Origin of the sequence: Frigoribacterium sp. MCBA15_019 (genome assembly GCF_001864945.1) — a bacterium.
Lineage (GTDB): Bacteria > Actinomycetota > Actinomycetes > Actinomycetales > Microbacteriaceae > Frigoribacterium.
Genome location: NZ_MJGS01000019.1, coordinates 1 through 51,063, shown reverse-complemented (window position 1 = coordinate 51,063; position 51,063 = coordinate 1). Strand labels below are relative to the sequence as shown.

At 72.1% G+C, this 51,063-nt stretch carries 55 protein-coding genes and 1 pseudogene; 28 read left to right on the top strand and 28 right to left on the bottom strand.

Going from position 1 to position 51,063, the window contains the following annotated elements:
• Positions 1 to 194 precede the first annotated feature (194 nt).
• Both BIV04_RS14535 and BIV04_RS14530 read left to right on the top strand, forming a co-directional pair.
• Positions 195 to 665: a MarR family winged helix-turn-helix transcriptional regulator gene (locus BIV04_RS14535; RefSeq protein ID WP_071257115.1), complete on the top strand. Its 471-nt coding sequence runs from the start codon at positions 195 to 197 to the stop codon at positions 663 to 665.
• A 171-nt stretch (positions 666 to 836) separates the two neighbouring features.
• On the top strand, positions 837 to 1,442 hold the full coding sequence (locus BIV04_RS14530) for a class I SAM-dependent methyltransferase (protein ID WP_083396507.1): 606 nt from the start codon (positions 837 to 839) through the stop codon (positions 1,440 to 1,442).
• 91 nt (positions 1,443 to 1,533) lie between these two features.
• Here the strand turns inward: BIV04_RS14530 and BIV04_RS14525 are convergent, their stop codons facing one another.
• Positions 1,534 to 2,274, bottom strand: a complete 741-nt coding sequence (locus tag BIV04_RS14525) for a transcriptional regulator (RefSeq protein ID WP_055970799.1) — start codon at positions 2,272 to 2,274, stop codon at positions 1,534 to 1,536.
• Positions 2,275 to 2,387: 113 nt separating this feature from the next.
• Here BIV04_RS14525 and BIV04_RS14520 point away from each other — a divergent pair, with 113 nt between their 5' ends.
• Genes BIV04_RS14520 through BIV04_RS14495 form a run of 6 tightly spaced genes read left to right on the top strand, consistent with a single transcriptional unit; the run spans position 2,388 to position 7,529 of the window.
• Positions 2,388 to 3,359, top strand: a complete 972-nt coding sequence (locus BIV04_RS14520; RefSeq protein WP_071257131.1) for an ABC transporter substrate-binding protein — start codon at positions 2,388 to 2,390, stop codon at positions 3,357 to 3,359.
• Entirely contained in the window at positions 3,360 to 4,334 is a 975-nt protein-coding gene (locus BIV04_RS14515; RefSeq protein WP_083396505.1) for an amino acid ABC transporter permease, read from the top strand.
• Positions 4,331 to 5,146, top strand: a complete 816-nt coding sequence (locus BIV04_RS14510; RefSeq protein ID WP_071257111.1) for an amino acid ABC transporter ATP-binding protein — start codon at positions 4,331 to 4,333, stop codon at positions 5,144 to 5,146. The genes BIV04_RS14515 and BIV04_RS14510 overlap by 4 nt, the downstream gene beginning before the upstream one ends.
• Positions 5,143 to 6,306 carry an aminotransferase class V-fold PLP-dependent enzyme gene (locus BIV04_RS14505; RefSeq protein ID WP_071257109.1) on the top strand — a complete coding sequence of 388 codons (1,164 nt, stop codon included), beginning with the start codon at positions 5,143 to 5,145 and terminating at the stop codon, positions 6,304 to 6,306. The genes BIV04_RS14510 and BIV04_RS14505 overlap by 4 nt, the downstream gene beginning before the upstream one ends.
• Entirely contained in the window at positions 6,303 to 6,719 is a 417-nt protein-coding gene (locus tag BIV04_RS14500) for a Rid family detoxifying hydrolase (protein ID WP_071257107.1), read from the top strand. Before BIV04_RS14505 ends, BIV04_RS14500 begins: the two co-directional genes overlap by 4 nt.
• A gap of 9 nt (positions 6,720 to 6,728) precedes the next feature.
• Positions 6,729 to 7,529: an Fpg/Nei family DNA glycosylase gene (locus BIV04_RS14495; protein WP_071257105.1), complete on the top strand. Its 801-nt coding sequence runs from the start codon at positions 6,729 to 6,731 to the stop codon at positions 7,527 to 7,529.
• A 47-nt stretch (positions 7,530 to 7,576) separates the two neighbouring features.
• On the opposite strand, the gene BIV04_RS14490 is transcribed toward BIV04_RS14495, so the two are convergent.
• The gene (locus BIV04_RS14490; protein WP_071257103.1) at positions 7,577 to 9,325 is read right to left on the bottom strand and encodes a PHP domain-containing protein; all 1,749 of its coding nucleotides are present in this window, start codon (positions 9,323 to 9,325) and stop codon (positions 7,577 to 7,579) included.
• Positions 9,326 to 9,504: 179 nt separating this feature from the next.
• Between BIV04_RS14490 and BIV04_RS16585 the strand changes: the two genes are divergently transcribed.
• Positions 9,505 to 10,344, top strand: a complete 840-nt coding sequence (locus BIV04_RS16585; protein WP_143048728.1) for a hypothetical protein — start codon at positions 9,505 to 9,507, stop codon at positions 10,342 to 10,344.
• Positions 10,345 to 10,346: 2 nt separating this feature from the next.
• Here BIV04_RS16585 and BIV04_RS14480 read toward each other — a convergent pair whose 3' ends face one another.
• On the bottom strand, positions 10,347 to 12,248 hold the full coding sequence (locus BIV04_RS14480) for an ABC transporter ATP-binding protein (protein WP_071257101.1): 1,902 nt from the start codon (positions 12,246 to 12,248) through the stop codon (positions 10,347 to 10,349).
• A gap of 111 nt (positions 12,249 to 12,359) precedes the next feature.
• Here BIV04_RS14480 and BIV04_RS14475 point away from each other — a divergent pair, with 111 nt between their 5' ends.
• From BIV04_RS14475 to BIV04_RS14465, 3 genes are all read left to right on the top strand, one after another.
• On the top strand, positions 12,360 to 12,926 hold the full coding sequence (locus BIV04_RS14475; RefSeq protein WP_071257099.1) for a GNAT family N-acetyltransferase: 567 nt from the start codon (positions 12,360 to 12,362) through the stop codon (positions 12,924 to 12,926).
• A 116-nt stretch (positions 12,927 to 13,042) separates the two neighbouring features.
• A complete protein-coding gene (locus BIV04_RS14470; protein ID WP_071257097.1) occupies positions 13,043 to 13,378 on the top strand; it encodes a PadR family transcriptional regulator in 336 nt (111 codons plus the stop codon).
• Entirely contained in the window at positions 13,371 to 13,919 is a 549-nt protein-coding gene (locus tag BIV04_RS14465) for a hypothetical protein (protein WP_071257095.1), read from the top strand. The genes BIV04_RS14470 and BIV04_RS14465 overlap by 8 nt, the downstream gene beginning before the upstream one ends.
• A 60-nt stretch (positions 13,920 to 13,979) precedes the next feature.
• Here BIV04_RS14465 and BIV04_RS14460 read toward each other — a convergent pair whose 3' ends face one another.
• Positions 13,980 to 14,393 carry a polyketide cyclase gene (locus BIV04_RS14460; RefSeq protein ID WP_071257093.1) on the bottom strand — a complete coding sequence of 138 codons (414 nt, stop codon included), beginning with the start codon at positions 14,391 to 14,393 and terminating at the stop codon, positions 13,980 to 13,982.
• A 151-nt stretch (positions 14,394 to 14,544) separates the two neighbouring features.
• On the opposite strand from BIV04_RS14460, the gene BIV04_RS14455 reads away from it, so the two are divergent.
• Positions 14,545 to 15,468: a MerR family transcriptional regulator gene (locus BIV04_RS14455; RefSeq protein ID WP_071257091.1), complete on the top strand. Its 924-nt coding sequence runs from the start codon at positions 14,545 to 14,547 to the stop codon at positions 15,466 to 15,468.
• A gap of 52 nt (positions 15,469 to 15,520) precedes the next feature.
• Here the strand turns inward: BIV04_RS14455 and BIV04_RS14450 are convergent, their stop codons facing one another.
• From BIV04_RS14450 to BIV04_RS16885, 3 genes are all read right to left on the bottom strand, one after another.
• On the bottom strand, positions 15,521 to 15,808 hold the full coding sequence (locus BIV04_RS14450; protein WP_055970778.1) for a helix-turn-helix transcriptional regulator: 288 nt from the start codon (positions 15,806 to 15,808) through the stop codon (positions 15,521 to 15,523).
• Between the two features lie 89 nt (positions 15,809 to 15,897).
• Positions 15,898 to 16,053 carry a zinc transporter permease gene (locus BIV04_RS14445; RefSeq protein WP_071257089.1) on the bottom strand — a complete coding sequence of 52 codons (156 nt, stop codon included), beginning with the start codon at positions 16,051 to 16,053 and terminating at the stop codon, positions 15,898 to 15,900.
• Positions 16,054 to 16,066: 13 nt separating this feature from the next.
• A complete protein-coding gene (locus tag BIV04_RS16885; RefSeq protein WP_143048727.1) occupies positions 16,067 to 16,264 on the bottom strand; it encodes a hypothetical protein in 198 nt (65 codons plus the stop codon).
• A 301-nt stretch (positions 16,265 to 16,565) separates the two neighbouring features.
• Between BIV04_RS16885 and BIV04_RS14440 the strand changes: the two genes are divergently transcribed.
• Complete coding sequence (locus BIV04_RS14440) at positions 16,566 to 17,501, top strand: nuclear transport factor 2 family protein (protein ID WP_071257088.1); 936 nt, start codon at positions 16,566 to 16,568, stop codon at positions 17,499 to 17,501.
• A gap of 25 nt (positions 17,502 to 17,526) precedes the next feature.
• Here the strand turns inward: BIV04_RS14440 and BIV04_RS14435 are convergent, their stop codons facing one another.
• From BIV04_RS14435 to BIV04_RS14425, 3 genes are all read right to left on the bottom strand, one after another.
• Positions 17,527 to 18,669: an acyl-CoA desaturase gene (locus tag BIV04_RS14435; RefSeq protein WP_083396502.1), complete on the bottom strand. Its 1,143-nt coding sequence runs from the start codon at positions 18,667 to 18,669 to the stop codon at positions 17,527 to 17,529.
• Positions 18,670 to 18,818: 149 nt separating this feature from the next.
• Positions 18,819 to 19,607, bottom strand: coding sequence for a GAF and ANTAR domain-containing protein (locus BIV04_RS14430; RefSeq protein ID WP_071257086.1), 789 nt, complete (start codon positions 19,605 to 19,607; stop codon positions 18,819 to 18,821).
• Complete coding sequence (locus tag BIV04_RS14425; RefSeq protein WP_083396501.1) at positions 19,604 to 20,341, bottom strand: GAF and ANTAR domain-containing protein; 738 nt, start codon at positions 20,339 to 20,341, stop codon at positions 19,604 to 19,606. Before BIV04_RS14425 ends, BIV04_RS14430 begins: the two co-directional genes overlap by 4 nt.
• Positions 20,342 to 21,298: 957 nt before the next feature.
• Here BIV04_RS14425 and BIV04_RS14420 point away from each other — a divergent pair.
• The 4 genes from BIV04_RS14420 (at position 21,299) to BIV04_RS14405 (ending at position 24,341) form a co-directional block, all read left to right on the top strand.
• Positions 21,299 to 21,544, top strand: coding sequence for a hypothetical protein (locus BIV04_RS14420; protein WP_143048726.1), 246 nt, complete (start codon positions 21,299 to 21,301; stop codon positions 21,542 to 21,544).
• 72 nt (positions 21,545 to 21,616) lie between these two features.
• On the top strand, positions 21,617 to 22,111 hold the full coding sequence (locus BIV04_RS14415; RefSeq protein ID WP_071257082.1) for a hypothetical protein: 495 nt from the start codon (positions 21,617 to 21,619) through the stop codon (positions 22,109 to 22,111).
• A gap of 162 nt (positions 22,112 to 22,273) precedes the next feature.
• Positions 22,274 to 23,599, top strand: coding sequence for a hemolysin family protein (locus BIV04_RS14410; RefSeq protein ID WP_071257080.1), 1,326 nt, complete (start codon positions 22,274 to 22,276; stop codon positions 23,597 to 23,599).
• 445 nt (positions 23,600 to 24,044) lie between these two features.
• Complete coding sequence (locus BIV04_RS14405) at positions 24,045 to 24,341, top strand: hypothetical protein (protein WP_071257077.1); 297 nt, start codon at positions 24,045 to 24,047, stop codon at positions 24,339 to 24,341.
• Positions 24,342 to 24,529: 188 nt separating this feature from the next.
• On the opposite strand, the gene BIV04_RS14400 is transcribed toward BIV04_RS14405, so the two are convergent.
• Positions 24,530 to 25,687: a HAMP domain-containing sensor histidine kinase gene (locus BIV04_RS14400; protein ID WP_071257123.1), complete on the bottom strand. Its 1,158-nt coding sequence runs from the start codon at positions 25,685 to 25,687 to the stop codon at positions 24,530 to 24,532.
• An 88-nt stretch (positions 25,688 to 25,775) separates the two neighbouring features.
• A pseudogene (locus BIV04_RS14395) lies at positions 25,776 to 26,459 on the bottom strand (response regulator transcription factor); the annotation flags it as partial.
• 87 nt (positions 26,460 to 26,546) lie between these two features.
• Here BIV04_RS14395 and BIV04_RS14390 point away from each other — a divergent pair.
• Positions 26,547 to 27,230, top strand: coding sequence for a M15 family metallopeptidase (locus tag BIV04_RS14390; protein WP_071257074.1), 684 nt, complete (start codon positions 26,547 to 26,549; stop codon positions 27,228 to 27,230).
• 20 nt (positions 27,231 to 27,250) lie between these two features.
• Here the strand turns inward: BIV04_RS14390 and BIV04_RS14385 are convergent, their stop codons facing one another.
• The 6 genes from BIV04_RS14385 to BIV04_RS14360 form a co-directional block, all read right to left on the bottom strand.
• The gene (locus BIV04_RS14385) at positions 27,251 to 28,648 is read right to left on the bottom strand and encodes an ABC transporter permease (RefSeq protein ID WP_071257073.1); all 1,398 of its coding nucleotides are present in this window, start codon (positions 28,646 to 28,648) and stop codon (positions 27,251 to 27,253) included.
• Positions 28,645 to 29,451 carry an ABC transporter ATP-binding protein gene (locus tag BIV04_RS14380; RefSeq protein WP_083396499.1) on the bottom strand — a complete coding sequence of 269 codons (807 nt, stop codon included), beginning with the start codon at positions 29,449 to 29,451 and terminating at the stop codon, positions 28,645 to 28,647. The genes BIV04_RS14385 and BIV04_RS14380 overlap by 4 nt, the downstream gene beginning before the upstream one ends.
• Positions 29,452 to 29,513: 62 nt before the next feature.
• On the bottom strand, positions 29,514 to 30,068 hold the full coding sequence (locus BIV04_RS14375; protein ID WP_071257072.1) for a hypothetical protein: 555 nt from the start codon (positions 30,066 to 30,068) through the stop codon (positions 29,514 to 29,516).
• A 181-nt stretch (positions 30,069 to 30,249) separates the two neighbouring features.
• Positions 30,250 to 30,903: a response regulator transcription factor gene (locus BIV04_RS14370; RefSeq protein WP_071257071.1), complete on the bottom strand. Its 654-nt coding sequence runs from the start codon at positions 30,901 to 30,903 to the stop codon at positions 30,250 to 30,252.
• Positions 30,900 to 32,207, bottom strand: a complete 1,308-nt coding sequence (locus BIV04_RS14365; protein ID WP_083396498.1) for a sensor histidine kinase — start codon at positions 32,205 to 32,207, stop codon at positions 30,900 to 30,902. The genes BIV04_RS14370 and BIV04_RS14365 overlap by 4 nt, the downstream gene beginning before the upstream one ends.
• A gap of 9 nt (positions 32,208 to 32,216) precedes the next feature.
• Positions 32,217 to 32,918: a DUF998 domain-containing protein gene (locus tag BIV04_RS14360; protein WP_071257070.1), complete on the bottom strand. Its 702-nt coding sequence runs from the start codon at positions 32,916 to 32,918 to the stop codon at positions 32,217 to 32,219.
• 171 nt (positions 32,919 to 33,089) lie between these two features.
• On the opposite strand from BIV04_RS14360, the gene BIV04_RS16880 reads away from it, so the two are divergent.
• Together BIV04_RS16880 and BIV04_RS14350 are read left to right on the top strand one after the other, a co-directional pair.
• Positions 33,090 to 33,569 (top strand): hypothetical protein, encoded by a 480-nt coding sequence (locus tag BIV04_RS16880; RefSeq protein ID WP_071257069.1) that lies wholly within the window; start codon positions 33,090 to 33,092, stop codon positions 33,567 to 33,569.
• The gene (locus BIV04_RS14350) at positions 33,566 to 33,805 is read left to right on the top strand and encodes a hypothetical protein (protein WP_071257068.1); all 240 of its coding nucleotides are present in this window, start codon (positions 33,566 to 33,568) and stop codon (positions 33,803 to 33,805) included. Before BIV04_RS16880 ends, BIV04_RS14350 begins: the two co-directional genes overlap by 4 nt.
• A 200-nt stretch (positions 33,806 to 34,005) precedes the next feature.
• Here BIV04_RS14350 and BIV04_RS14345 read toward each other — a convergent pair whose 3' ends face one another.
• On the bottom strand, positions 34,006 to 34,905 hold the full coding sequence (locus BIV04_RS14345) for an SDR family oxidoreductase (protein WP_071257067.1): 900 nt from the start codon (positions 34,903 to 34,905) through the stop codon (positions 34,006 to 34,008).
• Positions 34,906 to 35,050: 145 nt separating this feature from the next.
• On the opposite strand from BIV04_RS14345, the gene BIV04_RS14340 reads away from it, so the two are divergent.
• Both BIV04_RS14340 and BIV04_RS14335 read left to right on the top strand, forming a co-directional pair.
• Positions 35,051 to 35,614, top strand: a complete 564-nt coding sequence (locus BIV04_RS14340; protein ID WP_071257066.1) for a TetR/AcrR family transcriptional regulator — start codon at positions 35,051 to 35,053, stop codon at positions 35,612 to 35,614.
• Positions 35,615 to 35,857: 243 nt separating this feature from the next.
• Positions 35,858 to 36,841, top strand: a complete 984-nt coding sequence (locus BIV04_RS14335; RefSeq protein WP_071257117.1) for an intradiol ring-cleavage dioxygenase — start codon at positions 35,858 to 35,860, stop codon at positions 36,839 to 36,841.
• A 133-nt stretch (positions 36,842 to 36,974) separates the two neighbouring features.
• Here the strand turns inward: BIV04_RS14335 and BIV04_RS14330 are convergent, their stop codons facing one another.
• The 3 genes from BIV04_RS14330 to BIV04_RS14320 form a co-directional block, all read right to left on the bottom strand.
• Positions 36,975 to 37,844 carry a family 16 glycosylhydrolase gene (locus BIV04_RS14330; RefSeq protein ID WP_071257065.1) on the bottom strand — a complete coding sequence of 290 codons (870 nt, stop codon included), beginning with the start codon at positions 37,842 to 37,844 and terminating at the stop codon, positions 36,975 to 36,977.
• A gap of 104 nt (positions 37,845 to 37,948) precedes the next feature.
• Entirely contained in the window at positions 37,949 to 39,724 is a 1,776-nt protein-coding gene (locus BIV04_RS14325) for a hypothetical protein (RefSeq protein ID WP_071257064.1), read from the bottom strand.
• A 188-nt stretch (positions 39,725 to 39,912) separates the two neighbouring features.
• The gene (locus BIV04_RS14320; protein WP_071257063.1) at positions 39,913 to 41,025 is read right to left on the bottom strand and encodes a hypothetical protein; all 1,113 of its coding nucleotides are present in this window, start codon (positions 41,023 to 41,025) and stop codon (positions 39,913 to 39,915) included.
• A 209-nt stretch (positions 41,026 to 41,234) separates the two neighbouring features.
• Between BIV04_RS14320 and BIV04_RS14315 the strand changes: the two genes are divergently transcribed.
• Positions 41,235 to 42,521 (top strand): hypothetical protein, encoded by a 1,287-nt coding sequence (locus BIV04_RS14315; protein WP_071257062.1) that lies wholly within the window; start codon positions 41,235 to 41,237, stop codon positions 42,519 to 42,521.
• A 143-nt stretch (positions 42,522 to 42,664) separates the two neighbouring features.
• On the opposite strand, the gene BIV04_RS14310 is transcribed toward BIV04_RS14315, so the two are convergent.
• On the bottom strand, positions 42,665 to 43,267 hold the full coding sequence (locus BIV04_RS14310) for a hypothetical protein (RefSeq protein WP_071257061.1): 603 nt from the start codon (positions 43,265 to 43,267) through the stop codon (positions 42,665 to 42,667).
• 76 nt (positions 43,268 to 43,343) lie between these two features.
• Between BIV04_RS14310 and BIV04_RS14305 the strand changes: the two genes are divergently transcribed.
• Positions 43,344 to 43,940, top strand: a complete 597-nt coding sequence (locus tag BIV04_RS14305; RefSeq protein WP_071257060.1) for a hypothetical protein — start codon at positions 43,344 to 43,346, stop codon at positions 43,938 to 43,940.
• 335 nt (positions 43,941 to 44,275) lie between these two features.
• Here BIV04_RS14305 and BIV04_RS14300 read toward each other — a convergent pair whose 3' ends face one another.
• Positions 44,276 to 44,845 (bottom strand): GNAT family N-acetyltransferase, encoded by a 570-nt coding sequence (locus BIV04_RS14300; RefSeq protein ID WP_071257059.1) that lies wholly within the window; start codon positions 44,843 to 44,845, stop codon positions 44,276 to 44,278.
• A gap of 226 nt (positions 44,846 to 45,071) precedes the next feature.
• On the opposite strand from BIV04_RS14300, the gene BIV04_RS17190 reads away from it, so the two are divergent.
• On the top strand, positions 45,072 to 45,224 hold the full coding sequence (locus BIV04_RS17190; RefSeq protein ID WP_156155597.1) for a hypothetical protein: 153 nt from the start codon (positions 45,072 to 45,074) through the stop codon (positions 45,222 to 45,224).
• 100 nt (positions 45,225 to 45,324) lie between these two features.
• On the opposite strand, the gene BIV04_RS14295 is transcribed toward BIV04_RS17190, so the two are convergent.
• Together BIV04_RS14295 and BIV04_RS17325 are read right to left on the bottom strand one after the other, a co-directional pair.
• The gene (locus tag BIV04_RS14295; RefSeq protein ID WP_071257058.1) at positions 45,325 to 47,094 is read right to left on the bottom strand and encodes an MDR family MFS transporter; all 1,770 of its coding nucleotides are present in this window, start codon (positions 47,092 to 47,094) and stop codon (positions 45,325 to 45,327) included.
• Positions 47,095 to 47,101: 7 nt separating this feature from the next.
• The gene (locus tag BIV04_RS17325; protein WP_071257057.1) at positions 47,102 to 47,797 is read right to left on the bottom strand and encodes a TetR/AcrR family transcriptional regulator; all 696 of its coding nucleotides are present in this window, start codon (positions 47,795 to 47,797) and stop codon (positions 47,102 to 47,104) included.
• A 212-nt stretch (positions 47,798 to 48,009) separates the two neighbouring features.
• Here BIV04_RS17325 and BIV04_RS14285 point away from each other — a divergent pair, with 212 nt between their 5' ends.
• Positions 48,010 to 48,273, top strand: a complete 264-nt coding sequence (locus tag BIV04_RS14285) for a hypothetical protein (RefSeq protein WP_071257056.1) — start codon at positions 48,010 to 48,012, stop codon at positions 48,271 to 48,273.
• Positions 48,274 to 48,282: 9 nt separating this feature from the next.
• On the opposite strand, the gene BIV04_RS14280 is transcribed toward BIV04_RS14285, so the two are convergent.
• Together BIV04_RS14280 and BIV04_RS14275 are read right to left on the bottom strand one after the other, a co-directional pair.
• On the bottom strand, positions 48,283 to 48,552 hold the full coding sequence (locus tag BIV04_RS14280; protein ID WP_143048725.1) for a hypothetical protein: 270 nt from the start codon (positions 48,550 to 48,552) through the stop codon (positions 48,283 to 48,285).
• A 97-nt stretch (positions 48,553 to 48,649) separates the two neighbouring features.
• Positions 48,650 to 49,138: a MarR family winged helix-turn-helix transcriptional regulator gene (locus BIV04_RS14275; RefSeq protein WP_071257054.1), complete on the bottom strand. Its 489-nt coding sequence runs from the start codon at positions 49,136 to 49,138 to the stop codon at positions 48,650 to 48,652.
• Positions 49,139 to 49,418: 280 nt separating this feature from the next.
• Here BIV04_RS14275 and BIV04_RS14270 point away from each other — a divergent pair, with 280 nt between their 5' ends.
• On the top strand, positions 49,419 to 50,717 hold the full coding sequence (locus tag BIV04_RS14270) for an NAD(P)/FAD-dependent oxidoreductase (RefSeq protein WP_071257053.1): 1,299 nt from the start codon (positions 49,419 to 49,421) through the stop codon (positions 50,715 to 50,717).
• The last annotated feature ends 346 nt before the right edge of the window (positions 50,718 to 51,063 follow it).

Genomic DNA, 51,063 nt, shown 5'->3' with positions numbered 1-51,063 from the left:
GTGCCGGTCCTCGAGACCGGCACCGCGCCTCCTGCGTGGGCCGAGGTGCCTCGACGTGGCGCTCACGTCCCGAGGTGAGCGGCACGTCGTGACACGTCGACGATCCGTGGTCGGGGGGCGCCGCGCCCCGAACTGGGTCATCCGTTCTGCGCTGCCTCGCCGAGTCCGGGGGCGATGCTCGGTACCCTGCTGTCGTGAGCCCCGACCTTCCCGCCACTCCGGAGAACCACCCGGAGTCCGTCCGGCGTCTCGCCGCGACCTTGCAGACCCTGGACGAGGCACACCGCCGCTACCGACTCCACGCCGCGAAGGTCGTCGGCATGGGCCACACCGAACTGGCCGCGCTGCTCGCCGTCGCCGACGCCCCGGGGCTCACCCCGGGCGCGCTCGCCCAGGAGCTGCTGCTCAGCACGGGGGCGACGACAGCCGTGGTCGACCGGCTCGAGAAATCGGGGCACGTCACGCGCAGCCGGCACCCGGGCGACCGCCGCAGCCTCTTCCTGCACCTGACCGCGCAGGGCGAGGACACCACGACCACCCTGCGCGAGGCGTACCAGTACGTCCTCTCGACCACGGGCACGGACGAGACGATCGCCGAGGCCCTCCCCCAGCTCGACAGCATCGCCGCGGCGCTCGACGCGGCCGCCCGCGAATCCGCGTCCTGACCCGCGCCGCGCCTCCTCGAGGTCGGGGTCGGGGTCGGGGTCGGAGTCGGGGTCGGGGTCGGGGTCGCACCACCGATGTGTCGTCGAACCACGGAACACGATGGTTCGACGACCCATAGGTGGTTCGACTGCGAGTCCCGACTGCGCGGCATGCCTCCTAGGATGCGGGGCATGACACGGGAGGCCGGGGCACGCTACGCCGCGCGGGCCCGCGAGTACGTCGACCACCTCGGCTCGATGTCGTCGGTGCACCCGGCCGACGAGCACCTGGTCACGTCGTGGGCGGTCGCGGTCGCGGGCCCCGTGCTCGACGCGGGGTGCGGGCCGGGCCACTGGTCGGGGCACCTCGCCGCGCGGGGCGTCGACGTGCGCGGACTCGACCAGGTCCCGGCCTTCGTCGAGCACGCGCGCCGCGCCCAGCCGGGCGTCTCGTTCGACCTCGGCGGCGTCGACGCCCTGCCCTACGAGCCCGACGCGTTCTCGGGAGTCCTCGCCTGGTACTCGCTGATCCACCACGACCCGAGCAGCATCCGGCGCCCCCTCCGCGAGTTCGCGCGCGTCCTCCGACCGGGCGGCGGGTTGCTCGTCGGGTTCTTCACCGGGTCGACCGTCGAACCGTTCGACCACGCGATCGCGACCGCGTGGCGCTGGGCACCCGACCTCCTCGCGGACGAGCTGCGCGCCTCCGGGTTCGACGTGCTCGAGACCCACACGCGAACGGGTCCACCGTCCGGGCCGAGGCCCCACGGCGCGATCATCGCCCGTGTCGCACCGTGAACTGAGCATCGCACCGTCCATTTCCGCGGTGCGACGTCCAGTCGGTGGTGCGACTTCCACGTGACCGACGCCGAGGCCGGCGCAGCGCCCGTCAGCCGCCCTGCCGGACCTGTCGCACGTACCGGTACACCGTCGGCTCGGACACGTGCAACGCCTCGGCCACCTGGGCCACCGCCCCCTTGAGAAGGAACACCCCCGCCCGTTCGATCTCACGCACCGCCGCGACCTTCTCGTCGGGCGTCATGCGGTGCGGCTCGACACCCTGGGCGGCGACGATGCGTGCGACACCGTCGAGGGCGAGCTCGTCGACGTTCATGCTCAGTCGCTCGGCGACCGGCCCCGACGACGACGTCGAGGCAGGGCCCGCCTCGGAGCCGGAGCCCAGGGTCGCCCCCTTGACCAACCCGGTCGTCGCCGTGATGGCCGCGAGCAGGTCGCGGGCCCGGGTCAACGGCTCGTCGTCGATGTTGAGGCACAACATGCCGACGACGTCGCCGCCGGCGTCGCGGATGAAGAAGGTCGACGAGCGGAACGTGCCGCCGGTGCGGGACTCGGCCAGGTAGTTCGCCAGGTAGTCGCGGTCGTCGTGCTCGTGGTTCTGCAACACCTTGAGCACGAGGTCGGTCGCCGGCCCGCCGACGCTGCGACCGCTCACGTGGCCGTTCGTCAGGGCGACGATCGACCGACTCAGGTCGCTCGTGTCGTGCAGCACGACCTCGGTCCGAGGCCCGAGCAACTCGGCGAAGAAGTCCATGAGCGGCAGATAGGGCTCGAACTCGGCCCGCAGGACGCGGCTGGCGTCGACCACGGTGGCGCTGCTGGCTCTCGACATGGGTCCAGGTTACCGGCATGTAACGAAATCGTCGCACTGTGATAATTTCTTCTCACCCGGCCGATCACTCGGCTAGCTTGCGATGACCGACGATGCTCACGAAAGGCTCGACCATGACCCGAACCCGCTCCCGCTCCGCCCTCTGGGGCACCGTCGCCACGGGCGCCGTCCTGGCCCTGGGCCTGACGGCGTGCAGCGGCCCGAGCGCGCCTCAGCCCGGCGACGCGTCCGGCGACGCCTCGTCGTCGTCGTCCTCGACCATCCCCGACACGAGCGCACTGCTCGACGCCGTCCAGGTCGACGACGCCCTCGCCGCCCAGGTGCCCGCGGACATCAAGGACAAGGGCACGCTCGTCGTCGGCTCGAACGTCCAGTCCGCGCCGAACAACTTCTACGCGGCCGACGGCTCGACCGTCATCGGCTCGGACCACGACCTCATCACCGCGGTCGGCAAGAAGCTCGGCCTCGACGTCGAATACCAGAACCAGGACTTCGGCTCGCTCATCACCAGCCTGCAGTCCGGCCGCGTCGACGTGACGATCGCCGCGATGAACGACACGGCCGAGCGCCAGCAGGCGATCGACTTCGTCGACTACCTGACCTCGGGCATCACGCTGATGGTGCAGAAGGGCAACCCCGACGACATCACCGGCCCCGACGCGCTCTGCGGCAAGTCGATCGCCGTCGTCACCGGCACCAGCCAGCAGGAGTTCGCCGAGGCGACCAGCACGCAGTGCGAGTCCGACGGCGACGAGGCGCTCGACATCACGGTGACCGACAGCGACAGCCAGAACCAGACGCAGCTGCGCACCGGCCGCATCGACGCCATCGTCAACGACCTGCCCAGCGCGGTCTACATCTCGAAGACCGCCCAGGACGGCCAGGCCTTCGAGGTCGTCCCCGGCGACGTCATCGACGGCGCCCCCTACGGCATCGGCGTCAACAAGGACGACGCAGCTCTGCGTGACGCCATCGCCGCGGCCCTCGACTCGCTGATCGACGACGGCACCTACGGCGAGGTGCTCGACGCCTGGGGCATCACCTCGGGCAGCGTCACCGAGGCCACCGTCAACGGCGGCAAGTAGGTGGCGACCGCACGACCGACGGGAACCGACCCGGGCGACACGACCCGCGCCTCCTCGGGTGCTCGCGAGCTGCTGCCCCAGGTGCGCCTGAAGCACTGGGGCCGCTGGGTCAGCGCCGTCGTCATCGTGGTGTTGCTCGTCGCCCTCGTCTACGGGGCGTCGCAGGGCGACATCTCGTACCGCGACATCCCGTACTACCTGGTGTCGCCGATCATCCTGCAGGGCCTCGTCGGCACGATCGTGCTCGCCGTGGTCGCGCAGGTGAGCGCGGTGGTGATCGGCGTCGTCATCGCCCTGATGCGCATCTCGAAGAACCCGGTCGCGCAGGCCTTCGCGGCCGGGTACACCTGGCTGTTCCGCGGCCTGCCCGTGCTGCTGCAGATCCTGCTCTGGTACAACCTGGCGCTGATCTTCCCGCGCCTGACCGTCGGGGTGCCGTTCACCGACGTGGTGTTCCTCGACGTCAGCACGAACGACGTCATGACGACCTTCGTCGCCGCCTTCCTCGGCCTGGCCCTCAACGAGAGTGCCTACATGGCCGAGATCGTGCGCGCCGGGCTGAAGAGCGTCGACCGCGGTCAGATCGAGGCCGCCCAGTCCATCGGGCAGACCCCGATGCAGCGCATGGCCCGCATCGTGCTGCCCCAGGCGATGCGCATCATCATCCCGCCGACGGGCAACGACTTCATCAACATGCTCAAGGGCACGGCGATGGCGTCGGTCATCGGCTACCTCGAGTTGATCAAGGCGGCGAACAACATCGCCTCGTTCAACCTGCAGGTGATGGAGACCCTCATCGCCGCGGCCATCTGGTACATGGTCATCGTCAGCGTCGCGAGCGTCGGCCAGTTCTACCTCGAGCGCAGCTTCGACCGGCAGGACCGCCGCCCCGGCGGGCCGCCGAACGCCCGCGCCCTCCGCCGCAAAGTCGCCGCCGACCTCGGCCGCGCACCCCTCGTGAGGAGCACCCCGTGACCACGACCGACACGACGAACGCAGGAGGCGCCGGTCCCGCCGCCGAGGCAGCCCCCGTCCTCGAGGCCATCGGCATCGGCAAGTCGTACGGCAGCCACGAGGTCCTGCGCGACGTCTCGATGACGGTGCGCAGCGGCGAGGTGGTCTGCATCATCGGCCCGTCCGGCGCCGGCAAGTCGACATTCCTCCGCACCCTGAACCGGCTCGAGGAACCCGACGCGGGCGAGGTCTGGGTCGGAGGCGAGCCGATGGGCTTCGAGCTGCGCGACGGCAAGCTGCACGAGCTCAGCGAGCGTCGGCTCTCGGCTCAGCGGGCACGCACGGCCATGGTGTTCCAGCACTTCAACCTGTTCCCGCACCTGACGGTGATGGGCAACGTGCTCGAGGGCCCCGTCCGCGTGCAGCGCCGGTCGGCGAAGGAGGCGCGGCGCGAGGCCGTCGAGATCCTCGAGCGGGTGGGCCTCGGCGACAAGGTCGACGCCTACCCCGGCCAGCTCTCGGGCGGGCAGCGGCAGCGCGTGGCGATCGCCCGGGCCGTCGCGATGAAGCCGCTGTTCCTGCTCTTCGACGAGCCGACCTCGGCCCTCGACCCCGAGCTGGTCGGCGAGGTGCTGAAGGTGATGGGCGACCTGGCCCGGGACGGCATGACGATGCTCGTCGTGACCCACGAGATCCAGTTCGCCCGCGAGGTCGCCGACCGCGTGGTCTTCATGGCCGACGGCGGCATCGTCGAGCAGGGGCCGGTCGAGCAGGTGCTCGGCGCCCCGCGCGAGGCCCGCACGAAGCAGTTCCTGCAGCGGGTGCTGGCGTGACGTCGGGCACGGCGACGGGCTCGGGACCGGCGACGGCCCCCGGCTCGGCGCTCGACGCCTACCTCGCGTCGTTCGCCGAGCCGGTCGGCTACCTGAACTTCGGCAGCTACGGGCCGCCGTCGCGGGACGTCGTCGAGACGATCGGCCGCCTCGCCTCCGCGGCGAGCGCCGGCGTGCCCTCGTCCGGGCTGCACGCCGAGGACGAGCGTGCCCTCGCCGCGGTCTCGCGCCTCACCGGGTTCGACCGCACCGGGGTCGCCCTCACCGGCAGCACGTCGCTGGGGCTGATGCAGATCGCGTTCGGCCTGCCCCGGGGCGAGGTCGTGGTCAGCAGCGCCGAGTTCCCGTCGAACCTGTACGCGTGGTGGCGCTCGGAAGAGGCAGGGCTCACGACGGTCCGGCCGTTGCCTGCCGTCCCGGGGCAGCCGCTCGCACCCGTCACGCCCGAGCGCGTGGCCGACGCGGTGGGGCCCGACACCGTGGCCGTCGCGGTGAGCGCGGTCGACTTCCGCACCGGTACCGTCGCCGACCTCGCCGGGCTGAGGGAGGCCGTGGGCGACCGTCTGCTCGTCGTCGACGGCATCCAGGGGTTCGGCGTCCTCGACGCCGACTGGACCCTCGCCGACGCCCTCGTCGTCGGCGGCCAGAAATGGCTGCGCGCGGGCTGGGGAACCGGGTTCGTGGCGCTGTCCTCGCGGGCCCTCGCGCGCCTCCGTCCGGTCCTCGGGGGGTGGACGGGCGTCGAGGGTGCCTCGCGCTACGACGGCGTGCCGCACGCCCCGCTGCCCGGGGCGCAGCGCCTGTCGGTGACGAACGGGTCGCCGTTCGCGTCGGGGGCGTTGGCCACGGCGCTGGAGCAGCTCGAGTCGGTGGGGGTCGACGTCGTGGCGTCCCGCGTGGCCGACACGGCGGGCGACCTGGTCGGCCGACTCGAGGCCGCCGGGGTGCCCGTGCTCTCCCCCGTCGACCGATCGCGGCGGGCAGGACTCGTCGTGGCGGGCGTTCCGGCTGGTGAGGCCGCCGCCGTCGGCGCGCGACTCGAGGCCGCCGGCGTCACGGCGACCGTCCACGGCGACGACCGCGTGCGCCTCAGCGTCCATGCCACCACCACCCCGGCCGCGATCGACGCGGCCCTGACCGTCCTGGGAGGACGACGATGACCCTCGACCCGAACCCCCTCCGCGCCGTGCACACCGACGCGGCTCCGGCCGCGATCGGCCCGTACTCGCAGGCCGTCCGCGTCGGCGACCTCGTCTTCGTGTCGGGCCAGCTGCCGATCGACCCGGCCACGGGCGAGTTCGCCGGGCCGGACGTCCGCGACGAGGCGGCCCAGTCGTTGCGCAACGGCGCCGCCGTGCTCGAGGCCGCGGGGTCGGGCATCGACCTGGTCGTCAAGACGACGGTGCTGCTGGCCGACATCGCCGACTTCGCCGTCGTGAACGAGGCCTACGCCGAGGTGTTCGACGGCGGGGTGCTGCCGGCCCGCGCCGCGTACCAGGTCGCCGCCCTGCCCAAGGGCGCCCGGGTCGAGATCGAGTTCGTCGCGGCGGTCGCCCCGGGGCACGCCGCGTAGCATCGCGGCATGCCCGAGGGTGACAGCGTCCACCTGCTGGCGGCGCGCCTCCGTCCCTCGCTCGTCGACCGCGTCGTCGTCGACGGCGAGCTGCGGTCGGGCGGCCGGGCGGGCGAGTCGCTCGCCGGTCGGCGCATCGTCGAGGTCGACACCCACGGCAAGCACCTGCTGACCCGCTTCGACGACGCCACCACCCTGCACACGCACCTGCGCATGCAGGGGTCGTGGACCCTCACCCGACCCGGCCGAGTCCTGCCGTCGCGACTGCAACGGCAGGTCCGCGTGCGGGCCCGGCTCGACGACGGGCACACCCTCTGGGGCGTCGACCTGCCGGTCGTCGACCTGGTGCCGACCCGCGAGGAGCACGCCCTGATCGGCCACCTGGGCCCCGACCCGCTGCGCCCCGACTGGGACCCCGAGGAGGCGCGACGTCGCCTGGCCGCACTGCCCGGCGTGACGGTCCGTGCCGCCCTGCTCGACCAACGTCCGATGGCCGGCCTCGGCAACCTCTGGGTCAACGAGGTGGGCTACCTCCGCGGGGTGCACCCGGCCACGCCGATCGGCGAGGTCGACCTGGTGAAGCTCGTCGACGTCGCCGCGCGCGCCCTGCGCTTCTCGGCCACGACGCCCGGCGCCTACCAGGTCACGACGGGACGGACCCGCCGCGGCGAGACGCACTGGGTCGTCGGTCGCGCCGGACGCCCGTGCCTGCGCTGCGGCACCCGCGTGGAGGCGCGAGACGACCCGCCGACGCCGGACGGGCGCACGCGTCGGGCCTGGTGGTGCCCGCGATGTCAGCCCGCGACGTGACGTGGGTCGGTCGCGACGACGACCCCCAGGGGTGAGCCTCGGTCGGCTCAGCGCACGCTGACGAAGATCGGGTTCGCGTACAGCCAGGTGTCGGCCCACGGGTCGGCCGGGGCGACGGGGTACGGCTGGGGCGCGCGGGGGTCGACCTCGGCGCCGAGCGGGCCGACGCCGTGCACCCGGCCGTCGCTGCCGCGGAGGCGCACGTAACCGTCCTCGGTGGCGGGCTCGAGCGGCACCACGACGCGGAACGGAGCGGCGGAGCGGTCGGCGACGTCGAGCAGCTCGACGACCCGGGTGCCGGGCGCGCGCTGCTCGTCACGGTCGGCCACGGGCCCGGTGACGCGGCCGCGGATCACGTCCAGGTGGGCGAGCCGCGGGACGGTGCCCCGTGAGGTGGGCGTCGTCGTGGGCACGACGTCGACCACGAGCTCGAGGGCGGTACCGCGCGGGACGGTGAGGGTCCCGCCCAGGGTGGCCTGCGCCTCCTGACCACCGGTGGCCCGGAGCACCACCGAGAGCCCGGCGACCAGGTGCCCGTGGTCGACCCAGAGCCGTCCGGCACGGATCGCGTCGAGCAGGGCGGCGGACGACCGGTCGACGGCGCCGACGTGGTTGCGGCTGAACTCGCCCGGCCAGAAGTCGGCGCCGTTCTGGGGCGTGGCCGTGGTGACCGGGTCGGGTCGACGGCCGGCACGGTCGAAGTTGGCGAGCGTCGCGCCGGCCTCCCAGCCGGGCCCGGTCGGGAAGTCGCCGACGCGCGTCGAGTCGGATTCCTTGAGGTGGAGGTCGCTGTTCGAGGTGACCCACCAGCGTCGGCCCTCGCTGAGCAGCGAGTCCCACACGCCCCCGACGACGGCCGTCGTCCAGTCGAAGCCACCGTGGGTCAGGTAGGCCGCAGCGGGGTAGCCGGGGAACGAGAACTCGCTGGGGGCGTTCTCGTACTCTCCCCGCCGCGAGCGCTCGGTGGCGTTCGCGGCGATCGCGCCCGCCTGGGCGCCGGGGGCGCCCTCCATGCCGACGAACACCTCGGGGTCGGCGTCCTGCCAGGCACGGAGCTCACCGGGCGAGTCGATGCCGAGGCGACTCGGGTGGTTCGCCAGGACGATCACGTCGTCGACGACGCCCGCGCTCTTCTGGGCGCTGAGCCAGGCGATCGCGTCGGTGGCGTGCACGAGCCACTCGGCGGCGTCGTCGGTGCCGGGGCGCGGCTTCTCCCAGCCGTTGAGCTTGCCGTCGTGGTCGAGCTCGAAGCGGCGCAGCACGCGGGTCGTCGCGGGCCCGGGAGCGACGAGCACGGTGGCGTGCTCGGCGCCGGGGATGTACCACTCGAGCCCCTGCAGCACGAGCAGGTCGGGGCGCGCCGCCCGGGCGGTCTCGATCTCGCGGGCGGCGTTGAACACCCCGCCGACGTTGGCGTGGCCCTTGTTGCTGTGCTCGGTGAAGGCGATCGCGTCGACCCCGAAGCGTTGCGCCTGGTCGAGGATCGTCGTCATGGGGTACTTCGCGTCGTGCGAGTAGACCGAGTGCACGTGGTGGTCGAACACCAACCACGAGAGCGCGGCCGGGTCGACGACGGCGGGCGCCGACGGCAGCGGCGCGGCCTGCGCGGCTCGGGCAGGGGCCGCGGCCCCGAGCCCCTGGGTGGTCGCCCCCACGGCGACGGTCGCGGCGACGGACGCCCCCAGGAAGGTCCGGCGCGAGACGCCCGACCGGGTGGCTGCGCTCCGGTCCACCTCGGGCAGGGAGGACGCCTCACCGGTCGGGGCGGACTGCTCGGGGCGGGGGTCGAGGGACATGGCATCACTTTCGTCGGGCGGGCGTCCCGACCGTAGGCACCGGTTCTGAACCGCAGGCCAACGGTCGGGGACGTGTGCGACACCCGACGTTCACGACCCGTTCCCCCGGGTGCGCGACAGTCCTGGCGTCGCCCCGCGCTCCCCGCCGTGGGGGCCCACCGCACCCACCGAAGGTCCCGATGCCCTCCTCCGTCCCCGCCGTCCGTCGTCTCCCCTCGCGCGCCTCCGTCCCGGCCGTCCGTCGACTCCCCTCGCGCGCCTCCGGACGGGCACTGCTCGTCGCGGCGGCCCTCGCCGCCGGCACGGTCGCGGGCCTCGCCGGACCCGGTTCCGCCGTCGCCGCCCCGGCGCCGGCACCCGCCGAACCCGCGCCGCTCGTGCTGCGCGACGCCGCCGGCACCGCGATCGTGTCGGGCGACGCGCGCGCCGATCCGTCGTTCGCCTCGGCACTGCTCGCCGCTGGCTGCCCGGCCGACGCGGACGACGCCGCCCGACTCTCGGTGACGTCAGGAGGCGCGACGGTCGTCACGTCTCCGAGCGTCGCGGTGACCGCGGGGCAGCCGGTCGAGGTGCCGATGGCGATCTCGTTCGAGGAGGTCGTGGCCGGCGGCGTCGAGGAGGGCGGAGCGACGCTCTTGCTGGAGTGCCTCGTCGTCGAGTCGGGCATCCCGTCGACGGTCGTCGTGGCGGCGACGGTGCCGGTGACCTTCGCCGCGGGGTCCTGGTCGGTGCCCGGGGCCGAGGTCGACCCGGGGCCGCCGTCCGACGACCCGACCGCGGTGCCGACCGACCCCGGCACGGCGCCCTCCCCCGCACCTACGGACGGCGCCGGAGCGGGGGTGGGCTCGACGCCGCGCCCCTCGGCCACGACACGGCCCGCCGCCGACGGTGACCTCGCCTTCACGGGCGGACAGGTCGCCGGGGTGGGCGCGCTCGCCGCCGGCCTGCTCGCGGGCGGCACGGCACTTGTACTGCGGCGGCGCCGGGCCGCGCCCGTCGACGGGCCGCCCGCGGAGTAGGGCTACCGCCCGCTCGGCGCCTGCTCGTCCGCCGCGACGTCCTTCTGCACGGCAAACTGCGTGCGGTGCAGTTCCTCGTAGCGTCCGGCCGCAGCCAGCAATTCGTCGTGCGTGCCGCGCTCGACGATCGAGCCGTCCTCCACCACCAGGATCTGGTCCGCGCTGCGGATGGTGGACAGGCGGTGCGCGATGACCAGGGCCGTCCGCCCCTCGAGCGCCTCGCTGAGCGCCGCCTGCACGGCCGCCTCTGACGTGGAGTCCAGCGCCGCGGTCGCCTCGTCGAGGATGACGACGCGGGGCTGCGCCAGCAGGAGGCGCGCGATGGTCATCCGCTGACGCTCGCCTCCCGAGAGCCGGTAGCCGCGCTCTCCCACCATCGTGTCGAGCTGGTCCGGCAGGGACCGGATGAGGGGCTCGAGCCGCGCACGGCGGACGGCGTCCCACACCTCGTCTTCGGTCGCCTCCGGCCTCGCGAGGCGCAGGTTGCTGAGGATGGTCTCGTGGAACAGGTGGCCGTCCTGCGTCACCATGCCGAGGGTGTGGCGCATCGAGGCGAAGGTCACGTCGCGGACGTCCGTGCCCGCGAGGCGCACGGCGCCGCTGTCGACGTCGTACAGACGCGACATTAGCTGCGCGATCGTGGATTTCCCGGCACCGGACGTGCCCACGAGCGCGACGGTCTGCCCCGGCTCGATCCGGAAGGACACGCCGTGCAGCACCTCCTCGCCGCCGCGGGTGTCCAGGGTGGAGACCTCCTCGAGGGAGGCGAGGGACACCTTGTCGGCGGACGGGTACGCGAAGCGGACGTCGTCGAACTCGACGCTCACCGGGCCCTCGGGAACGGAGGCGGCGGCGGGCTTCTCCTGGATCAGCGGTTCGAGGTCCAAGACCTCGAAGACGCGCTCGAAGCTGACCACGGCGCTCATGATCTCCACCCGCGCGTTCGCGAGCCCGGTCAGCGGCACGTACAGGCGAGTGAGGAGGAGCGCCAGGGTGACGACTTCTCCGGTGTCGAGCTGGCCGGCGAGCGCGAGGGCACCGCCGAGCCCGTACACGAGCGCGAGAGCGAGGGCGGAGACGAGCGTCAGCGCGGTGACGAAGACGAACTGCAGCAGCGCGGTGCGGACCCCGATGTCGCGGACGCGGGCGGCGCGGACGCGGAACTCCTCGGCCTCTTCGTCGGGACGGCCGAACAGTTTGACGAGGGTGGCGCCGGGTACGGAGAAGCGCTCGGTCATCTGCGTGCTCATCGCGGAGTTGTGGTCGGCGGCCTCGCGGCGGAGGGCCGCGAGACGGCTGCCCATGCGCCGCGCGGGCACGAGGAAGATCGGGAGCATGACCACGGCGAGGACGGTCACGAGCCAGGACGTGCTGAGCATGACGATCAGGGTGAGGACGAGGGCCACGACGTTCGTGACGACGCCCGAGAGGGTACCGCTGAAGGCCTGCTGGGCGCCGATCACGTCGTTGTTGAGGCGGCTCACGAGGGCGCCCGTCCGGGTGCGTGTGAAGAACGCGATCGGCATCTTCTGCACGTGGTCGAAGACGGCGGTGCGGAGGTCGAGGATCACGCCCTCGCCGATCCGGGCCGAGAACCAGCGGGTCACGAGCGAGACGCCGGCGTCGGCCAGCGCCACGACGGCGATGAGGACGGCGAGCCGCACGATCGTCGCGAGTTCGCCCTGCGCGACGATGACGTCGACCACCCGGCCGGCCAGCACGGGCGTCGCGACCGCGAGGAAGGCGCCCACGACGGAGAGGGCGATGAAGATCACCAGCTTCGACCGGTAGGGCACCGCGAACGTCATGATCCGCCGGACGGACTCGCGCGAGATGCCGTGCCCGCCGTCCCGGGCGGACGAGATCTTGTAGAGCGAGCTCCAGGCCGCGCCTTCCATGCTCATGGTGGTTCCTTCCGTGGGGGCCTGGCCCAATGTAGACGGCAGGCCGCCCCGGGCTCGCAGCCGCAGCATCCGTCGGGCAGTCGTGATCGGTGATGCGGGAGGATCGAGGTCATGGACACGGACACGCTGGCGTCGACTCCCCGGTTGACCCTCCGCCTGCACCGAGAGGACGATCTGGGTCGACTCGTCTCGATCTACTCACGACCGGACGTCGCCCGGTACCTCCTGGAGGAGCCCTGGACGGTCGAGTCCGGGCGAGCACAGCTCGCTCGGCGCCTGGGCCGGACCGAACTGGCCGAGCCCGTGGCGGCGCTCGCTCTCGCCGTCGAGCGGGAGGGTTCGGTGATCGGCACGGTGTCGCTGTGGCGCACGGAGCAGGAACGGCGCACGCTCGAGATCGGGTGGACGCTCGATCCCGAGCACGGAGGCCGGGGGTACGCGAGCGAGGCGGTCGCGGCCGCGCTGCAGCTCGCCTTCGCGCGCGACGACGTCCACCGCGTGACCGCGCAGATGGATGCCCGCAACACGTCTTCCGCGCGCCTCGCGGCCCGGGTCGGCATGCGGCAGGAGGCGCACCACCGGCAGGACTTCTGGAGCAAGGGCGAATGGACCGACACCCTCGTCTTCGCGATGCTCGCCGACGAACGACTCCCGCAGCAGGGCGAGACGGGGAAGTGACCTGATACGCGCCTCGGACGCGTTCCACCATGCACGCGTCACGGGCCGCGCCCTCGGCGGCCGTCCGACACCGGAATGCCTTGACCTGTCTTGCACCACAAGGTAGCTTGTGATGCATGACAGCGGATGTGGGAGCCCAACTGCGCAAGGGCGTCGTCGAGTACTGCATCCTCGGACTGCTCGACCGTGAGCCCATGTACGGCTGGCAACTCTCCGAGCAGCTGGTCGAGGCCGGCCTCGTCGCCAGCATCGGCACGCTCTACCCCGTCCTCGGTCGCCTCCGGGCCCAAGGTCTCGCCACCGCCTTCGACCAGCCGTCCACGACGGGCCCCGTCCGCAAGTACTACCGGCTCACTCCCCTCGGACGCGACCAGCTCAGCGCTTTCCGCCTCCAGTGGGCCCCGTTCACCGCCTCGGTCCACCGACTCATCGGAGAAGACACCCGTGACTGACAACACGCCCGAAATCACGACGGCCTACCTCGCCCAGCTCGACACCGAGCTCGGCCAGCTCCCGGCGGAACTGCACCGGGACATCGTCACCGGCGTCACGGAGGAACTCCGGGGTCTCGACGCCGAGGCCGCGGCTGCTCGCATCCAGCAGCTCGGCGATCCCGCCTTCATCGCGGCCGAAGCGCGCGCCGAGACCGCCACCGAGGCTCCCCTCGTCAGCCAGGACGCGCCTCCTCCCGGCCGGACGTTCTCGATCGTCGCGGTGGTCGTCCTGATCGCCGGCTCACTCCTGGTGCCGGTCGTCGGCGCACTCGCCGGCCTCGTCTTCGTCAGCCAGGCCCGGGCCTGGACCCGACGGGAGAAGGCAGCCGCCTGGCTCGCCTGCGCGGGCGTCGCTCTCCTCGCCCTCGCGGCCGCGACGGTGATGGCCTCGGCGGGACTCGGCGGCACCCACCTCGTCGTCCTGGTCGGCTACCTCGTCGTCCCCGTGGTCGGCATCGTGTTCGCCGTCCGAGCGCAGCGCCGGGGCTGGCGCGCCTGAGGCGGGACGCCGCCGCGCGCGGGGACGGCTCCTCTCCGCGGGCGGCCGCGATCCGATCCCCTAGCGGCCGCGAGGGAACCGTTCGTCGAGCAGCGTCGCCAGCCGATCGAGGTCACCACGCACGAGGTGAGCGTCGGACGCGAAGTCAGCCTCCGACATGCCGTCACGGCGGAAGAGGGTGAAGACGGCCTCGCTGCCCTCGTCGTTGGCCACGACACGGAAGGGGTTGCTCACGACCGATCCGTCCGGCAGGGTCACGTCGTGATCGAGGATGCCGAGCTCGACCGGCCCGGTGAACGCGACCTCGACGACCCCCATGGGTGAGTCCGTGATCCACCGCCCCTCATCCTGACGGATGCCGGCACTGAGACCGCCCGCCCACGCGGGGAGGTTCTCCGGGTCGCCGGCGACGCTCGAGACGGCGGCGACGTCGTGGTCGAACGCGCGCGAGATGTGGACGACGGGCCAGGTCATGCAGGGAAGCTAGCAGCGTTCCGTTCGGCCAGCGACCCTCACGACGTCGAGTCGGGGTCGGCGTTCCGGGACCGCTCGGGTTGCAGGTGCCGCAGCGTCATGTGGTCTGCTCGAAGCACGTCCCGTCTCGTCCCGCATCGAAAGGCCCGCCATGCACTCCATCCCCGTTCCGCCCCGTCAGGTCCTGATCGGTGACGCTGCGGCGTTCGTGGGCATCACTCCCCGGGCGATCCGCCATTACCACCAGATCGGCCTGCTGCCCGAGCGCGAGCGGGGTGCCGACGGCAGGCGCCGCTACGGCTACGCCGAGATCATCCGGCTGCTGTGGATCCGACGGATGGCCGACGCCGGGATCGCCCTCGAGGACATCCGTGACGCGTTCGCCGGGGCCGCGTCGGGCGGGGCCGACGGCGCTGACACCGGCGTGTCCGACGGCACGGACGAGGTCGCCGCCGTTCTGGCCCGACTGGAAGACGCCCTCGAGGCGCAGGAGGACGAGCTGCGCCGGAAGCGGGACTCGGTTCGGCGCATGCGAACGCTCGGCAGTCGTCTGGGACTGCTCGACGACATCGTCTCCACCCGTCTCGAGGCCGCACCCGAGGGCTCCCTGCGCGAGGACGACCTCGACACGCTGCTGGTCACCGAGCGCATCTTCGGTCCGCTCGGTGCCGTCCTCCAGGCGAGCCGGTTCCTCGTGCTGGCCCTCCATCCCGAGCTCCGCGCCGAGTCCGACCGCGTCGACGCCGCCGAGGAGGCGCTCGACGACTCGGTCGCCGTCGACGATCCCCGGGTCGCGCAGGTGGCGGCCGAACGTCATGCCTTCGACACCAGGCTGCTGGGCATGATCGAGGAGTCCGGCCAGCCGGACGAGGACGACGCGATCTTCGACGCCTGGGACGAGCAGCACCCCCTCGAGGACGCCGACGCGGCACCGGCCCCCGAGACGGCAGGGGACTCCCGCGCCAGGAGCGCCGGGGACATCATCCGGAGCATGCCCTACGACTTCTCCCCGGCCCGACTGCGCTGCATGGAACTGGCACTGCGACTCGCGATGGACGAGACGGCGGCATCCTGAGCGGAGCCTTCAGGTGGCCGCAGCAGAAAACCCTTCGGCCCGCGTCGCAGCTCTAGGAGTTCTCGCCGACGTGTTCGACGGCGTCGTCGACGATGTGCGAGACGTGCCGGTCGCTGACGGAGTAGATCGCCTCGCGACCCACACGGGTGACCTCGACGAGGCCTGCCGATCGGAGGACGCGCAGGTGCTGCGACACGAGCGGTTGCGCCAGGCCCGAGGACTCGACGAGGGCGGTCACCCCGGCCTCGCCCTGCCCGAGGCGACGGAGGAGGCGGAGCCTCGAGGCCGATGAGAGAGCTTTGAAGAGCTCCGCGGCGGATTCGAGGGCATCGGTGCTCATGACGCACACATTAGCGCCGACGAATGTGACCGAGGGCCCCACCAGCCGGTGGAGCCCTCGGTCACACGGCGCCGATCGGCGCCCGACGATCAGTGCTCGTCGTAGTGGTCGCCGTGCTGGGCGTGCTTGTGGTCGCCGTGGACGTAGTCGACGTGGTCGTCGTGCGTCACCGTCTCGTGACCACAGGCGCTGCCGTGCTCGTGTTGCGTGACGGTGTGCTCTGCGTGGACTTCGGTGTCAGCCATGGTGATGCCTCTCTCAGCGGGTGGATGGGTCCATGACACCAGATGCATGCACGTATGGCAATGCGTTGACGTAATCGATGTCGATAACCGGAATCACCGACCTCGCCGGTCGCCGCGTCAGGGCCGCGGCGAGGACGACGACGCCAACGACCGACAAGGCCGAGCCAGCAGCCAGGACGAGGCGGGAAGTCCGGAAGGCACGACGCGTCATGCCCGGACCCTAGCGCGCCGTCGGGGCCGGTCGGTGCCGTGGCCGGCCGTGCTCTGGAGGGTCGCGTGGACACAGAAGCCCACCTGCGATCCCGAACCGGTTCGTGACGCGTGTGAGCACGACTCGCGTAGGACACGCCGCACGGAAGCGTTCGCGAGCGTCCCGATCCTGCGCGGGCGGCGCAGGCGGTCCCACGATTCCGACATCCACGTGAGTGGCTTACGAGAAAGTGCGTACCTCCGTTCGACGGGCCTTCCTGCGATGCTGCGATCACCCGCCGACCATCGCTGAAGGAGCCTTCATGTCCGTCGCATCCAGCCGCCTCGCCCGCGGCACGGCCGTCCTCGCCGGAGCCGCCCTCCTCGCCGGACTCGGCGTCTCCACGCCGGCAGCCGCTGCTCCCGGAACCACACCGAAGCCGACCGTGACGGCTGCCGCCGACCGGCGGGACACCACCACCGAACACCGCAATGCCTGTGCCGTGCGGACGCTCATCACTCAGACCTTCGCCGATCCCGACAGCACGTCCTCCCGGCAGCTCGCGGCGCGGTTCGTCTCACCGAGCGCGGTCGCGCACGGAGCAGGGACCACCGCCGGGCCACAGGGACTCCTCGCGCAGTTCTCGGCGGACCGGACCCGCGTCCCCGGTGCTCACGCGGTGATCAAGCGCGTCGCAGCCGACGGAGACCTCGTCGCGGTGCACTGGCAGATCACCCCTGACCCGCGCGACGAACGACGCGGTGACGCCGCCGTCGACCTGTTCCGGCTCGATCACGGCCGGATCGTCGAGCGCTGGTCGCTCGAGCAGCCCGTTCCGACCGGCACACCGGCCAGCGGGAACACGAACACCATGTTCAGCGACCTCTACCGGCCGGCACGTCCGACCGCCGCGCCGTCGGAACGTCAGGAAGAACGCAATCGCGTCCTCGCGGTGTCGGCGTACGACACGCTGTTCCGTGACCACGACGCGTCGATCCTCGACCGCGCCTTCGACCCCGCGTACCTGCAGCACAACCCGGTCGCTCCGAACGGGACGGCGGCGCTGAAGCAGCTGTTCGGCAGCGGTGCTCAGTTCCCGGCGCAGCAGTCCGTCATCTCGCTCTCCGACGGCGACATCGTCTGGACCATTTCCCAGGCGGTCAACGCGAAACCCGGCGACCCGCTGCTCGCTGCCGACCTGTTCCGCGTCGACGACGGCCTCATCCGCGAGCACTGGGACGTGGTCCCGACGAACTAGCCGCGACGGTCTCGGTGACGGGGGCTCATCGAGGTCGTAGCCGGGTGGCGGCCGGGCAGTCGAACACGTCGCCCCCGGTCGCGAGCCCGACCCGGTTCAGGTACCGGATCACGATGCCGTAGGACTGCCAGAGCGTCGTCTCGGTGTACGGGATGCCGTGCTCGGCGCAGTGCCGCTTGACGAGCACGCTGGCCTGACGGAGGTGCGGCCTCGCCATGCTCGGGAAGAGGTGGTGCTCGACCTGGAAGTTCAGCCCGCCCAACGCGGCGTTCATGAGGGGGCTGCCGCCGACGTTCCGTGAGGTGAGCACCTGCTTCGACAGGAAGTCCACCCGCGTGCCCTCGGGGATCATCGCCATCCCCTTGTGGTTCGGAGCGAACGACGCCCCCATGTACAGCCCGAAGACCCCGAGTTGCACGCCGACGAACGCCGCGGCCATCCCGGGGTCCAGCAGCCAGAACACCAGTCCGAGGTAGACGGCGAAACGGGCGGTGATCAGACCGATCTCGTGCCAGCGTTTGTCGACGCGTCCCCGACCGACGAGGGTCTTGTACGACGTCACGTGCAGGTTGATGCCCTCCAGCAGGAGGATCGGGAAGAACGCGTACCCCTGGCGGTGCGCGAACCACCGGGCGACGCCGGTCTTGCCGACCGCGTCCTCTTCCCGGAAGACGATCACGTCGGGGGCGATGTCGGGGTCCTTGCCCACCGTGTTGGGATTGCCGTGGTGACGGGTGTGCTTGCTCATCCACCAGGCGTACGACATGCCGACCACGCCCGCGGCGAGCACGCGACCGACCCGCTCGCTGGCACGGCCCGATTCGAACACCTGCTTGTGCGCCGTCTCGTGGGCGAGGAACGCGTACTGGGTGAAGATGACGCCGAGGGCCGCCGCGATCAGCAGCTGGAACCAGCTGTCTCCGAGCAGGGCCGACCCGGTCACGGCGGCTGCCAGGCAGACGGTGACGAGCACGAACGCCGTCACGTAGAAGCCCGTCCGCCGGCGCATCAGCCCGGCGTCGCGCACCTGGGCCAGGAGGGTCGTATACGTGCTCACCGGCGTCGACGGCGTGCCGGCCACGGTGGGTCGGAGCCCGGGAGGCGCGTGGCCGTCCGCCGGGACGGGTCCGGTCGCGGACAGGGTCGTGGCCGTCGTGGTGGTCGTCATGGTGCCCGCCTTCCGCTCGCGTGGTCAGCCGACGTCGAAGGCGGGAGGGCGGAGGGCGCGCTCGCCCGGACGGGGGCTGCGACGGCGCCCGCCGAATGCGGGACGGGCCGTCAGATCGCGGCCTGGGTCTCGGGGCGCTGATGTCGAGGCTAGACCCCGGACCCTTCCGTCCGCGCCGGTGCGGGCGCATTGTCAGCTCGAAGCGGGTCGGTCAGCTCGAGGACCTGACCGTCCTCGACGATGGCTCGGGCGACCTCGGCGATCTTGGTCTGGGTCGTGCGGGCCTGGTGCCTGATGAGCCGGTACGCGGCTTCCATGTCCAGGTCGCGGGTGTGCGCGACGAAACCCTTCGCCTGCTCGATCAGGACGCGACTGTCGAGGGCCCGCTGCAGCTGCTGCTTGGTCACCGCGAGATCGGAGACGACCCGCTCCTGCAGGATGCTGATGGTCGCGACGTCCGCCAAGGCCTGCGCGGCGACGGCGTCGGCGTCGTTCAGCCCGCCCTCGTGGTCGCGGAAGAGGTTCAACGAACCGATCGTCTCGTCCCGCAGCCGCAACGGGATCGCGTGGACGGAGACGAAGCCGAGCCCTTCGGACATCGCCGCGAACGCCGGCCACCGCTCCTGGATCTCACGGGGAGAACCGACGGACACGACCCGCGCCGAGGTGATGGCCTCCACACACGGACCCTCCTCCGCGCGCAGCTGCATCAGCCCGACGAACTGGCTGCGCTCGCTCGTGGACGCGACGACGTCGTACCCGTCGGAGGCGTTGCCGAGGACGATGCCCGCCGCCGACGCGTCGAACAGCCCGATGGACCGGTCGACGAGGGACTGCAGCAGGCCGATGAGGTCGTAGTCGTGGACGAGGCTGTCGGCGACCGTGACGAACGCGTCGACGAGGCATCGTTCTCGGTGGGTCTGTCGTGTGGCGCTCATGGGACGGGGCCCCCTCGGGGTGTCGTGGGCTGGGTGAAGGTCAGGGTGCGGTCAAGGACCCGCTGGGCGGCTTCGTCGACCGTCGTGCCCGTGCTGTACGCGTGGCTGCGGAGCATCAGGAGGGCGTCGTCGGGCGAGACGGACGCCTGGGCGATCACCATGCCGGTGGCCTGGTGGATCTCGCGACGGCTGAAGGTCGCAGGAGGCGCGGCGGCGTCGCCCTGCGTGGCCGCCTGTTCGATCCCCCGGACGAGGAGCGTCCTGCCCACCATCGCGGCCATCCGTCGGACGTCGGACGTGTGGGCGAGGTCGAAGGTGTGGGTGGTGTCGTCGTAGAGGTCGAGCACCCCGATGGGGATGGTGCCGACCGAGAGCGGGAAGGAATACACCGCGGAGAGTCCCTCGGCGATGAGCGCGGACAACGCGAACGGCCAGGCCTCGCCGGCTGCCGAGCGCAGATCGGGTTCCAGGACCGCCCGGTGGGAGGCGGCGGCCTGCCACGCCGGCCCTTCCCCGAGGTCCAGCTGGATCTCCTCCCACCGGGCGGAGCGGGCATCGGAGGCCGAGAGGGTCTCGACACCCAGGGGATCGCCGAGAGACGAGACGGCAGCACCGGTCACCCCGAAGGCCGCGACGAAGGGCGAGGTCAGATCCGAGGCCCTGTCGGTGGGCTCGTCGCCGGCCGCCCGGGCGAGGGCGACCAGTCCGGCATCGGTGCGGGACAGGTCAACCATGAGCCGACGGGGGTTCGTTGAAGGTGTGCATCAGGACCGATCTCGCGGTGTCGCTGACGGGGTCGCAAGGTCTTGGCGAGAGCCGATGGCCCCAGAGCATGACACATCGACGTCGCCGACGGGAAGCCCCTGATCACCCGTTGTGCAATCCGCCCCGCCTGATCGCTCCTCGACGTCCTGCCCGCCCCCTTCCCGCTCCGGTGAGGACGAGAGAGGGTTGCGGTCGTGTGGTCATCGGCCCTACCGTGAAATTCGGCCACCCCAGACCATAGGCAGCCGGCACCCCACGAGCGCGAGCCCTGCCCGAATCACGGTCTGAAGTCACCTTCCTCCGTTCTCGAGTTGGGCCACGACCGGCCCCGCCCCGAACAGGCCTGAACGACACCCCGACGACCGGTGCCCCGGCATCAGGCTCCGGTCGCCCCTGACTTGCACCCTCGTGATCTCACCCGTTGGTCTCGAGGATGCAAGCGGTCCTCCCGACGGGACTGCACCCGGCGGGTGCCTGGAACCCGAACCTCCAGGCACCCGCCACTCCCCTTCCCCGTTCCACCCGCCGGCCAGAGAAGGATGCCCATGGGCCACCTCCACGACGGCGACCGCTCGCGCGGTTTCGACGATCGCGCCCTCACCGATCCCGCTCACAGCGGGGGGTGGTGTGCTCCTCGCGGCCGAGCCCGGCGAAGTCCCCATCGACGCGGGGGTTCGTTGCCGCTAGGGTCAGGTCGTCGGCCGAGACCCCGCTGATGGCACGTCGCACTGTGTTGCGCTCCCCGGGGACCGGTTCTGCCTCTTCTCGTGGTCGCTGCCACAGCCGTACCGCCTGGCGGTCGAGCAGACGAGAGCGGGCATCCGGCACCTGAACCGCCGGATGCCCGCTCTTCTCGACGGCGAACCGCGCCTCCCCCGCAGGGCGCCGCCGCTGCGTTCGACGACCGATCGGATGACGAGGTCCACATGACGAACGGTTCTCCTGCAGCGAAGCCACTCCGTCTGGCGGCGGCTGCTGTGCACTGGGTCGAGTTCTTCTTCCGCCGAGCCGACCGCTCCGGTGACATCTACCCGGACGACGAGCCGTACGGGCAGGTCCCGGGGGCGGACCCGGACCGGATCATGGTGATGGGTGAACGAGGCGAGATCAGCCTCGGGGTCGTGACCCCCGAACTCTCGATCGCCGGATACATCGCTCGAGAGCACCACTAGCGAACGGGACGGGGCTGCGCATGGTCGGTCGCCACGCTTGCCGGCGACCACATCGACGACGGACGAGCCTTCGTGGGCAGGCATGCCGGCGACATCGCGAAGACCGATCTCGTCGTCGTCCTGGCCGGGATCTCCGACTGCCTGACCTTGACCTCGGCGGCGCGGTGGCACCGGGGCCTCGACGAGATGCTGACAGCCCTCTTCGACCACCTTCCCCTCGATGCACACGTCGCGGTCGCGGAGATCCCCCCGCTCGAGAACGCCGGCAGTCTGAGCCGATCAGCCCGCCTCGCAGCCGGATACCGCTCGACGCTGCTCAACCACCGGACGAGGAAAGCCCTCCGGTCCCACCCGCGCGCGACGGCGATCCCGTTCCCGCCGGAGCTCACCGACCGACTCTGGGTCCCCCAGTCGCGGCAGGAGCGGTACACCCGCACCTATTCCCTGTGGAGCCGGAGCCTCATCGCGGCGTGCCTCGAGGCACGAGAGCTCGTCGCCCCTTCCGCACCTCACTCCTCCCTGCGCTACCCCCCACCGGTCCACGACCCGGACCGTGAGGTTCGGTGAGGAGCCCGTTCGCACCGTCACGGGCGTGCTCTTGGGTCGGGCACAGGAGATGGGTGCGTAATCTCGATTCATGACGCGCATCTCAGATCCTTCGTCCGACTGCCATAGTCCGGGCGCCCGGACGACCCCGGGCACCCCCCGGCCGATCGACCTCCCCGCCCGATGAACGGCGACCTGCTCCTCAACATCGTCCTCGTCGTCGTCTTCGTCCTGGTCGGCGGTGTCTTCGCCGCCACCGAGATGGCGCTCGTCACCCTCCGCGAGAGCCAGGTCAACGCGATCGCCGCGCGCGGCAAGCGCGGTGAGAAGGTCGCGGGCCTCGCCCGCGACCCGAACATGTTCCTCGCCGCCGTGCAGATCGGCGTCACCGTCGCCGGGTTCGCGTCCGCCGCCTACGGCGCCTCCTCCATCGCCCCGTCCGTCACGCCCCTTCTCGTAGGCTTCGGACTCGGCGAACAGGCCGCCTCCACCGTCGCCACCATCGTTCTGACACTCCTCATCGCCTACCTCTCGCTCGTGCTGGGCGAGCTGGCACCGAAGCGGCTCGCGATCCAGCGGAACGCCTCCTTCGCCTACGCCGTCGCCCCCGTCCTCGCGGTGTTCGCCGTGCTCATGCGCCCCGTCATCTGGTTGCTGTCGATCTCGACCAACCTCGTGGTCCGCATGCTCGGCGGCGACCCGCACAAGACGGGCGAGGAGATGACCGAGGAGGAACTGCGCGACATCGTCTCGAGCCACGAGGGCCTCCCCGAGGACGAACGCCGCATCCTCGACGACGTGCTCTCCCTCCGGCACCGGCAGCTCAGCCAGGTCATGCGCCCCCGCCCCGAGGTCACGGCCGTCGACGGCACGGGGAGCGTCAGCGACGCCGCCCGCGAGGTGCACGACCAGCCGTATTCGCGCTACCCAGTCATCGACCGGTCCATCGACGACATCATCGGCTTCGTGCACGTCCGCGACCTGTTCGAGGCGATCACGAAGGACCCCGCGACACCGGTCCGCGACATCGTACGGACGATCTCGTACCTGCCGGCCACGGCGCGCGTCCTCCCGACGCTCACCTCGATGCGGGCGGACGGCCACCACATCGCCGTCATCGTCGACGAGTACGGCGGAACCGACGGCATCGTCACCCTCGAGGACCTCGTCGAGGAAGTCGTCGGCGAGATCTTCGACGAGTACGACACGGAGTTCGCGGCCGCCGACCTCGAGGCGGGCGGCGGGATCGTGGACGGCCGTCTGAACTTCCAGGACTTCGAGGAGGCGACGGGCATCCACCTGCCCGAGAGCGCCTCCGACACCGTCGCCGGCTACGTCATCGAGACCCTCGGGCGCTTGGCGGCCGTGGGCGACGTCGTCGAGATCGACGGCGCCCGCCTGCAGGTGACCCAGATGGACCGACGCCGCATCTCCGAGCTGCTCGTCATCCCCGACGTCGACGAGACACCCGCGGACGACGCGAGCACCCCGGAGGACACGCGGAACTGAGCCCGGGCCATCGGAGGCCATTCGCGTCCTTGCCCAGCTGTGGCCGCTGCCGGCGGCGGTGTCCTCGACAGCTTGGTCACTGCTCTCGGTGATGCCGGCGCTGCCGACCGGGGGCAGGTCCGGCACCGGGAACCGGTCGGCAGCGGCGCGCGACGGCCACTCGTCCATGTCGAAAGGCCTCCTCCTGTACGGACTGATCATCGTTTCGGCGATTTTCCGGGGGCCTTGACAACTGCGCCAGGATCGGTTGGCAACGCGCGGACTTCTCTTCGGGTGCGGGATGCCCGAAGATCCGCGTTTCTCGGTGTCCGAGATGTGATCTGCTGACCTGCCCGGTGCGCAAGCAGCTGAACCGATCAGGTCGTGTGACCTGTAGCGCGGGTTGCGTCGTGGTCACGCCCGGACGGCCGTTTCGTCGTCCGAGGGGAACCCGAGGAGAAACAGCATGAGCAACAACACCACCGGCACCGCCCGCAACGGCCGCACCACCCGCCTGTCCACAGAGACGAAGGCGGCGTTCAAGACGACCGAGTTCATCGTCTACGTGGTCATCCTGGTCGGCATGTTCATCGCCGCCGCCGTCACCGACAACGGCGACGACGGACAGGGCTTCGGCGCCGACCAGGTCTGGCTCTACGCGACGATCCTCACCGTGGGTTACATGATCGCCCGTGGCCTCGCCAAGTCCGGCAGCCGCGAGTACTACGACAACGACGACCACGCGGACCACGACCACCGCTGATTCGTCGTCCGCGCACCGCGCGGCACACGAAGGCCCCTCGCCTCGGGAGGGGCCTTCGGCCGTGCCACGCGTCCGTTCACCCTCCCGGCCCCGACGCCGACCGTGCTCACCAGACCCCGAGGAACGGATGCCTGCATCCGACACGACCTGTCAGCCGCGCGCTGTCGGCCCGCCGGCCCGCCTGCCCGTCAGACCGACCCGGCGGGCAGCTCGATGGTGACCCGCAGGCCGCCGCCGACCCGGGCCCGCACCTCGAGCGTCCCGTCGTGGGCGCGCACGATCGCGTCGACGATCGCCAGACCGAGCCCGGAGCCCTGGTGGTCGCCCCGCACGCGGGCGTCGCCGCGCTGGAACGGCTCGACCAGCGTCGCCACGAGATCCGGCGACACGACCGGCCCCGAGTTCTCCACGACCAAGACGGCCCCGGCACCGCGCGGGGCCGCAGCGACCGACACCCACGCCGCCGATCGAGCGGCCACCGACCCGACTTCGGGCGCTGAAACCGCCGACTCCGCCACCCCGGAGCCCGCCCGCTCCCCCGCCACGTTGTGGACGATGCCGTTGTGCACGAGGTTCGTGACCACCTGACGCAGCAGGGCGGGTGACCCGGCCGTCGGCGCCACCTCGCCCTCGACCTCGAGGGCGACGCCCCGTGCATCGGCGACAGGCGCGAGCAGCTCCACGGCCTCGTCCGCCAGCAGCGACAGGTCGACGGGCGACCGGTCGAACGACCGCTGGTCGGCCCGGCTCAGCACCAGCAGCGCCTCGGTCAGGTCGATCGCCCGGTCGTTGACCTCACGCAGTCGACCCGCGAGCACCCGAGCGTCCGCCGCCGGGTCGTCGTGCGCGACCTCGAGCAGGGTCCTCGAGATGGCGAGGGGCGTGCGCAACTCGTGCGAGGCGTTCGCCGCGAACCGGCGCTGCGCCGAGACGTGGTCCTCGAGCCGCTCGAGCATCGTGTCGAACGCGTCGGCGAGCTCGCGGAACTCGTCGGCCCGGCCGGGCAGAGCGATGCGGTGCGACAGCGACCCCTCGGCCGCCCGTCGCGCCGCCCCGGTCATCCGGTCGAGCGGTGCGAGCAGACGCCCCGCGAGCAGCCAGCCGCCCAGCAGCCCGACAGCGAGCAGCACGACCAGCGCACCCACGGCCCGCGGCAGGAACGCCCGGGTCAGGTCGCCCCGGTTCGGCACGAACCCCGCCGTGACACCCGAGAGCGACTCCTGCGGGACGTAGCGCAACAGGAACAACCACACCACGCCGAGCAGCAGCACCCCCGTCACCACGACGACCGCGGCATAGCTGAGGGCCAGACGCAGGCGGACGCTGGGGCCGCGCGTCCTACCCACGACCCCGCGCCTCCTCGACGTGGTCGACACCGACGGGGTCGACACCGACGGGAGCGACGCCGACGGGGTCGACACCGACGGGAGCGACGCCGACCGAAGCGACGCCGACCGGCTCGGCCTCGATGCGGTAGCCGACGCCCGGCACCGTCGCGATCACCCAGGGCTCGCCGAGTCGTTTGCGCAGCGCCGAGACCGTGATGCGGACGGCGTTCGTGAACGGGTCGGCGTTCTCGTCCCAGGCCCGCTCGAGCAACTGCTCGGCGCTGACCACGCCGCCACCCGCCGCCACGAGCACCTCGAGCACGGCGAACTGCTTGCGGGTGAGCGCCACGTAGCGACCGTCACGGTGCACCTCTCGGCGGAACGGGTCGACGCGCAGGCCCGCCAGTTCGGTGACCGGCGGCCGATGATGCGCCCGACGCCGGTCGAGCGCGCGCAGCCGCAGCACCAGTTCGCGCAGCTCGAACGGCTTGGTGAGGTAGTCGTCCGCCCCCGCCTCGAAGCCCGAGGCCTTGTCGTCGAGGCGGTCGGCGGCCGTCAGCATGAGGATCGGCGTGCCGCTGCCGGTCGCGACGAGGTGCTCGGCGATCTCGTCGCCCGAGGGCCCGGGCACGTCGCGGTCGAGCACGGCGACGTCGTACTCGGTGACGCTCAGCAGCTCGAGGGCGGTGTCGCCGTCGCCCGCGACGTCGGCAGCGATGGCCGCGAGACGGAGGCCGTCGCGGATGGCCTCGGCCAACAGGGGCTCGTCCTCGACGATCAGCACACGCACGTCCCGATGCTACGAGCCGGGCCGTATCGTCCGCGTATCGAGAAACGCATACGGGCCTGCGACGGTCGATCCCGTCGACTGAGGGGCATGCGAAACCTCGACACGTCGCCCTCCACACGTCCCGTCCCCGCCCGGCACCGACGACGCCCCGCCGTCGTCCTGGCCGTCGTCGCCGGCGCGCTCGCGTTCTCGCTCGTCGTCCTCCTCGCGGTGGCCGTCGCGGTCTCCCGCGCCGCGACGGTGGACGGACCAGGAGGCGCGGGCCGGCTCCTCGGCACCGCCGCGGTCGGTGCCGCCCTCGGTCGGGACGAGGCGACGGGCGAGGCGGGCGGCGTCGTCCCGCCGGGGACCTCGCCGTTCGACGAGGACGTGCCGGCCGTCTCGGGACTCGACCCGCGCCTCCTCGACGCCCTGCAGCGCGCCACGACGGACGCGACCGCCGCCGACGTCGTGGTCGTCGTGAACGGCGGCTGGCGGTCGGCCGCCTACCAGGAGCAGTTGTTGGACGACGCGGTGGTCCGGTACGGCTCGCGCACCGAGGCGGCCCGCTGGGTCGCGACCCCCGAGACGTCGGCCCACGTGCACGGCGACGCGGTCGACGTCGGCTCGTGGGACGCGACGTCGTGGCTCTCGGGGAACGGGGCCGCGTACGGCCTCTGCCAGATCTACGAGAACGAGTCGTGGCACTACGAGCTGCGCCCCGAGGCCGCCGACCAGGGCTGCCCGCCGATGTTCCGCGACCCGACCGAGGACCCGCGGATGAACCCGTAGGCGGTCGGTCCGCGCCCGGGTCAGCGGGCGGCCAGCGCCTCGACGGGGGTGACCGAGGTGGCACGGCGGGCCGGGACGAGGGCGGCGACCCCGGCCAGCACGGCGGCCGTCACGGCCAGCCCGAGCAGCAGCGGCACGGGCAGCGTCGGCGCGATGAGCAGACCCTGGTTGGCCGAACCGAGCAGCGCCTGGGCTCCGGCCCAGCCGTAGGCGACGCCGAGCACGACACCGACGACGATCGCCGTCAGCGCCATCTGCGTCGCCTCGAGCAGGATCATGCGACGCACCTGACCCGCGGTCGAGCCGATCGCGCGCAGCAGACCCAGCTCGCGCCTCCGTTGCATGACGCTCAGCGACATGTCGTTGACCATGCCGACGGCGGCGATCACGGCCGAGAAACCGACGAGGGCGGCGACGATCAGCAGCGTCGTGGTGAACATCTGGTCGAGCTCGGCGGCGTACGACGGGTCCTGCTCGATCGAGTAGATGAAGGTGCGCAGCGTCTCGAGGGCGACCGACAGGGTGGTGACGAGCGTCACGCCGATGACGATGCCGATCGTCGCCCGGGTGCTGCGCTCGGGCTGACGCACCGCGTTCTCGGCGGCGAGGCGTGCCACCTGGCTCGTGCCGAAGGCGCGGCCGACGGCGCTCAGCACGGTGGGCATGAGAGCGTGGGCGCCGACGACGACCCCGGTGAACGACAGCACGCCACCGAAGAACGCGATCAGCACGCCCATCGCGTCGGCGAGCCCGACGACGACCCCGGCGACGAGCAGCAGACCGCCGCCGACGACGAGCAGAGCGGCGAAGACCGTCCGGACGACGCGTCGTGACCGGGCCGCGACGGGCGCGTCCTGCGCGGCGTCGGTCGCCTGCAGCGGCGTCACCTGGAGGACGCGGCGCGAACCGACCCAGGCCGCGGCGACCGTGGTCAGCACGACCGCGACGGCCGGGACGAGACCGCCCACCGAGGCGTACGAGTACGCGAGGTCGGGCAGCTGACCGCGACCGACGAGCACCCGCACGGCGACGACGACGAGCGCCAGGCCGGCGAGCGTCCCGAGCACGGCCCCGGCGACGCCGACCAGGAGGCCTTCCCGGGCGACGGCCCGACGTTGGTCGCGAGCGGACGAGCCGAGCAGGCGCATCAGGGCGATCGTCGGCGTGCGACCGGCGACCACGGTGGCGAAGGTGTTGGCCGTCACGATCGCGCCGACGTAGAGCGCGAGGCCGACGAAGACCGCGGCGACGAGGCCGAGCATCGTCGAGACCGTGCCGCTCGTGGCGACCGCGGCGTCGGAGGCGATGACCTGCTCGAGCACGTGGGTGACGCCGAGCAGCCCGACGCCGAACGTCGTGCCGAGACCGGCGACGAGGATGCTCGGACGGTGCTCGACCAGCTGGTCGCGGGCGCTCACGCGACACGCTCCAGATCGAGCATGACGCCCGAGATCTCGGCGGCACTGCTGCGGTCGATCTCGTGCACGATGCGGCCGTCCGCGAGGAACACCACGCGGTCGGCGTAGCTCGCCGCGACCGGGTCGTGGGTCACCATCGCGATGCTCTGGCCGTGGTCGGTCGACGCGGTGCGCAGCACGTCGAGCACGTCGCGGCCGGCCTTCGAGTCGAGGTTGCCGGTGGGCTCGTCCGCGAAGATCAGGTCGGGCCTCGTGGCGAGGGCGCGGGCGATCGCGACGCGCTGCTGCTGCCCGCCCGAGAGCTGGTGGGGGCGGTGGGTCAGCCGGGCGCCGAGGCCGAGCGTGGCGACGAGCCAGTCGATCCACTCCCGCTCGTCGGCGGTGGCGCGGCGGCCGTCGAGACGGAACGGCAGCTCGATGTTGGCCGACACGTCGAGGGTCGGCACGAGGTTGAACGCCTGGAAGACGAAGCCGATCCGGCGGCGGCGCAGCAGCGTCAGCTGCGTGTCGTCGAGGCCGGTGATGTCGGTGTCGCCGAGCAGCACCTGCCCCGAGGTGGCCGAGTCGAGGCCGGCCGTGATGTGCATCAGGGTCGACTTGCCCGAACCGCTCGGGCCCATGACGGCGGTGAACTGCCCGGCCTGCAGGTCGAGCGAGACGTCGCGCAGCGCGTCGACGCGGCCGTCGCCCTGGCCGAAGGACTTCGTGACGTTCCGGACGCGGGCGACGGGCCCCGCGCCTCCTCGGGTCGGGTCGGTGGGACGTCGGGACGGGATGCCCTGGGGCTGGTCGGGACGGGACATGGTGGTCTTCCTGTTCGTGAGGCGGGAGCGTGAGGCGGGAGAGGGCGGGCTGCGTCGGACGATCAGCGGCGCAGCGTGACGCTGCCGTCGTCACCGGGCACCGCGTCGACGGTGGTCCAGCTGGCCCAGCGACCGTCGACCTGGGCGACGACGCGACCGTCGCCGCAGCTGACGAGTCCCGAGGTCGGCAGGGGTTCGGGCAGCGTCTTCGGTTCGAGGGCCGGTCCGCCGAGGTCGCCGTCGACGGGGGTGCACGCCGCGAGGTCGGGGCCGGTCTCCGACGTGAACGAGAGCTCGTAGCCGGGGTCCTGGGTGTCGAGGCGCATGTCGATGTCGCGGGCGTCGGAGGGCACCCACTCGGGCAGGAACCAGGCGAGGTCGGTCGAGTCCGCCGAGCTCGGTGCGTCGGCGAACGAGTCGAAGTGGCGCTCCTGCACCTGCTCGGCGCCGAGCGCGCTCTTCGCGGCGTCGACCGCGCCCGAGCAGCCGGTGAGCGTGACGGCGGCGAGCGCCGCGAAGCCCAGCCCGGCGGCGAGGGCGCCGCGGCGGCGGCGGGTGGTGGTGGTGGTGGACGAGGAGGCGCGGGTCGCGATGGTCGCGGAGGTCGTGTCGTTCATGTCTACGATCCTCGCCGCGGGCCCGGAACCGGAACATCACGTGCACCCACGGACCCGCTCGGGGGTTATCCCCCGCTGCCGTCCCGCCGATCCGACGAGGGCCGCCACACGCACGTCTCGGCGGCGGGGCTCGCCCCCGGACGGCGGCACTGGTCGACCGTCACGTCGTGGTGGAGGCGCGTCAGACCGAGCCGGACTCGTAGGCCGCGATCACGATCTGCACCCGGTCGCGCAGGTCGAGCTTGGCCAGGACGCGGCCCACGTGGGTCTTCACCGTCGACTCACTCAGCACGAGCTGCTCGGCGATCTCGGGGTTGGTGAGCCCGCGTGCCACCGCCGTGAAGACCTCACGCTCCCGGTCGGTCAGCTCGTCGAACCTCGGGGGCGCGCCCGTGCCACCCCGCGGGAGGCGCGGGACGGCCATCTCGAGGACGGCACGTGTCGCACGCGGCGACACCACCGCGTCCCCCGCCGCGACGGACCGGACGGCGGCCACCAGCTCGGCCCGGGGCGCCGTCTTGAGCAGGAACCCGCTCGCCCCGGCGCGGAGCCCCCCGAAGGCGTACTCGTCGAGGTCGAACGTGGTGAGGATCAGCACGCGGCTCGACGGGTGCCCGCGGACGATCCGCCGCGTCGCCTCGATGCCGTCCGTGCCGGGCATGCGGACGTCCATCACGACGACGTCCGGCACGAGGGTCGCGGTCAGGTGGACCGCCTCGTCACCGTTCGACGCCTCGCCGACGACGACGAGGTCGTCCGTCGAGTCGAACATCATGCCGAGGCCCCGACGGACGAGCTCCTGGTCGTCGACCAGCAGCACCGAGATGGGGCTCATCGCTGCTCCTCGACGTCGGGCAGCTCGGCGGCCACCCGCCAGCCACCTCCCGGCCGGGGCCCCGCCTCGACCGAGCCTCCGTAGAGACGGGCCCGCTCGCGCATCCCCACGAGTCCTCGACCCGAGCCGAGGGGGGCCCGACCCTCGACGGGCCCGTGGCCGTCGTCCGTGACCACGACGTGGACGGGTGGCCCGTAGGCGATGGCGACCCGCACCTCCTGCGGTGCGTCGGCGTAGCGGAGGGTGTTCGTCAGCGCTTCCTGGACGATGCGGTGGACGACGGTCTGCACGCCCTCGGAACGCGGCGGGATGCCGGACGTTTCGAGGACGACCGGCAGACCGGCCGCACGGCAGCTCGCGACGAGGGCCGGGAGGTCGGCGACGGACGGTGCCGGACCGAGGTCGGTGGTCGCTGCGTCGTCGTCTCGTCCGAGGGTGCCGAGCAGGCGGCGCATGTCGGTCAGCGAACGTCGGCCGACGTCGCCGATGTCACCGAGGGCCGCGCGCGACCGTGCCGGGTCCTTCTCGGCCAGGGCGTCCGCACCGTCGGCGAGCGAGACCATGACCGAGATGCCGTGGGCGACGATGTCGTGCATCTCGCGGGTGATGCGCGCTCGTTCGGCAGCCGTCGCGAGGCGCTCGCGCTGGTCGCGCTCCCGCTCGAGGCGCTCGGCACGGTCGACCAGCGCCGCGACGTAGCGGCGGCGACCACCGACGGCGACGCCGACCAGGACGGCCACCAGCATGACGAGCACGGGGATCGGGCTGATCACCGGCACCCCCGCGCCGGCACCGCCGTCGGCCCGCACCACGGCTGCCACGGGGACCACGGCGGCCCCGACCGCGACCACGGTGCCGAATCCGGTCCACGCAGCGCGGGACGAGCGGTGCACGGCGAGGGCGTAGAGGGCGAGCGACGGTCCGACGGGATCGATTCCGGGGGCGGCGACGGCCGAGGCCACCGTCGCGACGAGGACGACCACGAACGCCGTCACGGGTCGCCGTCGCCGCCCCAGCAACGCCGCGGTCGAGACGATCAGTGCGAGCGTGAGGGTGACGTCGACCTCGAGCGGACGCCCGACACCGGTGGCGAGGTAGGCCGCGGCGAGCCCGAAGGCGGACACGACGAGGTAGGCGGCGGCGACGAGCGCGTCGACCGCGGTCGGATGCCGACGCAGCAGGGCCCGTGCGGGGCCGGGCGGCCGCGGGGGCCCGGACGTGGCCGAGGGCGCAGGCGTCGGCGGGGGCGCGGGCGTGCACGTCACGGCGGCGGTCGTCTGGCCGTCAGGACGTCGGTCGGGCATGCCCCGACCCTACGCAGACGCCTCGGCCGACGTGCGTCGCCCCCGTGCCGGGGCGCCGACGGCGACCGCGCGGACCGGACCCCACGCCGTCGTGGCACCGAAGACGATCAGCCACGAGACGGCGATCGAGGTCGCGACCAGTTCGAGCACTCCCCCGACGGCGGTCGCGACGCCGACGAGCGACAGGATGCCGCCGGTCGCGGCGATCAGGGCGACGGCGACGCCGCAGACGACCGACAGGAGGCGCAGCGCGCGTCCCGCGGACGCCGACGCCGCCTGCAGCATCGCCACGCAGGCCGCGGCGAACGCGACCACGGCCGCCCCCGTGTGCACGGCGTCCTGTGCCGTCGCGGCCGGCCCCACGGGAAGGGGGCACCCCGCCGTGCACGGCACCTGCGACGCCACCAGGAACAGGCCCGCCGCCGCCCCGACCGACGTCGAGACCGTCCACGCCCTCAGCCCGGGCAGAACCGAGCGGACCCCCCGCCCCGCCCACGCGACGCACGCCCCGGCGACCACCACGAGCAGCAGGGCGGCCTCGAACAGGGCGGCCGTCGGCTCACCGTCGGCACCGAGTTCGCTCACGTACACGGGCCGGTCGACACGGCTGCGGGCGAGCCAGACGAGAGCGAGCCCGAGCGCCGCCAAGAGGCATCCGACCAGGGCGACGGCGGAACGGAGGCGGTCGGCGACGACGGTGCGGGAGGTCATGTTCCGACGCTAGGAACGCGGCACCGCACGCCACGTCCGGCCGTGGTCCCGTCCGGTCGACGGCGTGGTACCGCGGTACGACAGGACCTAGGGTGGACGGCAGGTCCGGCACGCAGACGTCCGGGCGGACGACGGGTGGGTGGACTGCCATCCGGGAACGAGGGGGACATCGTGACCGACCACCGAGGACTGGGACAGGGCGACACCGGCATGGGGGCGGCTGCGGCCGAACCGCGGATCGCCCTGACGGCGACCCCGTTCGTCACCGCGATCGCGCTCTCGCCGATCATCGTGATGGGCCTCGTGGTGGTGACCGTGCGACGCGCTCTCGAGCTCGCGATCCCGGGCCGGACGGGCGTCGACGCCGGCGACCTGATCGTCGTGCAGATCGCCTCGCTCGTGCTCTGGCTCGGGATCGTGCTGCTCGCCTGGCTCGACCACCGCACACTGCGCGACCGCGGGCTCGAGCGGCCCTTCCCCTGGGCGTGGGCTCTGCTCGGGCCCCTCGTCTACCTGATCGGTCGCAGCGTCGTCGTGCGCCGCCGGGTCGGTGGGAGCGCCGCCCCGCTCTGGCTCTACCTCGGGTTGTCCGTGCTCGGGTTCGCCGTCGCCATGATCATCGTCGTCTCGTCGGGCGTGCCGACGCCGTGAGCATCGTGGACGTCAGCACCGTCGTCGTCGTCTGCCTGATCGTCGCCGTCGGCGTCCTGGCCGCCGTCGGCGTCGTCCGGCGCGGACGCCGTGATCGGGCGATCGCCGCCCGCCTCGACGGCACGGACCCCGGGGCCGGCGTCCGCGCCCAGGCCGAGTCCGAGCGCTGGCTCGAGGGCCCTCGCGGCGAAGCCGGCGGCATGTCCCGCTCGGCCGGCGGCAAGAATTCGGCCTGATCCGCGACGTCCTGGGAACACGATCGGCGGCGACCGCGTAACGTCACACCGGTCGAAGGCGTTTCTTGCGTCTTCATTGGCCGGTGTTGCTTGCATCCCTGCCCGTGAAGCTCATGCGACAACATCGGCATCTGGGGCACGGCTGCGGACTCTTCCGCGGCCGTGCCCCTCTCTCGTCTCCGACCGACGTGTCGCGACGCTCAGCGGCTCGAGCCGTACGCCCCCGCGTCGAGGTCCTCGAGCAGGGTCGGTCCGGTCGGGGTCCATCCGAGCAGCCGACGCGTGGCGTCGGACGACGCGGCCAGGTCGAGGCCGAAGAAACCACCGATCCAACCGAAGTGGTCGGCGACCCGCTCGGCCGGCACCGACTCGACGGGCAGGCCGTACGCCCGACCGATCGCCTCGGCGACGGCCCGGGTCGGCACGCCCTCCTCGGCCACGACGTGCAGCACGTCGCCCGCTGCGGCCTTCTCGAGACCGAGCGCGACCGCGCGCGCGGCGTCCGACCGGTGCACGGCCGGCCACCGGTTGGTCCCGTCGCCCGGGTAGGCCGAGACGCCCTTCTCGCGGGCGACGGCGACGAGCGACGCGACGAACCCGTGGTCGCCCGCCCCGTGCACCGTCGGTGCGAAGCGGACGCTCACCGTGTGGACTCCCCGCTCGGCCGCGTCCAGGGCGAGGTTCTCACTGCCGCCGCGCGGGGCGTCGGGACCACGGAACGGCGTGCGGTCGGCCTCGGTGGCGAGTCGACCCTGGGCGAGCCCGGCGGTGCCCGAGGCGAGCAGCAGGGGACGGTCGCTGCCCTCGACGACCGCGACCAGCGCCTCCACGGCTCCGCGTTCGGCGCGGTTCGATGCCGCCATGTCGGACCAGTCGTGCTTGTTCGCCAGGTGCAGCACGGCGTCGGCGTCGGTCGCGCCCGCGCGGATGGCGTCCAGGTCGTCGAGGTCGCCCCGTCGGACCGAGGCGCCCTTCGCCTCGAGCGAGGCCGCGGAGGCGTCGGATCGTGCGAGGCCCGTGACGCGGTGGCCCGCGGCCAGGAGTTCGTCGACGACGGCCGACCCGATCCAGCCGGAGGCTCCGGTGACGAAGACGTTCATGAGTGCTCCCTTTCTTGCCTGCCGACCGTCGGAACGACGCCCCGGAGTCGGCATGATGTCAGCGACTGTCATCAGCCGCGACCGTGACGCTACACCCGATGTCAGTGACTGACAACACTCCGCCCGGAACCCGTAGACTCTCGCCATGGTCCGCTGGCAACCCGACACCCGAGCCCGCCTGCAGGCGGCAGCGCTCGAGCTGTTCGTCGGCCGCGGCTACGACGAGACGACGGCCGCCGACATCGCCGACGCCGCAGGCGTCACCGAGCGCACCTTCTTCCGGCACTTCGCCGACAAGCGCGAGGTGCTCTTCGACGGGCAGCAGTTCTTCTCCAGGGCGTTCCTCGACGGCGTCCAGGCCGCCCGGCCCGACGACGCGCCGCTCACGGTCGTGGCCTCGGCCCTCGACGGGGCGGCGGCGTTCTTCCCCGACGAACGGCGCGAGTGGTCGCGCAGCCGTCAGGCGATCATCGACGCGCACCCCGCCCTGCAAGAACGCGAGCTGCTCAAGCTGTCCGGGCTCGCGATCGAGGTGGCCGCCGCCCTGCGCGCCCACGGGGTCGCCGAGCCCGCGGCCACGCTGGCCGCTCAGTCGTGCCTCACGGTGTTCGGCGTCTCGTTCGCGACCTGGATCGCCGACGGCGAGACCCGCCCGTTCGCCGAGATCGCGCGCGACACGCTCGCGCAGCTGCGAGCACTCGCCGGCTGACGCACCCCCGCGGCTGCAAGCCTGAGACCCCAGGAAGTCTCCGAGACCCTTCCGCGCGTGCGGGTGTCTCGGCGACTTCCTGGGGTCTCGGCGGCCACGGAAGGAGGCGCGGTGCGAGCAGGTCTCGCACCGCGCCTCCTTCATGGGCCGTTCATCGGAGGCGCAGGGGCGGGTCATCGGGACGGGCGTCAGGCTGACGGCGATCCCATCCGAGGCGACCAGCCCCGAGCCGAGAGCGTGACCATGAGCGAACCCCGTCCCACCCGCATCCCCGAACCCGACCGCACCCCCGAGGGCCCCGCCTACGAGGGCCGACTGCTCGACCGCGTCGACGACGAGGTCGTCGACCAGGGCGTCGCCTTCGACCTGCGCACGCTGGTCTCGCGCCGCAGCGTGCTGAGCCTGATCGGGCTCGGCGCGGGCAGCGTCGTGCTCGCCGCCTGCACGTCGGCCACGGGCACGGGCGGAACCGGCGCCTCCTCGTCCGCCACGGCGACGCCGAGCCCGAGCGCCTCCGCGGGCACGGCGACCACGCTGCCGGCGGGTGAGATCCCCGACGAGACCGCCGGGCCCTATCCGGGAGACGGGTCGAACGGCGCCGACGTGCTCGAACGGTCGGGCATCGTGCGCAGCGACATCCGGTCGAGCCTCGACGGCGGCACCACCGCGGCGGGGGTGCCGATCACGCTGAGCATGACGGTGCTCGACATGGCGAACGGCGACGTGCCGTTCGCCGACGTGGCCGTGTACGTCTGGCACTGCGACGCCGCCGGCGGGTACTCGATGTACTCCGACGGCATCACGGACGAGACCTACCTGCGCGGCGTGCAGGTCGCCGACGCCTCCGGCACCGTGACCTTCTCGTCGGTCTTCCCGGCCTGCTACTCGGGGCGGTGGCCGCACATCCACTTCGAGATCTACCCCGACGTGGGGTCGATCACCGATTCGACGAACGCGATCGCCACCTCACAGCTTGCCCTGCCCGAGGACGCGTGTCGGACCGTCTACGCGCTCTCGGACTACGACGGGTCGACGGCCAACCTCGCGCAGGTCAGCCTCGCGAACGACAATGTCTTCAGCGACGACAGCGGGGCGCTGCAGCTGCCGACGGTGACCGGCGACGCGACGTCGGGCTACGCACTGGCCCTGACCGTCCGCGTCGACACGGGCACGGCGCCCACCGCCGGCGCCGCACCCGGTGGCGGCGGCGCCCCCGGGTCGCGCTGAACCGCTGAGACCCCAGGAACTCGCCGAGACCCTTGCGCGCGCGGGTGTCTCGGCGAGTTCCTGGGGTCTCAGGCGGCCACGGAAGGAGGCGCGGTGCGAGACCTCCTCGCACCGCGCCTCCTCGGGGCGTCGCCTACCGGTAGACGCGCACGTAGTCGACCTTCATCTGCTGCGGCAGCTGGGTGCTGCCGTCGGGGTAGCCGGGCCACGCACCCCCGACCGCCACGTTGAGGATGAGGAAGAACGGCTTGTCGAAGACCCACGGGTCGCCACCGGTGCTGGCCGGGGTGACCTGGTGGTAGACCTGCCCGTCGACCGACCACGTGATCGAGCCGGGGGCCCAGTCGACCGCGAAGGTGTGGAAGTCGTCGGCGATCGACCAGCCCTGCGGGTGCTGCCAGGTGCTGGTCAGGCCCTCACCGCCCGAGTAGCCGGGGCCGTGCACGGTGCCGTGCACGCGGTGCGGTTCGAAGCCGACGTTCTCCATGACGTCGATCTCGCCCGCGCTCGGCCAGGCGTTCGTGGGCAGGTCGGCGCCGAGCATCCAGAAGGCCGGCCAGATGCCCTGACCACGCGGGATCTGGATGCGGGCCTCGACCCGGCCGTACTGCGCCGTGTACTTGTTCTGCGTCGTGAGTCGGGCCGAGGTGTACGACCCGTCGCCCTCGCGCTTCGCGGTGATCACGAGGTTGCCGTTGCCGTCGAGCGCCGAGTTCGAGCGCGACGACGTGTAGTTCTGCAGCTCGCCGTTGCCCCAGCCGCCCCCTCCGGTCTCGAGGTTCCAGACCGAGGGGTCGGGCGCGGTGCCGGCACCGCCGTCGAACTCCTGCGACCAGACGATCGCCTGCTGGGCCGAGGTCTCAGCCGAGGCCGGGGCGGGCGCGGCGGCGACCGTGGTCGCGGCGAGCGCGGCGGCGGCCGCCAGGCCGACGCCGGTCAGGCTGCGTCTCGTCAGGGTGCGTCTCGTCAGGGTGCGTCTCGTCAGGTGCCGGTGGGTCCTCATGATGTCTCCGCTCGTCGTCGTGCGTCGATCCGTGTCGGTGCGTGGGTTCGTGTCACTTCGTGGGTCCGTGTCGCTCCGTGGGTCAGTGTCGATCGGGCGTGCGCTCACGGGTACGTCACCACCCGACTCGGGACGGTGTTGCCTGCGGGCGTCGGCACCGAGCCGCCGACGCCGTTGATGACGCTCGAGATCGTGCCGACGTCACCGAGCGAGACCGTGAAGACGCCGTGGGCCTTCACGCCCGACGTGCGGGGCACCTCGAAGGCCTGCGCCAGGCGCACCTGCGGGTTCGCGTTGAAGAACGAGTAGACGCCGCCACCCCAGATCTCGTGGCTGGTCACGTCGTCGGCGACCTTGTACGCCGCCCAGCCCTCGCCGGTCGGACTCTGCCACGAGGCGTTGTCCGGCACGTCGTACGGCAGCTCGTTCTGGAAGAAGACCGTGCGACCGCGCTCGCCGTTCCACACCACCTGGTACTGCTGGTAGTGCTCGACGAACAGGCCGGTGGCCAGCACGTCGTCGCCGTTCACCTCGACGCCGGTCGCCCCGCGGTTGACCGTCCAGCCGGTGGGGGCGCCGCCGTGGTCGGCGCGCCAGGCCCAGATGTGGTCGACGATCGTGTCGTCGCTGTTCACCTGCAGCGTGGTGGTCGCGTTGCCCTGGATGCTCGAGCCGACGCGGAAGTACACGTCCTGCACGCTCTGCGGGTTCGCCGCGTGGTCGACGTGCGAGCCCGCGGTGCCGAGTCGCATCAGCTGGTCGCTGTTCTGCGTGCCGGCATCGACGACGAGGCCCGACACGGTCACCCCGGCCACGTCGGCCGTGGTCAGCACCGCGTTGCCGCTGGTCGGCACGAGCGTCGGGAAGCCGATGCCGGTGACGACGGTGTCGGCCCGCGTGACGTCGATCGCCTGGTCGAGCTGGTAGGTGCCCGGCGTGAAGAACAGGTTCAGGCCCTGGGCCAGGGCACCGTTGAGGGTCGCGGCCGAGTCGCCCGGGTGGGCGACGTAGAAGTCGCGCATCGGCAGGTCGGTGCCGGCCGTGTCGGGCCAGCTGACCCCGGCCGAGTCCCGCTGCAGTGCCGGGACGAACACGTGGTAGTCACCCGCGTCGTCGACGTAGAGGTACGGCTTCTCGCGCGTGACCGGGGTCGTGGCGAGCGTCGTGTAGCTCTTCGAGAAGTCGTTCGCGGGGGCTCCCTGCACGCCCGAGAAGGTCATGTTCCAGTTGCCGCCCTGCCACGCGCCGAGGGTCGAGTCACGGGTGTACCACTGCTGCTGCGAACCGGAGGTGACGGTGCCGTCGACCTTGCTGTCGGCGATGTACCCGCCCGACGAGTAGCCCTGTCCGCCGTCCTGGTTCGACGGCCCCATCGTCAGGTCGCCCTTGATGTGGACGCGGCGCATGGGGGCCGCCTGCGACACGGCCCAGCGGTCGACGCCCGACTCGGGCTCGACGGCCAGGTTCTCGACCGACCGCCAGAAGTTCTGCGTGGCGTTCTTCTCGTCGCCGTAGTTCCAGCCCGAGTCGACGTTGACGGCGCCCTGGATCGTGACGTCGTCGGGGTTCTTGCCGAGGCCCTGCAACGCAGTGTAGAAGCCGAGGTTGGCGAAGACCCGGCCGTAGGTGCCGGGCTCGAACAGGAAGGCGTGGCGCTGGTCGCCGAACTGCGCCGTGGGGTTGCGCAGCTGCGCGTCGAAGGCCGCGTCGATGTCGGCCTGGATCGTCGAGGCCGGCACGCTCGGGTCGTACACGGTCACGTTCGGCCCGAAATCCGGCCGGTCGCTGGTGGTCACGGCCGGTGCCGACTGCGCAGCGAGCGCGGGCACCACCGCCCCCACGACGCTCGCGGCGACCCCCGCCGCGATCAGAGTCCTCATCCGTCTGTGCATGATCTTCTCGTCTCCGGTGGCGTCTTTGCCACCCGATCCGGACGCTACGCCCGCCTCGACGACGAAACAAGACCCCCCTGTCCAGTACGCGAACGGGGGGCACGAGAAAAGTGCGGAGACTGCAGGAGGCGCGGTGCCGGTCGCGCCGACACCGCGCCTCCTCGGGTCCCTCGGGTTCAGGCCGAGGCCGCCGCGCGGGCGACGTAGCCCTCGGCGAGCCGTCCGCTGGCCGCCTCGGCGTCGGGCACGGACGACGTGTCCACGGTCAGCCGAGCCCAGTCGTCGCCCAGCACGAGGTCGGTGACGCACGTGGTCGCCGAGCACGACCGGTACGCCCGGTCGCCGTCGGCGAGCCCGGGCACGGTCACGGCCGTGTCGGGATCGACGAGACCGAACTCGAGGCGCTGGTCGAGCGCCCACGCCCCACCGGCCAGGACGCTCTCGCCGCTGTAGGGCGTCGTGTCGGCGAGGATCGAGCACGACGTGGCGACCGCCCGGCTCCAGGCCGCGGCGTAGACCGACCAGCCGCCGCCGGGGGTCAGCACGAACAGATCGTCGCCCGCGCCGAAGGCATCGCGTTCGAGCGTGGCGTCGGCCACGCACGACCAGGGCCGGGCCGGACCACCGAGCGGCCAGGGGTCGTCGGTCACGTCGGCCGACGACACAACCTCGGTCACCTCGGCGACGACCGGTGCGAAGCGTTGCTCGGGCGTGGCCTCGGTGGAGGGCTCGAAGTCCGTCGCGATGATCGACACCCAGGTGTCGCCGACCAGCTGGTCGAAGCTGCAGCCCAGGAAGGTCTCGTCGCCGAAGCACCGGCCGTCGGGGTCGTCGCCGTAGATCTCGACGAACTGCGGCCAGGTGTCACCGGCATGCGGGAGCGCCTGGACGAGCAGGCCGCTGTAGCCGCTCTCGCCCGTGGCGTTGTTCTTGCCGTCCGAGGACGCACCGTCGTTCCAGGTGCACGAGAGCCCGCCCTCCTGGGCGATCGCGTAGTCCGAGGGCATGACGTTGTCGCGGTCGTAGTAGTCCCGCGGGACCCACGACGCGTCGAAGGCGCTGGCGACGTCGGCCGACAGCAGTCCGGCACAGTCCACCCCGAGTTCGGTGACCGGCGAGTCGGCGGCGGGCGGTGGCGTCGTCGCCGGCCCCGAGGTGACCGGCGTCGTCGGGGTCGTCGGATTCGTGCTGTCACCGCCCGCGCCGCCACTCGTGCACGCCACCAGCAGCATCGTCGCCGCGAGTGCCGACGCGAACGCCGCCCCCACCCGATTCGTCGTCGTCCCCATGCGTCGACGCTACCGAGCCGAGGAGGCGCGGGCCGTCTCGATCGTGCATCGTTCGTACCCGATCACCGCGGGACGGGGGACAACTGCATCACGGTCTCATCACGGCGGACCCCGTGGACGATCCGCCCCCTCGATCGGTCCGACCGTGCTGTCTACAGTCGACCGACCGCGCTCGCCCGACGCGCGGCACCACTCGTCCCGGGGGAACCATGTCCAGATCACGCCGCCTCGGCGCCGCCACCGCCCTGCCTGCCGTCGCCCTCGCCGCGGCCCTCGTCCTCACGCCCGCCACGGCCTTCGCCGCCGAGGGCGACCCCGTGGCGGCCGATGCCACGACCTCCACGGACGCGACCACTGCCGTCGCGCCCACCGAGACCACGGTGACGCCTGCCACAACGGATGCCTCCGCCGCGCCGACCGGCACCGACGAGACCGTTCCCTCCGACGGGGACGCGACCAGCGCCTCCGGGTCCGAGACGGCCCCCGCCGACACCGACGCGCCCGTCGACGCCCCGACTCCGGCCGACGCCGCGCCGGTCGAGACCGCCGCACCGGCCGAGGTCGCTCCTGCGGACGAGGCTCCGGTCGCCGACGTCCCCCAGGTGTCCTCTTTCGACGGGGCCGTCCGCCCCGGTCAGGGGACCGACGTCTATGCCGAGGGCTTCACCCCCGATGACATCGTCCACGTCACGGTGACGGCCGACGGCGCACCGTTCGATGACGACTCCGTGTTCCTTCTGAAGTCCCGCTTCGACGAGTTCGGCTACGCCCAGTTCACGATCCTGTTGCCGGAGGACTTCCCCACGGGTGGCACCCTCGCCGTCACCGTCGCGGACGACAACGGCCGGTCGGCGGCGTCGGACCTCGCCGTCCTCGAGTACGTCCCGGCGCCCGTGCTCGACGTGCCGGTCGGCGCGACCGCAGGCGTCGTGACCGTGAACGGAGTCGGGGGCATCCCCGGGGGCTATGCCCTCGTCGAGGTCTTCGACGGTGACACACCGCTCACCGACCAGTTCACCGGCGACCCGGCCCACGACGAGCAACTGGGGACGGAACCCGACGTGTCGGCCGACGCCCCGGGGTTCGACGTCGACGTCGACGTCGATCCCGTCCCGTACGAGACCTCGGGCTACGCGTCCACGGTCGTGCCCGTCGACACGGCCGGTCGGTTCTCGGCGCGGTTCCTCCTGCCCGCAGGCGACTTCGCGACCGACGCCCTCACCATCGACGCCGACCTCGTGAACGAGAGCGATCTCTCGGGCGCGCTGGCGTTCTCGGTCGCCCCCGCCGTCACCGTCCCCACCGCCGCAACCCCGGGCACGGTCGCCCCGGCCGCACTGCCGGTGCGTCCGGTCGCCGCCGTCACGCCCGCCCGCGCGACGTCGCTCGCCTACACCGGGTCGGAGCCCTCGGGTGCGCTGGCCTGGGCCCTCGGTGCGGTCCTCGCCGGTGCCGGCGCCCTCGTCGCCGGACGTCTGCGCCTGCGTCGCCGCTGAGTCGAGCCCGACCGATCCGCGGCCGTCACGCCGCCACGATGTGAACAGCCCGCCACGAGATCTCGTGGCGGGCTGTTCACATCGTGGCGGGATGGGTCGTGGCGGATTGGGTCGCGGAGGCATGCGCCCGAGGCCGCCGATCGTCAGGGCCCGGGCTCGCCCGGCGCCGGCGGGTCGCGGACGACCCGTTCGGCCCCGTCCTTGTCCAGCGTCCCCGGGAAGTTGAACCGCCCGAACTTCCCCGTCGGGTCGTGCGGGCTGACCGGGCGTGCGATCGAGGAGGCGCGGATCACCTCGATCAGCAGGTCGCGTCGGGCGTCGTCGAGCGCGGGCGTCGTCCGCTCCCTCAGCAGCACGGACGCCGTCGGCCCCCGACGTCGGCCGATCTTGAGCAGCAGGCCGGCCTGGTCGCCGTCGCTCAGCCCCACGAGCTCGGCCCGTTCGACCTGGTCGAACGGCACCACGCGACGGCGGATGCGCAGTCGACGACCCTCGAGGTCGATCGCGAAGGGGGCGTTGAGCCACAGCACGACGTTCCACCCGACCGCGGCGGCGGTCGCCCAGAACACGAACGAGATCGGCACGGCGATCGGGCCGAACAGATCGACCAGCGACTCGCCGCCTCGAGAGAAGAAGGCACCGGCCGTCCCGAGGATCACGATCGCCGGCAGGAAGACCCGCATCGCCCGCACCAGCACCCGCTGCTTCGGCTCGTCGTCGAACACGACCCAGGTCTCGTCCGGCATGCCGTCACGGTACCGGGCGGCGGCTCCGGAGGCACCGAGATGGTCCCGCCACTCCCCCTGGTGTAGACAATCCCTCATGGACAAGGCCGTGCCCGACCCGCCTCGCCCCCGTTCCGAGCGGAAGCTGCGGGGCGCCCAGGCCTGGATGGTGAGCCTGTACTCGTTCCTGACCGTCCTGTTCGTCGCCCAACTGGTGTGGCGGGCCCAGTCCGAGGGGCGGGACGGCTCCTGGTTCGTCATGCTCACCGGTACCGCCTTCCTCGCCGCCGCCGTCGTGGGGCTCGCCCTCCGCACCCTCGCCCTCTCGTCCTGGCGAGGACTCCCCGTCGGGCCGGGCGAGCGCCTCCTCTGGGGCACCTTCGCCGACCGGGTCCTCCCGACAGGAGGCGCGGCCTACCCCGGTCGTTTCGCCCTGTCGACGACGCGGTTGCGCTACCTGCCCGACCCGATCTCGCGCCTCCGCGGGGTGACGGGCGAGGAGTGGCCCGCCACCGCCCTGCACGACGTCCGTGTCACTCCGGTCGACGAACGTCGGCGCCGCCGCGGTGGCCGCTGGGTGATGGTCGACGTCGACGGTGGCGCCTCGATCACGCTGATGTCGAACGAGGCGCACCTCGTCGCCGACGAGCTCTTCGAGGCGCTCCGCGTCGCCTCGCCGGCCACCCGCGACTGACGCCCCCGACGGACACGCGCCGCGTACGAAGCGGCCGCACTCGCGGTAACCGTCACCGGCGCCGGCGCCGGCGCCGGCGCGGACAGTCGTTCCCCCTGCGCTTGATCCGGTACGTAACGGATCACCCCGCCTTGATCCGGTACGTAACGGATCACCCCGCCCTGATCCGGTACGTACCGGATCAGAAGGAGAGAGGAAGCTCCGCGGGCGAGCGCAACCCCGAGTCCGAGCCCGAGCACAGGCACGAGCACAGGCACGACACGGGCACGACCGTGGGCACGAGCACGAGCACCGGCACAGGCACGGCCGCGGGCACGAACACGCGACCCACCCGCTCAGGCGAGCCGCGCCTCCAGACCGGCGCGCACGTCCGGCCATTCGGCACGCACGATCGAGAAGTAGGCCGTGTCGCCCACGGTGCCGTCGGCGGCGACCCGGTGCGACCGGAGCACCCCCTCGGGCACGGCGCCCAACCTGCGGATCGCCGCCGCACTCCGCAGGTTGCGGGCGTCGCAGCGCAGCGCGACCCGGTTCAGCCCGAGGGTGTCGAACGCGTGCTCGAGCAGCAGCAGCTTCGTCGCGGGGTTCGTCGGTCCGCCCCAGAACGCACGGGCGTACCAGGTGCTGCCGATCTCGACCCGCCCCTGCGCCGGCACGAGGTCGTAGAGCGTCGTCGTGCCCCGCACCTCGCCGTCGTCCGCGCCACGCACCGTGAACGCGTGGGTCGTCGGGTTCGCGACCTGCGCCTCCACGTGCTCGGCGTACGCCTCGACGCTCGCCGGACGCGGCGTCACCATGCCCGCCCACAGCGCGTCGTCGGTCATCAGCCAGAGAGCTGCCGAATCGGCGACCTCGAGCGGGTCGAGCCGCACGCCGTCGCCGGCCAGCCGCACGTCGTGGATCACCGGACTCCGCCTCGCGCACTCATGCGCACGATCCTAGGGAACGGCGACGAGGAGGCGCGGTGCCGGTCGTCGTCCGCCGGTCGTCGATCGCCGGTCGCGCCGCCTCGTGCGGATCGGCTACGGTGATCGATCGACAGCCCACGAACTGGGGGCCGCGGCACGACCCCACCGTGCCGCACCATCGTCTGACGCGTCCGACCCGACGGGCCCGCCCGAGGAGACACCCATGAGCACCCACAGCACCCCCACGCGCCTGCGCGAGGACGACGTCGACGGCGTCGTCTGGGACACCGCCCAGGAGGCGCGACTCGCGTCCGCCCCCGCCCGCACCTCGACCGCGGCCGCGACCCTGCCCGCTCAGGGCCCCGCCGCCGTCTGACCCGGCGCGCTCCCCACCTCGACGAGGGACACCGCCGAGTGGATGGGACACCGCCGCACGACGCGGTGTCCCGTCCACTCGACGGTGTCCTCAGGACCGGCTACCGCCGGTCGGCATCGTCTCGCTCGTCGCGGTCGTCGATTCCGTCGCGGTCGTCGACCCCGTCGAGCGGCGCGACCGGAGCCCCGGTCGCCACCGCGCCGGCGGTCGCGGCCTCCGACGCCGTCGCGGCACCGCGCCTCGCGGCACGCCCCGCGCCACGACCTGCGGCTCGCTCGGCCGCCTCGAGCTGCTCTGCCTCGTCGCCCGAGACCGCCTCGCCCCGCGACACCATGCCGGCGACGTCGGAGAGCTTGATCTGCGGCAGGAAGAGCGACAGCACGAACGCCACCGCGATGAACGGGATCAGGTAGGCGAACACCGGCGCGAGCGAGTCCGCGTAGGCCTCGACGACCAGGCGACGGATCTGCTCGGGCAGCTGGTTCAGCGTCGCCGGGTCGAGGGTGGCCGTCGCCTGCGAGGCGTCACCCGCCGAGGCTCCGGCCCCGGTGAAGACGTCCGTCAGGTTCGAGGTGAGCCGGCTCGTGAACAACGCGCCGAAGATGGCGACGCCGAGCGCGGCACCGACCTCTCGGAAGTAGTTGTTGGTGCTGGTCGCCGTACCGACGTTCTGCGCGTCGACCGAGTTCTGCACCACGAGCACCACGACCTGCATGATCAGGCCGAGGCCCGAACCGAAGAGGAAGAGGAACACGCAGATCAGCCAGAGCGGGGTGTCGGCGGTCAGGGTCGTGAACAGGGCCATCGCGATGCCGGTGAGGATCGTGCCCACGACCGGGAAGACCTTGTACTTGCCGGTCTTGGTGATCAGGTTGCCCGACAGGATCGAGGTGCCGATCAGGCCGACCATCATCGGGAGCAGCAGCAGGCCCGAGACCGCCGCCGAGGCGCCCGACGACATCTGCAGGAAGGTCGGCACGAACGCGATGGCCGAGAACATGCCGATGCCGAGCACGAAGCCGACGGCGGTGGCGAGCACGAACACCTTGTTGCGGAAGAACGACAGCGGGATGATCGGGTCGTCCGCGCGCGACTCGACGAGCACGAACAGCGACGCCGCGATCACGACGCCGGCGCCCCACAGCCAGGTCTCGGGAGCACCCCAGCCGTGGTCGTCCTGACCGCCGAACTCGGTGAAGAAGATCAGGCAGGTGGTCGCTGCCGACAGCAGCACCACGCCCAGAACGTCGATGCGCTTGGTGGCCTTCTTGCTCGGCAGCGTCAGGGCCGCCCAGGTGATGACGAACGCGGCGATGCCGACGGGGATGTTGATGTAGAACGCCCACTGCCAGGTGAGGTGGTCAACGAAGAATCCGCCGAGCAGGGGCCCGCCGATGGCCGACAGGCCGAAGACCGCGCCGAGCGGGCCGAGGTACTTGCCGCGCTCCGAGGCGGGCACGATGTCGGCGATGATCGCCTGGGACAGGATGATCAGACCGCCACCGCCCAGGCCCTGGATCGCGCGGAAGACGACGAACATCCAGAAGTCGGTGGCGAAGGCGCAGCCGATGCTGGCGAGGGTGAAGATGGCGATCGCCGCGAGGAACAGGTTGCGTCGACCGAGGACGTCGCCGAACTTGCCGTAGATCGGCATGACGATGGTCGTGGCGAGCAGGTACGCCGTGGTGATCCAGGCCTGGTGCTCGACGCCGCCGAGCTCGCCGACGATGGTCGGCATGGCCGTCGAGACGATCGTCTGGTCGAGGCTCGACAGCAGCATGCCCGAGATGAGGGCGCCGAAGATGATCCAGATGCGCCTCTTGGTCAGGAGGAAGGACGCGTCGGCCTTCGCTGTGGTGGTGGTCGTCATGGCTGGGTCACAGCGCCTTTCGGTCGTGGTCGGCAGGGAGGGTCGAGGAAGCAGAGGGGGTGAGGGGGCCACGAGGCGTGGCGGCCGACGTGGCGAACAGGTCGCGGGCGATGACGACGTGCTCGTCGAGGACCGCCTCGAACCGCTCGTCGTCCCGCCCCTCGGCGAAGAAGAACCGTTCGAAGGCCCGTTGCACGAGCCCGGTGAGCAGGGTCACCGCGACGTCGATGCGCGGATCGCCCTCGTCGAGCCCCTCGTGCGCGGCGACGGCCGAGACGAGGCGGCGGCGCTGCTCGTCGCCCTGGTGCATCATGGCGCCGAACAGGCGGGGCTCGCGGTCGAGGGCGGCCTTGAAGTCGGCCGCCCGACCGCGGGTGAGGCCGACGTTCTCGACCCGCTCGACGACGAGCGCACCGAGATCGTCGAAGACGGTCGACAAAGGCGGGAGGCGCGGGTCGCGTCGCGAGGACGCGTACCCGTCGAGCGTCTCGTCGTCCTCGTCGAGCGCGACGCCGACCACGACGTCGTCCTTCGAGGCGAAGTGGTTGAAGAAGGTGCGGCGCGAGATGCCGACCGAGGCGCACAGCTCTTCGATCGTGAACCCCGCGAGTCCGTGCTCGGCGGTCAGACGCCGGGCGACCGCGGTCAGCTCGGACCGGGTGCGCGTCCGACGCTGGGCCGTCTTGCCGGTGGTCGTGACCATCGCGCGCCTCCTCGTCTCGTCGCTCGGTGTGATCGGCGACGTCGCCGGGGCCTCGTGGCCGAAGACGATGATTGCACTTTGAGCGCCAGAGTGCAATCCTGCTTCCCGTGAACCCGCTGAGCCGCAGGGCAGGCTGAGGGCCACGCGGCAGAACGATCCGCGTCCCCTGAGAACGCCGTCGCCGGACGGCAGGTGTTGCCTACGCTGGCCCGATGAGTGCACCGAGAGCCCGCCGCGTCTGCCTGTCGGTCGCCGGTTTCGCCCTCGTGGCGATCGGCCTGGCCGTGCTGGCGTTCACCTTCGACTGGGACGCCCCGACGATGTTCGGCCTGCCCGCCGGTCTCGCCGGCTTCTCGCTGATGATCGCGGGCGCGATCGTCGCCGAGGTCGGCTTCCGCGGAGCGGTCAGAGCCCGGAGGCGCGAGGTCGCGATCCGTGGGCGCTCCCAGGTCACCGACCTCGAGCGCACCTCGTAGCGGTGACCGTCAGACGGTCAGCCACTTGATCGCCGGGTAGAGCACCCGGGCGATCTTGCGAGGGCACGGGAACGACGTGCTCGTGCCGTCGTGCTCGTTCAGCGTGATGACGGGCCGGTCGCCGACGGTCGAGTAGTCGACGGTGGCGAGCGATCCGGCCGGGATCTCACGGGTCGTGGGCCGCCCGGCGGTGTCGCGGAGGACGTAGACGAGGCGGTCGTCATGCACCTGCATGCCGTGCTGCGCGTTGCCTGCCGTCCAGGTCACCGAGAGTCTCACGAGCCGACCCTAGCGGGTCGCCGCACGGCAGGGCCGAGACCGTCGACCCCCCGCCCCCGCCCGACCCCGGGACGAGGAGGCGCGGTGGCGGCCGCCGTCACCGGGCCAGCGCCCGTAGGGCGTCGCCCAGGTCGCGGAAGACCGCCTCGGCGACGGGCCTGCGGGACGCGGGCAGCGCCTCCTGCACGGCCCGGCCGTAGGTGGCGCCGGCGTCGTTGACACCCCGCGCGCCCTCGTCGGTCAGGGCGAGGACGAAGCTGCGACGGTCGGTGGGGTGCTGCAGCCTGGTCACGAGACCCCCCGCCTCGAGGCGGTCGGCGAGGGCCGTCATCGCCCCCGACGAGAGCCCCAGCGCCTCGCCGACCTTCTTCGGCGCGGTGTCGCCCTGGACCGACAGGTGCACCAGGGCGAGGAAGTCGGTCGCGCCGACGCCGATGCGCTTGGCCATCTGGTCGTTGACGAACGCGATCTGCGACCGGAGGTGCTGCAGTGCGATGAGCACGGCGGCGACGTCACCGGACTGCGGCTCGGAGGGAGCGTCGGGGGTGGACTCGACGGTCGGGGACGTCTGGGGCGCGCGGGTCATGGGGTCTCCGGAAGGATCGGGACGACGGCGATCGGGCTCGGCTGCCGTCGGGGGCAGATGTCACTTGGACGACGAGCAACTCGATCAGCAAGTAGTTCGACGAACGTAACATCCGACGGACCTCTCGACAAGACCCCCAGCCGGGGCGAGGGGCATCGATCAGGGAGGTACGGACGGACTCGCGAGGCGAGTAAACTCGCCGCGGACTCGCCGCTCGGGTCCGGCCAACCGGGGTCGACGACGATCCGACGACACGATCGACACCGCAGGAGCAACTCCCATGACCGCAGACCCCCGCCCCCACGTCGTCATCGTCGGCGGCGGCTTCGCCGGCATCGCGGCGATGAGGTCCCTGCGAGACGCCGACGTCCGCATCACCCTCATCGACCGCCACGTCTACAACATGTTCCAGCCGCTCATGTACCAGGTCGCCACCGGGGGCCTGAACGCGGGCGACGTCACCTACTTCCTGCGCAGCCTGCGGTCCAAGCAGTCGAACGCCGAGTTCCGCCACGGGCTGCTCACCACGGTCCGGGCCGACGAGCGCATCATCACCCTGCGCGACGGCGAAGAGATCGCCTACGACGCCCTGGTCCTCGCCAACGGCGTCAACACCAGCTACTTCGGCACCAAGGGTGCCTACGAGTACGCCTACTCGATGTACTCCCGCTCGCAGGCGCTGCGCATCCGCGACGAGCTGTTCACGCAGCTCGAGAACGCGGCGGCCTCGGTGGGCAGCGGCGAGGTGCGCGTCGTCATCGTCGGGGGCGGCGCCACGGGCGTCGAGATGGCCGGCGCCCTGGCCGAACTGCGCGACCAGGCGTTGAAGGACGCCTACCCCGAGATCGACGCGTCGAGCATCACGATCACCCTCGTGCACCGCAGCGGCGAGTTGCTCAAGCCCTTCTCCCCCCGTCTGCGCAAGTACGCGGCCAAGGTGCTGCGCAAGCGCGGCGTCGACCTGCGGCTCGACACGGGTGTCGAAGAGGTCCGACCCGACGGCGTCGTCGCCGCCGACGGCGAGTTCATCCCGGCCGAGCTCGTCATCTGGGCCACCGGCGTCGCCGCGCACGCCGAGGTCGCGTCGTGGGGCGTGCCGCAGACCGACGGCGGACGCATCCAGGTCAACGACGACCTCACGGTCAAGGGACTCGACTGCATCTTCGCCGCGGGCGACATCGCCGCGACCGACGAGGCCCTCGCGCAGCTCGCCCAGCCCGCGATCCAGGGCGGCGAGCACATCGGCGAGCAGATCGTCCGCCTGCTCGCCGGCAAGAAGCTCCTGCCGTTCAAGTACCACGACAAGGGCACCATGGCCACGGTCGGCACCAACGCCGCCGTGGTGCAGCTGCCCAACGGCTTCACGATGACCGGCCCCGTCGCCTGGCTGCTGTGGGTGTTCGTCCACATCACGAGCCTGCTCGGCAACGGCAACCGGCTCTCGACCCTCACGCACTTCTTCGTCCGCTACCTGTGGGCGCTGCGCAAGCGGGCGATCCCCATCGTGGGCGACGTCCGGCCGGTCCGCCCGAACGGTGACCGCGCACCCGAGAAGTGGCAGACCGAGAAGGTCGAATAGCGAGTCCTGGTCGCCGGGTCGCGTCGTCGCGGTCTCGCCCGACTGCGCCTCCTGACCGAGCCGCCGGGTCGGGTCGTCACGGTCTCGCCGGACCGCGCCTCCTGAAATGGGGAGCTTCCGCCTGCCGCACGCCGAAGAACCCCGTTTCGAACCATGAACCCGGAAGAAAGTGGGTGCATGGTTCGAAACGGGGTTCGGGGGTGATCCGGTACGTACCGGATCAGGCCGCGGCGGGCCGGGCCGACGGGTGGCCGGCCCGGGTGGGCCGGGCCGGCGGTAGCCGGCCCGGGTGGGTGTTACTCCGTGGCGGCGGTGATCTTCGCGACGCCGACGAGCATCTCGTCCT

Excerpts from the sequence above, each read along its gene's own strand:
- BIV04_RS14530 (WP_083396507.1), top strand. The coding sequence starts at position 837 with ATGACACGGGAGGCCGGGGCACGCTACGCCGCGCGGGCCCGCGAGTAC.
- BIV04_RS14525 (WP_055970799.1), bottom strand. The coding sequence starts at position 2,274 with ATGTCGAGAGCCAGCAGCGCCACCGTGGTCGACGCCAGCCGCGTCCTG.
- BIV04_RS14520 (WP_071257131.1), top strand. The coding sequence starts at position 2,388 with ATGACCCGAACCCGCTCCCGCTCCGCCCTCTGGGGCACCGTCGCCACG.
- BIV04_RS14500 (WP_071257107.1), top strand. The coding sequence starts at position 6,303 with ATGACCCTCGACCCGAACCCCCTCCGCGCCGTGCACACCGACGCGGCT.
- BIV04_RS14495 (WP_071257105.1), top strand. The coding sequence starts at position 6,729 with ATGCCCGAGGGTGACAGCGTCCACCTGCTGGCGGCGCGCCTCCGTCCC.
- BIV04_RS14490 (WP_071257103.1), bottom strand. The coding sequence starts at position 9,325 with ATGTCCCTCGACCCCCGCCCCGAGCAGTCCGCCCCGACCGGTGAGGCG.
- BIV04_RS16585 (WP_143048728.1), top strand. The coding sequence starts at position 9,505 with ATGCCCTCCTCCGTCCCCGCCGTCCGTCGTCTCCCCTCGCGCGCCTCC.
- BIV04_RS14480 (WP_071257101.1), bottom strand. The coding sequence starts at position 12,248 with ATGAGCATGGAAGGCGCGGCCTGGAGCTCGCTCTACAAGATCTCGTCC.
- BIV04_RS14475 (WP_071257099.1), top strand. The coding sequence starts at position 12,360 with ATGGACACGGACACGCTGGCGTCGACTCCCCGGTTGACCCTCCGCCTG.
- BIV04_RS14470 (WP_071257097.1), top strand. The coding sequence starts at position 13,043 with ATGACAGCGGATGTGGGAGCCCAACTGCGCAAGGGCGTCGTCGAGTAC.
- BIV04_RS14460 (WP_071257093.1), bottom strand. The coding sequence starts at position 14,393 with ATGACCTGGCCCGTCGTCCACATCTCGCGCGCGTTCGACCACGACGTC.
- BIV04_RS14455 (WP_071257091.1), top strand. The coding sequence starts at position 14,545 with ATGCACTCCATCCCCGTTCCGCCCCGTCAGGTCCTGATCGGTGACGCT.
- BIV04_RS14450 (WP_055970778.1), bottom strand. The coding sequence starts at position 15,808 with ATGAGCACCGATGCCCTCGAATCCGCCGCGGAGCTCTTCAAAGCTCTC.
- BIV04_RS14445 (WP_071257089.1), bottom strand. The coding sequence starts at position 16,053 with ATGGCTGACACCGAAGTCCACGCAGAGCACACCGTCACGCAACACGAG.
- BIV04_RS16885 (WP_143048727.1), bottom strand. The coding sequence starts at position 16,264 with ATGACGCGTCGTGCCTTCCGGACTTCCCGCCTCGTCCTGGCTGCTGGC.
- BIV04_RS14440 (WP_071257088.1), top strand. The coding sequence starts at position 16,566 with ATGTCCGTCGCATCCAGCCGCCTCGCCCGCGGCACGGCCGTCCTCGCC.
- BIV04_RS14435 (WP_083396502.1), bottom strand. The coding sequence starts at position 18,669 with ATGACGACCACCACGACGGCCACGACCCTGTCCGCGACCGGACCCGTC.
- BIV04_RS14430 (WP_071257086.1), bottom strand. The coding sequence starts at position 19,607 with ATGAGCGCCACACGACAGACCCACCGAGAACGATGCCTCGTCGACGCG.
- BIV04_RS14425 (WP_083396501.1), bottom strand. The coding sequence starts at position 20,341 with ATGGTTGACCTGTCCCGCACCGATGCCGGACTGGTCGCCCTCGCCCGG.
- BIV04_RS14420 (WP_143048726.1), top strand. The coding sequence starts at position 21,299 with ATGACGAACGGTTCTCCTGCAGCGAAGCCACTCCGTCTGGCGGCGGCT.
- BIV04_RS14410 (WP_071257080.1), top strand. The coding sequence starts at position 22,274 with ATGAACGGCGACCTGCTCCTCAACATCGTCCTCGTCGTCGTCTTCGTC.
- BIV04_RS14405 (WP_071257077.1), top strand. The coding sequence starts at position 24,045 with ATGAGCAACAACACCACCGGCACCGCCCGCAACGGCCGCACCACCCGC.
- BIV04_RS14390 (WP_071257074.1), top strand. The coding sequence starts at position 26,547 with ATGCGAAACCTCGACACGTCGCCCTCCACACGTCCCGTCCCCGCCCGG.
- BIV04_RS14380 (WP_083396499.1), bottom strand. The coding sequence starts at position 29,451 with ATGTCCCGTCCCGACCAGCCCCAGGGCATCCCGTCCCGACGTCCCACC.
- BIV04_RS14375 (WP_071257072.1), bottom strand. The coding sequence starts at position 30,068 with ATGAACGACACGACCTCCGCGACCATCGCGACCCGCGCCTCCTCGTCC.
- BIV04_RS14370 (WP_071257071.1), bottom strand. The coding sequence starts at position 30,903 with ATGAGCCCCATCTCGGTGCTGCTGGTCGACGACCAGGAGCTCGTCCGT.
- BIV04_RS14365 (WP_083396498.1), bottom strand. The coding sequence starts at position 32,207 with ATGCCCGACCGACGTCCTGACGGCCAGACGACCGCCGCCGTGACGTGC.
- BIV04_RS14360 (WP_071257070.1), bottom strand. The coding sequence starts at position 32,918 with ATGACCTCCCGCACCGTCGTCGCCGACCGCCTCCGTTCCGCCGTCGCC.
- BIV04_RS14345 (WP_071257067.1), bottom strand. The coding sequence starts at position 34,905 with ATGAACGTCTTCGTCACCGGAGCCTCCGGCTGGATCGGGTCGGCCGTC.
- BIV04_RS14340 (WP_071257066.1), top strand. The coding sequence starts at position 35,051 with ATGGTCCGCTGGCAACCCGACACCCGAGCCCGCCTGCAGGCGGCAGCG.
- BIV04_RS14335 (WP_071257117.1), top strand. The coding sequence starts at position 35,858 with ATGAGCGAACCCCGTCCCACCCGCATCCCCGAACCCGACCGCACCCCC.
- BIV04_RS14330 (WP_071257065.1), bottom strand. The coding sequence starts at position 37,844 with ATGAGGACCCACCGGCACCTGACGAGACGCACCCTGACGAGACGCACC.
- BIV04_RS14325 (WP_071257064.1), bottom strand. The coding sequence starts at position 39,724 with ATGAGGACTCTGATCGCGGCGGGGGTCGCCGCGAGCGTCGTGGGGGCG.
- BIV04_RS14320 (WP_071257063.1), bottom strand. The coding sequence starts at position 41,025 with ATGGGGACGACGACGAATCGGGTGGGGGCGGCGTTCGCGTCGGCACTC.
- BIV04_RS14315 (WP_071257062.1), top strand. The coding sequence starts at position 41,235 with ATGTCCAGATCACGCCGCCTCGGCGCCGCCACCGCCCTGCCTGCCGTC.
- BIV04_RS14310 (WP_071257061.1), bottom strand. The coding sequence starts at position 43,267 with ATGCCGGACGAGACCTGGGTCGTGTTCGACGACGAGCCGAAGCAGCGG.
- BIV04_RS14305 (WP_071257060.1), top strand. The coding sequence starts at position 43,344 with ATGGACAAGGCCGTGCCCGACCCGCCTCGCCCCCGTTCCGAGCGGAAG.
- BIV04_RS17190 (WP_156155597.1), top strand. The coding sequence starts at position 45,072 with ATGAGCACCCACAGCACCCCCACGCGCCTGCGCGAGGACGACGTCGAC.
- BIV04_RS14295 (WP_071257058.1), bottom strand. The coding sequence starts at position 47,094 with ATGACGACCACCACCACAGCGAAGGCCGACGCGTCCTTCCTCCTGACC.
- BIV04_RS17325 (WP_071257057.1), bottom strand. The coding sequence starts at position 47,797 with ATGGTCACGACCACCGGCAAGACGGCCCAGCGTCGGACGCGCACCCGG.
- BIV04_RS14285 (WP_071257056.1), top strand. The coding sequence starts at position 48,010 with ATGAGTGCACCGAGAGCCCGCCGCGTCTGCCTGTCGGTCGCCGGTTTC.
- BIV04_RS14275 (WP_071257054.1), bottom strand. The coding sequence starts at position 49,138 with ATGACCCGCGCGCCCCAGACGTCCCCGACCGTCGAGTCCACCCCCGAC.
- BIV04_RS14270 (WP_071257053.1), top strand. The coding sequence starts at position 49,419 with ATGACCGCAGACCCCCGCCCCCACGTCGTCATCGTCGGCGGCGGCTTC.